Genomic DNA, 57,289 nt, shown 5'->3' on the forward strand with positions numbered 1-57,289 from the left:
TTCGCGGTTTACGCTGGTGACGCGGGGTGGAGCAGCCCGGTAGCTCGTCAGGCTCATAACCTGAAGGCCGCAGGTTCAAATCCTGCCCCCGCAACCAATTACAAATAGGCCCGCTTCCAACGGGCTGCAGGCAAGCCCTTACAAAACACAAAACCCTCTCGAGGGCTTTTGATGCCTTTGACAGACGGCTCCATACCATTCAGATTCTGACCAGCTTAACCACGGAAGAGGTGTGAAGCAGGAAAACCGCAACTAAGTTTTGCCGAAACCCGTTGGTTCATATGCAGGCTTTCCAATTAGCCGATCTGTGACACAGCGCGGTGACCCTACCGGAAGGCAGATCTGTGGACAACTATGGCGCGTTCAATCTGTAGATGATTTCGCCGAAGAGAACACACTTGACTGGATTGGCTCTTTTGCGCCAGATTTCGTCGACGGCAGGGGGATATCTTGGCGGAAAGCGTTTCGACATCGTCGGCTGGGACATCTGGTCTGCGGCTATTTGGGCAGCTTGATCCAGACATATTCACACTGTTCACCGGCGCCAACCGCGCCCTTTTCGAACGGGCGGTACTTGCAGTTTACATGCGTTTCTACCGGTCAGATCTGTTGTTTCCCAGCCAGGCAGAGGTTGTGAATGGGATCTACGACTGCCTCAGCCGCGAGCCTGGCCTCTGGGCGGAAGACGAAGCCGCCATCGATCTGGATCGCCTGGTTTCGAGAACGGGCCGGCGGGTACGCCGCCGGCGCGTGGACGGCGTGGACGACGAGGCAACCGGAATTGCCATCAGCCGCAGCCGCCACATCTACAACCGTATGCTGCAGACCGGCTGGCTGGATGAAGCCAGTTACGGATTGAAAACGACCGTGGAGATGCCGTCGGGAGCGATGCGTCTGGCAGAGTTTCTGTGCTCGCTGAAAGAAGGCGCCGCCGAGCAGCTGGGCGGTCTGGTGATCGAGGTCCGCAATGCCATACGCGCGGTCGAGGAGAAGCCAGCGGAAAATGCGCTGGGGCTGAACAAGGCGGCGCGCGATGCGGCAGCTTTCGGGCGATACCTTCGCAGTGTCCTTTCAGCGCTGAGAGATATAGATCGCCAGGTTCTTTCCTCTGACACGCTTGCTGACCGCCTTAGGCATTATTTTGAGGATTTCGTCGAGCAGGTACTACTGCGAGACTACACGGCGATCACGACCACCGCCCATCCTTACCGCCATCGCCGCGCAATCCTGACGGCTCTTGAAAAGCTCGAAGATTCCAGCATCAATACGGACGCCATTGCAGATGCTTATCTTGAAGCGAAGCTGGTGCCGACCGTTATGGCAGGGCGCGATCTGGTCTATGAAGACATTGCCAGCATTCGCCGTGTGTTCGAGCGGATCGAAGAGGCGTTTGAAGCAATTCAGCGGCACCGCGCGAGACTTGAAACCAGGCTCCGCAACGTTGTCCGCTATGCTGGCAGACGCACCAGTTTTCTTCAGCGCAGTGAGCATCTTATCCAGAAGCTGGACGAGGTAATGTCGGGCTGCGCCGGCAATGTCACGATCCGCGGACCACTTGAGCCTCGCATACCCGTTATTGCGCCCGGTTTGCTGGCGAAGCCGCGTGGCGCACGCCCCGCCCTATCTGATGGCGACTTTTCGATGCCGCTGCCCGATCCGGTCATGGAGAAACGGCGGATATTGGAAAGGGCCTATCTCGAACGCCTCATCATCTCGCCCGCCAAGGTCAGCCGGTTTCTGGAGCGGCGCATTGTCCCGTATGGTCAGGCACATGGGGCATCTTTGCGCATTGAAACCGTCGATGACTTCCTCGCCTTCGAGGCCCTGCGATTGCTGGTCGCCAGCGGTCTCGGCGCCGATAGCGGCTCCCGGCTGTCGGTCGCGATGCGGAGCCGCTTCGAGTTCATTCGTGATGAGACGCGACCCATCTCGAATGACTGGCTTGAGTGCCCGGGCTTTATCGTCAAACGCCTCGATGGCGACGTTACACTGGAGATCGGCCATGCTTCATGAATTCGCGAGACTGGAAGAAGCCAATCCGCGCGACGCTGAGCGTGTCACGCGGCTCATTGCGCATCTGATGCGCGATCAGTTCGTTCACGTCGAGGACCGTGGGTCGGCCAGCCTGATGGAGACCTTGCATCGCCCCGCATTGAAGGCTCTGGTAGAGGCATATTTCGACGTAGCAGGCTATCGCCTAGTGCACCGCGAAACCGAAGGATGGGCTGGGATTCTGCCTGATCCGGAGCGGATAGTGTTGCCGCGAATGCGCACCGACGACACAGTCATGCTGCTGGTCCTGCGGCGTCTTTGGGAAGAAGCTTTGCAGCGTGGCGATATCGAGGACAAGGGCACGGTGCGTACGAGCCTCAACGAAGCCTATGCCGCCTATCAGGAGATCGTCGCCGGCGTGCGTCGCGCCAGTCTTCCGCCAGCCGCTTTCCGGGAGGTGCTGGAAACGCTGGAAAAACGCGCAATGGTTCGATTGGGACCGTTCGATTCTGACCTGCAGGATATGGATCTCGATATTCGCGCTCTTGTCGCGACACTCGCGGGAGACGACTTCGTCGCGTCACTGGAGGGCCTCCTTGCAGGCGTCGCCATTCCGTCTCCGGAGGCAAAAGACCAGGCAGCCGCGGCGGTGGTGTCATGATAGAACTCAGGCGAATTGTCCTGGTCAACTGGCATCTCATGGCGCGTGCCGATCTGGATCTGGCTGGCGACGCGGCAATTCTTGGAAAAAACGCCGCGGGCAAGTCGACGATTATCGATCTCATCCAAGCGGTTATGGCTGGCGGCTCGTCGAGGCTACACAAGTTCAACCGGTCGGCAGGCGAGGGTACCCAACGGTCGGAGCGCACCCTTGCCGGATACTGCCTTGGCCAGCTCAACGACGATACATTTCTTCGGGATGATGCGCGGAGCTATATCGCGCTGGTCTTTGAAGACCCGGATGGGCGGCGGCCGGTGACGCTGGGATTGGCGATCGAAGTGATGCGCGGGCAACCAGCCGATATCGTCGGCCGTTTCGTCGCGGATGGTGCCCGGCTGGATTCGGCAATGCTGACCGATGAGACGGATGGAGTGTTGCGACCGGCGGACTGGCGGGTTGTGAAGCGGCGGCTGGAACAGGCCTGCAATACGTCCAATGGCCAGCTTCACACGCATGAGGATGGCAGGACGTTCATCCGCGAATACATGCGCATACTCTTCACGAACAAGCTGCGCGGCGATCCTGAGCGGTTCATCCGCACCTTCGTCGTGGCGCTGTCTTTCACGGACATGCCGTCTGTCGAACAGTTCGTAAAGAAACATTTGCTGGAGCCAAACCCCATCAAGATAGACGAGCTGCGGGGTTCGATCGAGCGCTATCAGGAAATCAAGAAGACCATCGGCAGTCTGGAAGAGCGTCTGGAAGCGCTACGGTCAATCAGCCTTCAGATTCAAGAATATATCACGCTGCAGGACAAAGAAGCGACCTACCGGGCCATTGAAAAGACCGCGCTGCTCCGGGAAGCGCTAAGCGCTCTTTTTATCAACCTTTCGGATAGGAGGTTGAAGCAGGCCGAGTTGAGCTGGGCCGAGTCCGAACTCGACCGCGTGAGAGAAGAAATCGACCGGGAAATACAGACGCAGACCGCGATACGGGATCAATTGGCGGCGAGCGGCATACAAGGCCAGCGAAACGAGGTTGAAAGGCAGATCAAGGACCTCGACCGAGAGAGCGCCGTTGTTATGGAGAGGCTCAATCGGCGATACCTTTCAGCAGCCAGAGCCGTCGAACTGCTCAGGCTGCGCGATCGGCTGGCCGTCATCAATCCCGGCGAATTGATCCGCACTATCGGGCAGGTCGAAGAGGCCAGCCGTGGCGTCGCGCCGCCGGAATGGCCCAGAGACCCTGTTGGAATGGAGACAATGCTTGCCGCTGTGGCGGAAGCAGCCCGCTCGGGCATGGAGAAGGCCAAGCAGCAGCGTGACGAAGCAATCTCCCAAAAAGGTGAAGTCGAAAGAGATATAAAGCGCGACAGCGAACAACTCGAAGCCGCACGGCAGGGGCAGGTACTCCTCGATCAGGTAACCGTGAGGTTGATGGAAGCTCTGCGCCGCGAGGGTATGCGCCCCCGAACACTCTGCGAGGCCGCAGAAGTGGTCGATGAAAACTGGCGCGCTGCCGCCGAGTCGCTGCTGGGGCGCGACCGGGAAACGGTCATCGTCGATCCTGAGCATGCCTATCGGGCGACCGAGATTTTGAGGCGTGGCAGGGGCGACTATCCTGGCTGCCGTGTCGCGAATACCCGAAAGCTTCAGTCCCGCTCCAATATCTCGGAAAGCGGAACACTGGCCTCGGTCATCAATAGCGATGATCCACTCGTCATGGCATTCGTTGTGTTCAGGGTCGGGAATGTTCGTCTGGCAGCTAGCCAAGAAGAGCTTCTGTCCGGAGGCCGTGCCGTTATGGTCGACGGTGCTTATCATGATGGTCTCGTCACGGAGGTGCGGCGCGCCCAGGGGATGAAGATCGGCCGTGCCGCAGCGCCACTCATGATCGCGACGCTACAGCAACGGATCACCGGGCATACCGATCTCCTGCAGGTCCATCGTGGCAAGGAGCGCTTCTTCGACGATGTTATGCGCCGGCTTGAACAATGTGCCCAGCCGGTCGCGGATGCGGATAGGCTGGAAAGCATCACCACAGCCTACAGCGACCTTGCCGAGCGGCGAACCGAAGCCCGCGACCGCCTCGGAAGGATCGCGGCGCAGGTTGATCCGCGACTCACGGAGGCTGAAGCGCGCGCGACTCGCGCGATCAAAAGCCTGAATGAAGACCGGGATAGACTTGTGTTTCGACGCGCGACTCTAGAGGCTGAGCTTAAGCAGCTCGACGAAAAACTGCGCGGTGGAAATAATCAGCCGGGTTCGTGGCTTGCCTTGAACCATCATCGCCGCCAGTTCAAAATCGAGATTCATTCGGTAGGCCACTTCCAGGCGGTGCGGAAGCGCTATGCCGAATTCGCGTCGCGCTCACCCCGAAAGATCGCAGAGGATATGGCCAACCGGGCTAGTCAAGCCCGGGAGGACTATCGGGAACTGGAGCATCAGATTAGGGCTGCGCTCGGCCGCTACGCAATGGCTTTCCCGGATCCGCTTGAAGGCTACGCCCAGGCGCTCATTACTGGGGCCGTCAGAACTTGGGTAAACGACGGTATTGCTACACTTGAGGGGAATGAGCTTATCCGGTACCGGCAACTGGCCGATGAAATCGCAGATCATGTCACGTTGCTGTTCAAGACCACGTTCATTCATGAATTGAACAGCCGGTTTGGGCAAATGGAAGTCGAGATGGACAGGCTTGCCAAAGCACTCCGCTCCCGCCCGTTCAACAATGAAACCTACAGTCTCAAGGCTTCTATCAAGCAGGAGTTCGAGGATATTTACCGTCTCGTGCGCGATAGCGAGACCGACGACAGTGTGCTCGACGCATTGTTCGGACGTGCCCCGCCCCGGGATGAGCGGCATGGCAGGGCGATCCTGCAGGTTGAGCAATTGCTTGCGGATGACACCTTCGACTTCAGCGTCTTTCAGGAGTACCAGAATTACTTTACCTATGATCTGAAGATCTCGGACGCCGCCTCTAATCGCACGACGAGTTTCGATCGACGGCGTGGCGTTGCCAGCGGCGCCGAGCGGCAAGTGCCGTTCTATGTGGTGATCGGCGCTGCGCTTTCCGTCGCCTACCATGGCACGCGGCAGTCGGAAGATCATATCGGCATGGGCATGGGACTTGCGGTCTTTGACGAGGCCTTCAGCAAGATGGATGGGCCGAACCAGCGTACGTTGCTCGATTTCTATCGCGACATCGGCCTGCAGGTCGTCATCGCCGCGCCGACCGAGAAACGCGCCGTTGTCTATGAAAACCTGAACTACATCATCGATATATTCCGTAGCGGCGATGTCTCCATGGCGGAATCCATCAAGATAAAAGACAGAGCCCGCCGTGAGATGCGCTCGGCCAATCCGCAATATGTGACGAATGAGGAGTTGGCGGCACGCTTGAGCACGGAAAGCCAAGCCGCAGAATGAGCCGCCAGCGCTTTTCCGACATTGTCTCTCTGATCGATCACTTGCTCGACAGGTATGAGAAAAATCCGGACGCAAGCCGTTGGATAGCGGCGATTGATCAGGATGATCTGACCGTGAATGCCGGCGACGCATTCGCAGACGACCTCACCTCTCTGGAGAGGGACGGTGGAGTGGAGATCGTTTGGACCGGTCCGAAGTGGGAACGGTCTATCAAGAGCGTGAAGCTTCGCGATCCAGCCATTCTTTATCGACGCATCGAGCGACGGCCGGCCTCGGAGTTTGCGACGGAATCTCTTGCTGTACTGCGGGCTCGCGACGATCTTCCGGCGGGTGCCCGGCTGCTTCTCGACGAAGCCGCTCTCGCGTGGAGCCGCAAAGCTTCGTACCTAGGCATAAGGCCGGGTGAAGGCAAAACGCTCGGTAAAGTTCTTCGCCTTGCGGTAGCGGTGTCCGAGCGTCTTAGTGAATTATCGGCAAGCGAGGTAGACTTTCGCAGTTTCTCACGACTGCGATCCGGAGATAGCAAAACGCTCGAGCGCAATCTCGGTTCGATCCTATCGGCAATCCCAAGGTTTTCCGCGTTGACCGAGGCGCAAGCGGCGCTGGATGCGGAAGAGCTTCTTGCCAGTGCCGGGATCAAGCGGCTTCCCCAACCTGTCCTCATTTCCGGGGTAATCTCGTTAGACAGTCAGCCATTTCCGAAGATGCCTTTTACCGGGATACCGGCCGAGTGCGCTGGTCGCATCAATCTTTCGAAAAGGCCAGAATATGTGATGACGATCGAGAATTTTTCTTCTTTTGTTCGCTACGTCCGCGAAGTCGCGCAGAGTGAAAATGGACTGGTGATCTATTCTGGCGGCTTTCCGTCGCGGCCGGTGTTGGAGACCATAGTAAGGCTGACGAAGCAGGCCTATGTCCCAGTTTATCATTGGGGCGATATGGATGGTGGTGGAGTGCGCATCTTCCGCTATATCGAGCAACGCCTCGCAGCGATCGGCGTACACTTGCGGCCACATATGATGAATGCCGACCTCCTTCGTAAGGTTGGTTCGAAAACGCAGGGTGCAAATCGCGTCGGCGGCAGCATGAGGGAGAGCGCAATTGAAGAGCTTGCCTTGCTGATCGAGCAAGCAGGCCTCGCGCACGAACAAGAGGAATTCGATCCTCAAAGTCCGCTTGCAACTTCACGGTATGTTCACGCGTAAGATTTTGAATGACACCAACTATGGCTGGCGCGATCTTGGCTTTCCTTTGAGGAACTACGTTCTCTTTGAAACTAACGATTAAAAGATAATCTACGTATCAGAATTCACAATTCTCCGTGGACTCAGGCCCCCGCAACCAATCTTCCCCTGAAATCAATCATCGCTGAAGCCAAGCATAAGCGCCAATCGCCATCCGTAGCTCCTCGGTCGCTAAAGCTCACCCTTCAGGCTCCAGAATACAGCATTGCTCCGGCACCGGCATGAGCACTGCGCTGCTTCCAGCAGCCATCGGCTCCGACAAGGGGCCATTGGCGACGATAGCGCCGGCCACCGTCTCACATTGATATTGATAGGCGCGGCCGAGATAAGTGCGTGTTCCCAGAACCGCCGGCAACCCATCACCTTCCCCCCGAACCGAAAGACCATCCGCACGGCAGCCAAGAACAAAACTGTCCGCAAGCGGTCCGAAATCTTCCTGCGATACCGTAATGCGCCCGCCGCCTGTGACCTCGGCTGTGACGGAGGCGCCTTGCCGCTCAACAACACGCAGCGGCAGCAGGTTTTCGAAGCCGACGAAGCGGGCCACAAAATTGTTGGCGGGCTTGCGGTAGAGGGTCTCGGGTGTGTCGAGCTGCATGATGCGGCCGGCATTCATGATGGCGACGCGATCGGAGATCGAGAAGGCTTCTTCCTGATCGTGCGTGACGTAGAGCGAGGTCGTGCCGTTGGCGCGCTGAAGCTGGCGGATTTCGACGCGCATGTCGACCCGGAGCTTGGCATCGAGATTGGAGAGCGGCTCGTCGAACATGAGGAGCGGCGGCTCGATGACGAGAGCGCGGGCGAGCGCGACACGTTGCTTTTGGCCACCGGAGAGGGCGCCGGGCAGGCGGTCACCGAGGCCGGAAAGACCGACACGCTCCAGCATGGCCGCTGCCTTCCGCCGGCGTTCCTGTGTCGGCATGCGGCGCTGCTTGAGGCCGAAGGCGACGTTCTCGAGCACCGTCAGATGCGGAAACAGCGCATAGTTCTGAAACACCAGGCCGATATCTCTGGCATGCGCCGGCAGCGTCGTCAGATCGCGGTCGCCAAGGTTGATCGTGCCGCTCGTCGGCTGCAGGAAGCCGGCGACGAGCCGCAACGTCGTCGTCTTGCCGCAGCCGCTCGAGCCGAGCAGAGAGACGAGCTCGCCAGCCGCGATGGAAAGTGAAAGATCCTGCAGGACGGCGGTCTTGCCGTAATGGGCGCTGATGGAGTTGATGGAGAGCGATACGGTCACGAGCGGCTACTTTGTCAGGAAGGTGAGGCCCAGGGTGGCTTCGACGATCGCCATCACGGCGACGGTCACGAGCATCAACAACACGGAAACCGAGGCGATGGTCGGATCGAAGAACTGCTCCATATGGGCGAGGATCTGGATGGGAAGGGTGGAGATGCCCGGGCCTGTCAGGAAGACCGAGACCGAGACATCGTTGATCGACGTGATGAAGGCAAGAATGAAGGCCGCGATGACGCCGGCGCGGATATTTGGCAGCACCACCGTCATGAAGGTCTTCAGGGGCGGGCAGCCGAGGCTGATGGCAGCTTCCTCGATCGAGAAATCGAAACTTGCGAAACTGGCGCTGACGACGCGCACCGAATAGGGCAGCACCAGCAACGCATGGCCGATCAGGAGGCTTGGGAAGATCGGCAGACCGAGTCCGATCGTGATCGATTTCATCAGCGAAAAGCCGAAGACGATTTCCGGAACGAGGATCGGCAGCACGAAGAGCGTGGAAAGCCAGCGCGGCAGTTCGACCCTGTAGCGGCTGATGGCATAGGCGGCAGGGATGCCGATCAGCAGCGAAAGTGCCGTTCCGAGGAAAGCGAGCTCCAGGCTGGTGATCGCCGTCGTGCGGAAGGCTTCGATCTGAAAGATGTTCGAGAACCAATGCAGCGTCAGGCCCTGCGGCGGGAAGGTGAGATAGGTCGTGTCGCTGAAGGCGGCGCCGACGATGATGACGAGCGGCGCAAGCAGGAACAGGAAGACAAGGGCGGTGAAAGCGATGAGCGTGGGATGGACGGACTTTGTCATGGTCACACCGCCATCGGGTTCAGCCGTTGTGCGAGACGGCTCATGATTGCGACAATACCGATCGTGACCACCACCATGATGGCGGCGATCGTCGAGGCGCCGACCCAGTCGAAGGTGACCATGGCGCGCTGATAGAGGAAGGTGCCCATCATCATCTGCTTTTCGCCGCCGAGCAGCTGCGGCGTGGCATAGGAGGTGAAACTGCCGGTGAAAACCAGCACTGCGCCGACGATGAGACCGGGTGTTGCCAGCGGCAGGATGACCTGGCGAAAGGTCGCGGCCGGCGTGGCACCCAGCGAGGTCGCCGCCTGAATGAGATCCTGCGGTATGCCCTCGAGTACGCCCACAAGCGTCAGGATCATCAACGGCACGAAGAGATAGACCATCGCGACGATAACCGAGCCCTCGGTGTAAAGCATCGACAACGGTTCGCCGATGACGCCGATCGACATCAGGATGGTGTTGAGAATGCCATTCTTGCCAAGAATGATCAGCCAGGCAAAGGAGCGCACGACGACGCCGGTCAACAGCGGAAAGACGGCTGCGATGATCATCACGCTCTTGGCGCGGCCCGGCATCTGCGCGATCACATAGGCGGCGATGAAGCCGATGAACAGCGAGATCGCCGTCGTAATGAGAGCAACCTCGATTGTCCTGAAGAGTACGGTTCGGCGAAAACCGCTGGAGAAGAAAGCGACATAGGGGGAAAACACCCCCTTGGGTTCGCCGAAAGTCGCCGCGATCGTAATGACAACGGGAACGAGCAGGAAGAGCGTTACGGCGAGGATCGCCGGCGTCGCCAAACCCCATTTCATCAAATGTTTCATCAACCAAATTCCGTGAGAACGCCGCGGGATTGTGCGGCATGCCCTGTTACATGCCGAAGATCTCGTTCCAGCGATCGACCCAGTCCGACTGCGCCTGGATCAGCTTCTGATAGTCGATGCGGCTGAGCTTGGCGATCATCTCGGCGCCGTAGGTCCAGAGCTTGGCCTTTTCCGGCGGCAGCACCACCTTGGTCGAAACCGGGGCATCGACGCCCTGTTCGGCTTCCGCCTGCTGCACGTCCTTCGACAGGATGAAGTTGATGAACTGGTGCGCAAGCTCGACATTTTCCGAGCCCTTCGGAATATTGACAGTGTTGAGGACGGCGATATCGCCCTCTTTCAGGTTAGCCCAGGCCATCGTCGGGACGGCAGCGCGCAGCGATGACAGGACAAAATCCTGCGTCATCGCCACCTTGGCCTCACCCGTCGAGATCAGGTTTACCAGCTCGGAGCCGGTATTGTAATTCTTGACGACATTCGGCTTCAGCGCCTCGATGGCCTCAAACGCCTTGTCGGCATCGGCATAGGGATCGACGCCGGCAAGCATGCCGGCTTGGAGCACCGTCAGCGGCCCACCCGTCGTGGTGATGCCCGGAAGCGAAACGGCGCCCTTCAGGTCGTCGCGCCACAGATCGTTCCATGAGGTGATCGGCGGGTTCACCTTCGCCGTATCATAGACGATACCAATGCGGCCGATCGTGTAGGCGGGGCCGTAATTGCCTTGCGGCGCCTTTGCGATATCGTAGAGATCGGCAAGGTTGGAGATCTTGCTGCGGTCGACTTCCTGGAAGAGGCCCTGCTGGATGCCAAGCTGCGAATAGCTGTCCGTGAGATAGATGACGTCGACGCCCTTACCGCCGCGCAGCTTCAGCTTGTTCAAGCGATCGGCATTGTTGCCGGTTTCGAAAACGACATCGCAGCCGCAGATCTTCTTGAAAGGCTCGATGATATTGGCCTGCATCTTCTCGCCATTATAGCCCCACCAGGAAATGGTCAGCGTCTTTGCCTGGGCGAAGGCCGGCATGGCTGTTGCCACGGCAAGGAAAGCAAATCCCGCGACGCGGGCAAGGGAGAGGCCTTTCATTCTCGAAATCCTTTTGGTGAGTGAAAACGGGGCATATGTTTCAAGCTTCTAGGATACTATTTTTCGAGCACCGGCTTTACAAGCCCAACAAATGGGCAGGGTGGTGGTTTTTGCATTTCATAAGATGAATATACTGTGTTGTCGTGCACAATACTGGCTTATTGAAGTGCCTGAGATCATTAGGCTTCCTTGATCCAGTTCGGTCGGCTTTACAGGCTCGTGCGTCATCTTTACCCTCGGCTGATCGATTTCACTGGCAGGCATGCGTCTCATGGCATCCCCGAAAACAAAGCTTCCCGACGATCTGCTGATCAATGCGGCGGACGAAGTGCTGATCCGTCAGGATCTGACGTTGACAGCGCTCGGCCGCCGTCCGGCGGATCGGCTGCTGCGCGTCGGCAGGCTTTTGGATGTGCATAGCCGCACCTGGCTAGACGATCAGGAAATCATCATCAAGGGCAGGCGTATCGCCTATGTCGGCCCTGCAGGCAGTTATCAGGGCGAGGTGAGCGAGCGCGTGGACGAGCCGCATCTCGCAGCCGTTCCCGGTTTCGGCGAAGCGCACAAGCATATCGAAAGTTCGCATCTGACGCCGGAATGGGAAGCGGCTCTGGTTATGCCACATGGTGTCACCTGGACTTGCGAAGCGAGCCATGAATTTTCCAATGTGAATGGCGCCCGCAATCTGGAATTCTGGCTGGAGCCGCGCCGCCGCGGCTCGCCGATTAAGATATTCCCCCTGCCGGGATCGGCCGTTCCGCCGACCGCTTATGAATGGGGCGGCGGTCATTTCGGCTATGACGAGCAGAAGTCGTTTCTGAGTGAAAGCCTGATGGTGGCCGGCCTTGACGAGGTCATGGACTGGCCTTCGGTCAGCAATCCCGAGAATCCGGCTTACGATCGCCTTTGGAGCATGATCCGGGCGACGTTCGAGCAGCGTGGCGTCGTTGAAGGCCACGGCGCGGGCCTGCGTGATCTGCCGTCGATCAATGCCTTTGCCGGCGCCGGCCTTGCCTCAGATCACGAGGGCTGGTTCCTCGACGAGATCTGGGAGAAGCTGACGCATGGCCTGTTCATCGAGCTTCGGCCTCATTCCCTGCCCGAGGTCATCAAGGGGCTGATCGAGAAAGGCCTATCCGACTGGTCGCAGATCGCCTTCGTTACCGATGATCGCAGCGCCAGCGATACGCTGAAGATCGGCGCGACGGATCATAATGTTCGCCTTGCGATCGAGAATGGATTGGCACCCGAAATCGCTATTCAATGTGTGACGATCAATCCCGCTCGGCACATGCGGCTGACACCATGGGTCGGCTCGATTGCGCCTGGCCGCTTTGCTGATATCGTGCTGCTGGATGACGTCAAAACGCTGTCGATCGCCAAGGTCTGGGCCGATGGCAAGCCGGCAGCAGAAGGCAAGGTCTTCATCGGCGTTCGCCCAGAGATTGACTGGCCGGCATGGGCAACACGGACGGTCCGCATCGATCGGATCGTCATGGCGGAGGATTTTCGCATTGCCGCCCCGTCGGACACGGCCACGGCCAAGGCTGCGCTGCTGCGGCCGTTCCACTGGGCCGATGATTTCATCACCATGGATCTGCCGGTCCGCAATGGTGCCGTTGAGCGCGACCATGATCGCAACGTCACGAAATTCGCGATCGTCGACCGTTTTTCCGGCGAGGCCAAGGTCGCGCGCATGTTCTGGCTGGGAACTGGGCCACGCACGCCGGATACGGCACTTGGCGCTACACTCGGTCACGATAAGCACAATATCTGGGTTGTCGGCTCCTCCGACGAAGCCATGGCCATGGTTGCCAATGCGCTGAAGGAGCAGCAGGGCGGCTGGGTGCTGGTTTCGGGCGGCAAGGTCCTCGCCCGCGTCCGCTATGAAGTCGGCGGCTTGATGACGGCGCGTTCGGCCGAAGAGCTGGATGCGGAGATGCAGGCGCTCTATAAGGCTGGCGCCGAGATCGACTGGATGTATGAGCCGACCTTCTCGCCGCGCTGGTGGCCGGGCTTTCCCGAACGGCTTTCCTTCGCGACGCTCACTTGCGCGCCCTGGCGCTGGGTTCTGGTTGCGCCCTCCGAACGGGCGCCGGAAGGCTTCGTCAATGTCGCGACCGGGGAAACCCATCCGATCGTCTGGTGAGGATATCCATTTTTCATATTCTGAATATCCGCCGCCACGCCATTGATCGGTGATAAGCTTCCCTACCGGGTGGATTGTGATCGGAGCTTGACGGCCGAAGTCGGCTCCTTAATTATCTATTTGGTTACTTATGTCGAGCCTCAGACCGCGGAAGGGTGGAGCATACCCATCCCTACGTCGAGTGAGCGGCAACCGGGCGGAGGAGGCTCTGGTGATTGCAGTTGATAGTGACAGCTCGCAGACGAGGTCGGCATTTTCCACGCTGGGATGTGCGGAATTCGAATTGAGTGAAGCGCTTGGATTGGCGACCAAGCATGGCATCGACGCCATCGAAATCCGCGCCCTTGGCGGCACTGTCGATCTGGTTGCCTATTTCACCGAAAGGTTCGGTTCTCCGGCCGGTCTGGCCAAAGTGCTGCAGGCCTCTCCCGTAAGCGTCTGTGCCTTCAATACTTCGCTGCGTCTTGTCGGCGCGACAGCCCAGGCAAAGGAAGAGTTCCTGCGTTATCTTCCATGGGCTGAGGCCGCCGGCGTTCTTTCGCTCCGGGTTTTCGACGGCGGCGAAACCGCCGACAGGGGCGAACTGGCCGAGGCGCTGGCGACGCTGCAATGGTGGCGTGAGACTGCGGAGCGTGAAGGCTTTCGTGCGGCTATGGTCGTCGAGACACATGATTTCCTTGCGTTGCCGGACGCTATTCCGCGCTTCCTTGAAATAGCGCCCGATTGCGCTCTTATTTGGGACACACATCATACCTGGCGCAAGGGCGGGCAAGATCCCGTCGAAACCTGGAAGCAGGTTCGGCGCAACACTCGACATCTCCACATCAAGGACAGTGTTTCTAGGCCGGGGCCGAGACTGCCCTATAGTTACGTGCTGCCCGGTACCGGCGAGTTCCCGATGCCGGCGTTGCGGTCAGCGCTCGATACCGATGGTTACGCCGGCATCATGAGTCTGGAGTGGGAAAGATTGTGGCACCAGGATCTGCCGCTTCTGGATCTGGCCCTGCAGGCGGCGCGGCAAAGCGGCTGGTGGTCCCAGGCGACAAGTGGTGAATAATTGTTGAAGAGTATTGATATTTTAATTTAGTTGTATGGGAGAAGGCTACGCGGAGATTGACTTTTGCAGCGCTAATTAATTAGTGTATTAGCAATTATTAAATAACTATCTCGTAGGCATGTCCGTGCCGAGTTGACTACGGTCTTCGGCGCAATATTTCCAGCTCGATGAAGGGGGCCTCAATGATTGAGGTTTGAGGGTGTCTGGAAGATGGAAGAGGCGGATTATAGACACCGGAATCCGATGTTTCGGCGGGAGGCGCGCCGTTCATCACCCGCTGCTTCCTGCTCCTGGATGTTCCTCGATCGCCGCGTCGCCCCGAAAGGGAAGTCCGATGAACGGTAGTGCAAGCCGCGAGGAGGAGGGGCATGGAGCCCTGATCTTGAAGGCGATCGCCGAAGGGGGCCTGGGTTTTGCGGCACAATGGATTCATGATGCTGCAAATGTCGGCAAGGTGTTCTACGCGGAAAGCCTGGCGCGCGTAACGGACTCGGACGGAACCGTGCACACGGCCGGCACCTTCGTCTCGCTGCTCGAGCGGCAGGATCGCTGGTTCGATCTCGATCTGCGTATTCTGGACATGGTGCTGTCCGATCTGGCTGTGGATGAGGCACTGGTTCTCGGTTTCAATCTCTCCGCCGCCAGCCTGTCGCACTCCGATCGGTTCGCTGAAATATTCGGCCGAATCAGCCGCCGTCCGGAGCTTGCTTCGCGCCTCATCATCGAGGTCACCGAAAGTTATCCCGTGGTTGGCGTATCCATCGAGCGCATGAAGATGATCCGTGATCTCGGGTGTCGTATTGCCATTGATGATTTCGGCTCCGGCTTCGCCACGCCAGCGTCGCTGTTGCAGGTACCAGCCGATATCATCAAGATCGATGCAGCCTTCGTGTGGGATAACAGGCGAGGCCGCGACGGAAGCGACAGCCTCTCCCATCTCGTCGGTTTTGCCGCCTGCTTTGCTCCCTTCGTCGTCGTAGAGGGTATCGAAACCAGCTCTCAGCTCGATGTGGCGAGGGAAGCGGGCGCAACGCATGTACAGGGCTTCCTGCTGTCGAAGCCGGTTTCCTTGGCCCAGCTCCGGCGCTACAAGCGGAAAGCCGTCTTGCGGGGGGTGGAATGATTGTTCCTGCCGCTTTCCCGCCGGATATGGCCGCGATCTCCAAACCTTATGCATGGCGTATGTCTGCCGGTCTTTCGCCGAAGCCTGCCATCAGGGCTTTGCAGGTGACGTCATGATCAAGCACCCGGCTTTCACATCGGCCTATCAGATCTCGGCGGCCCGAGCGACGAGCGAGCTCAAGGCGAAGACATTGCTGCGCGCTTTTGTGAGCCGGCTTCGCATCGCCTTTTCCGGGAGCGGCGAGTTGGCCGCCACATTCGTCGGCGGAGCCGAGCCGCATGTCCTAATCTGCGATCAGGCGGCCGAAGCGATTGGCCGCGTAAGCATAGATGCCGAGACCGGACTCTATGTCCTATGCGAGCTCCGCGGTCATGCTGACGACGTCGTCATCGTGACCGCGAGCGAAAATCGATTGATCGAGGAGATTACCCTCCATCTTGGCGATGGCCGTTTGCTCCAGGGAGCGGTCGATACCGCCGTCAGCAGCCTTGTGGGCCAAACGATGGAGGATGTCGAGCGCAAGCTCATCCTTCAGACGCTGCAGCATTGCGGCGGTGATCCCACTCATACGGCGTTCATGCTCGGCATGCCGCTCGTCACTCTTTGCAACAAGCTGGCGGTCTACTTCTCGGACCCCGCCGACGAACTGCCGCAGACTGTTGCGGATACGGGATACGGAGCGAAAAGCTACCGGCTGTGATTGCGCACGCATTTCATGCGGACGCATTGTGCCCCGGTTGTCAACCGGGATCGCGCCCCTGGAACAGGGCGCAAATCGAAACGGCGCGCTGCCCGGCTGCGGGTATCGCGCATAATGCAATTCGAGCGGGGCGGCGCACGAGGAACCAAATGAGATCCGGGAAAAGATCATGGATTCTTTCAGCGAGAGAAAAGACCCCGTACCCCAGAAGACGCCTGCTTTGTTCGATGGCTGCGTGAAGATCGTTTCGGCCTATGTCAGCCACAATGCCATCCCTGTTCACAGCCTCCCCAAGCTTATCAAGGATATTCACGAGGCGCTGCAGGCATTGAATGGGTCGGCTTCGATCGTCGATCGAAGCAATCTGGTGCCGGCGGTGGATTTGAAGAAATCGGTGACAAACGACTACATCGTCTGCCTCGAGGACGGCAAACGCTTCAAGACGTTGAAGCGCCACTTGCGCGTGCATTATGGCATGACGCCCGAGGAATACAGACAGAAATGGGGACTTGCTCCCAACTATCCGATGGTTGCGCAGAATTACGCCCACCGTCGTTCGGAACTCGCCAAGATTTCCGGCCTCGGTGCGAATGGCAGCAAGAGGGAAGGCGTCGGCTGAAGCAATTCGCAACAGGCGCCTCACGTGCTCCTGACGGCGTGGCTTCGCTCCATGCGAGTGCAGGCGGAATGCTGCAAATAAAATGGCGCCCCTTCAGGAGCGCCATTGTCTTATCGAGACTGTCCGACGTCTTTACCGACGAGGATTAGAAGACCTGGCGCAGCACGATGAACAGCACGAAGGCAAGCGCGATCGAGGCCGGTAGCGTCAGGATCCAAGCCATCAGCATGTTGCGCACGGTCGACCATTGAAGGCCGGAACCGTTGGCGGCCATGGTGCCGGCGACGCCGGAGGACAGGACGTGCGTGGTCGAGACCGGCAGGCCGAGATGGTCGGCGGCGCCGATGGTGAGCATGGCGACGACTTCGGCGGCAGCACCCTGGCCATAGGTCAGATGCGTCTTGCCGATCTTTTCGCCGACGGTGACGACGATACGCTTCCAGCCGACCATGGTGCCGAGGCCGAGTGCCAAGGCGACGGCAACCTTCACCCAGAGCGGGATGAACTTGGTCGCGTGATCGACCGCGGCATGATAGTTGGTCACGGCCTTCAGGTCGTCGGCGCTCATCGGCAGCAGTTTCTGCTTGTCGATCAGCTTCAGCGATTCACCGATCAGGTAGATGTCGTTGCGAACGTTGCCGACGAGCCCGTTCGGCAGCTTCTCGACGCTTGGATAGGCTGATATCTCGGCGCTGGTGGCGTGAATATAGGCCTGGAGCGCCGGCGTCGTCGCGTCCGTCCAGGTCTTGCTCTTGACGGCGGCGGCGACCGCGGCCTTCGGATCGGCCGACGCCGCAACGCCGGGCTTCACATATTTGCCGAGCACCGTCTCGACTTGCGTGGAGGCGGTTTTGTAAGCTTCGAGATAGTTGACGTCAGGCGTCTTGTTCAGCGCGAAGGCTGTGGGCACGAGACCGATGAGGATGAGCATGATCAGGCCCATGCCCTTCTGGCCGTCGTTCGAGCCATGGGCGAAGCTGACACCGGTGCAGGTGAAGATCAGCAGGCCGCGGATCCAGACCGGCGGCGGCGCATTGCCCTTCGGCGCTTCATAGAGTTCCTTGTTGCGGATCAGCACCTTGGCGACCAGCAGCAATATTGCAGCCATGGCAAAGCCGATGATCGGCGACAGAAGCAGCGACATGCCGACGCTGCTCGCCTGCGACCAGTCGACACCGCTGGTGGCGGAGCCGGCGGGCGCCAGGAACTGGTTGGCGAGACCGACGCCGATGATGGAGCCGACGAGCGTATGCGAGCTCGAAGCCGGCAGGCCGAGATACCAGGTGCCGAGGTTCCAGATGATGGCGGCCGTCAACAGCGCGAAGACCATCGCCAGACCGGAGCCGGAGCCGACCTGCAGGATGAGCTCGACGGGCAGCAGCGCCAGGATGCCGAAGGCGACGGCGCCTGAAGAGGTGAGAACGCCCAGGAAGTTGAAAAAGCCCGACCAGATAACGGCGAATTCGGCCGGCAGCGAGCGCGTATAGATGACGGTTGCCACAGCATTGGCCGTATCGTGGAAACCGTTGACGAATTCGAAGCCGAGCGCGATCAGCAGTGCCAGACCGAGCAGGATCCACGGAACGGCGGCGGCTTCGGCAAGGTCGCTTCCCAGGGCATAGCCAACATAGGCGAGACCGGCCAGCACAACGACACCGAAGATCGGCAGAAACCATTTTGCCGAACCACCGGCGCCGTGAATTGGATGGTTGGCATTGCCACCCTCCGACGTGTTTGAAGCGAGGTCGACCATCCCAAACTCCTTTATGGCAATTGATATCGTTGGTGTAAGCCTCCTTCATGAAACTCTCGTGACGCGCGAGCAGGTTGCGGCTGGCTGCAAAGACCGGCCAAAGTATGCTTTTTTGGCTGTGGGCAGGCGTTTGGTCTGATCTTGATTTCGCCGTCAAATGGCCTTTTTCGGTTCAGCCGGCGTTCATACCTTTGGGGGTTAAATCCCGCATGTAAGGGACTTGGATAGAGGGCCATCAAAATGAGATCGTCCGTGATTGCCATCGCTGCCTTGTTCGGCAGCTTGGTTGTATCTTCGGCAGAGGCAATGCCTATCCCAGCCGTTGGGACAACGGCCTCAGTGCCGATCGTAAAAGTTGACTATGCCTGCGGTCGTGGCTGGCACCTGACGCGCTGGGGCGAATGCCGCCCCAATCGTTGGGGTCCGCCGCCCCGGCGCTGGGGGTACTACAGGCCGCCACCGCCGCCGCCATGGGGCTGGCACGGCCATCGCCATCATCGCGATGGTTGGGGCAACGACCGCTGGCGTGATCGCCGGCGCGACTGGTAAGATCAGAAACACCGCCGCACTTTGCGGCGGTGTTTTGCTGTGCGCAGTTCCGAAAAAAATGCGTTGCAGTTTTCCGTCCGGAATTGCATGAACACAGAGCGGTTCTTAAGGCTGAGCTTGCGGCCGTAACGCGCGCGCTCCGAGCCAGAGTCCCGCAAGAACAAGCAGGCTGGCCGATAAGATCGCAGCAAGGCTTTTCGCATGGAGTGCGATGTCGGCAAGTTTGGGCCGGATGAGATCGGCCGTGTTGAAGTTCTCGCCGCTGAATTTGCACAAGACGAGCGAGAGGTTGTTGCGCACGAGTGCCGCGTCGATATCGGAGACGAGATCGTCGACCGATGCCTTCTCCACTTTCATTGCTCGCATCTGCAGCAGCACCGCCTTCGCTGCGGCGAGATAGGCGTGGGAGCATTCGTTGAATGGGCTTTCCTCGTCGCTGACGCTGTCCGGCATCAGGCCCCAGAGGCAATAGGCGCGCTGGATCTGCGCAAAGTTCAAGAGACGGCGGAAAGTTTCGTCGGTATCCGACATGCTCTCGGCAAGCGAGACGATCCGCCCGTAATAGGGGGCGATCACAGCCATCTCGCCATGGGTGAGGCTAGGGATCGGGATGCCGGCCTGGCTGCCGGATGAGCCGCCGCCATGCGCGGCAACCGAAGCCGGCCAACCCGCAGCGATGAGACAGAAGATTGCAAACAGGACGCTGAGTGGATACAGGCGTCTCCCGCGCATGTTGCCATGCGCGGGATGCGATCTATTTACCACACTAGGCCCGGCGCAGAGCCGCATTGCCGTAGCGTGTCTGCGGCAGCAGGTGTTCCGCCCAGGCACCGAAGACAAGGCCGAGCGTCGTCCAGAGAATGGCGTGCATGCCGAGCGATGTGATGCGGAAGCGCCAGAGCACGACGGCGGAGAATTGCTCAGGCACTTCGTTGATCGAGGGAAGCAGATATTGGATCAGCGCGATGAAGACGAGGTAGCCGATTCCGGCGATGATCGCACCGTTCCAGGAGCCATATCGCGCCGCCAGCCTGCGACCGAAGCCCACGGCGACCATCATGCCGACGACGGAGGCAACGATCATGATGAAGAACAGTTCCGTTCTCGCACCGATCGTCTCGGGATTGCCGACGGCCGGCGGATTCGCCGGATACTTGATGTCGGGCACGAGAGAAATCGTCACGAAGGCGGCGAGCGCGAGCAGAGCTGCCGTGCCGCGCGCGCCGAGAGGGCTGACGCGGCCGTAGACAAAGGAAAAGACCAGCGCGAACAATCCGCCTATTGCGGTCGAGAAGATCACGCTGCCGGTAAAGAGGCCGATGCCCGCCTGTGTGGCGCGGCTGACGATTTCCGGTTCCGGCGCTTCGCCGGCCGCCTGTGCGGCCTTTTCCTCAAAGCCGATGGCCCAGTCGACCAGCGGTTCGCCGAAGATATGGGCGAAGGCAAAAACGAGAATACCGGCAAGGGCCCCGACGATCATGCCGCGGAGCAAAAGACGTCCAACCATGTGCTTGACCCCTTAGTGGCAGGGGAAGCCGAGAAGGTGACGGGCGTCATGCACGAATTCGTGCACATACATGCCCGAGATGAGCGAGGTCGCGCCTTCCTCTGCACCGATGAAATAGATCGCGAGCAGCATCAGCAGGCCGGCAAAAATGGCCCAGGGCAGAATTTGGCCGAGCGGAATCGGCTGCGGAATTGCGGTTGGGGCGAAAGTCGTGTCGGACATTGTATTTCCCTCTTGAAGAAAAGCGCGTTCCATTTGCGGAAGGGTTTTTGCGGGAAGGGTCTGGCTCTCGAAGGCGAAGCGTCCGTCATCGATTACAGTGGCGCGACCGCGCCGGAATTCCACCGGCTTCCGCACCCGCAAGTGCAAGTTTATATCTATTTGTAAAGATGGTTGTCAATCAAGCGCCACAGCGATGCGAAATCGCGACAAGAGCGCGGCAGGGGATGGAGTTGAGACAGTCTCATGAAAACGCGTTTGAGCTGGATTTGCCATGGGGCGACGCAAGCCAATCGGAATGGCTGCTTTCCGGATGACGAGCCCTTGGAGGCGAAGGCGGCTCAGCAGGTTCAATCCTTATCCTTCGGGCTGGGGGCGATCGATCGGGTCTGGACCAGCCCGGCTCTGCGTGCGCGCCAGACCGCCGCGGTTCTCGGTCTCGATGCCATCCCGGATGTCGCCTTGCGCGAATGCGATTATGGCGACTGGCGCGGGCAATCGCTCGCCGAACTGCATGAAAGGGACGCGGATTCCCTGGCGCTCTGGATGACGGATACGTCGGTCGCGCCACATGGCGGGGAAGCCCTCTCGTCGGTCATGAAGCGTGTAGGCGAATGGATGGGAAACCATATCGAGGATGCCGGCCATATCGTCGTCATCACCCATGCGAGCGTTATTCGCGCTGCAGTTCTGCAAGCCCTGCAGTCGCCGCCTGCGGCATTCTGGGCTGTTGATGTCGAGCCGTTCGGGATTGTCGAGATGACGAGCGACGGCCGACGCTGGCAGCTTCGTTTTCCGAAAATGACAATATAGAGCGGCACCGGGAAGTGTATGGAGGAGTATGGTGCCCGGAACTGCGCGAAAACGCAGGGCAGAGCGCCCGCTCTCCTGCAGCGGAAATGCTCCGGTGCTCAGCGGGTGGCTTTTGCCCGCTGCCGCTCGAAATAGACGAGATAGATGGCCAGGCCCAATGTCATCGCGGCCAGTCCATACCAGGTGATGGCATAGACGAGATGGCTGTTGTGGAAGGTGATCTGCGTCAGCCCGCCCACGGGCAATCCACCGGGATTTTTCGCATCGTCGGCATCGATGAAGTAGGGCGCCACGTTCTGCAACCCGCGAGCCTCGGCAATCGCTGCCACGTCGCGTGAATACCAGCGCTCGTCCGCCGGCACGTTCGAACGCAGTAGCGTGCCTTTGGGCTCACTGACCCTGAGTAGGCCAGTCACGGTCGTCTCGCCAGCAATTTCGCCTTCGGTGCGCGTCGCTGGATTGCGCTTCTCTGTGGGAACGAAGCCGCGGTTGACGATGACGATCGTGCCGTCTGCAAGCTTCAGCGGCGTCAGCACCCAATAGCCTGCGCCGAGCTCAGTCGAGGCATAGACCTGCGCTTGCCTGTCATTGAGGAAAATGCCGCTTGCCCGGACACGCTTGTATTCCGAGTTTTCTGCCGTGATATCGGCCCATTGCGCCGGACCGGGAGCCGGAACCGCCGGCGCATGCACGCGCGCATCGACCCTGGCGATCAGATCCAGCTTCCAGTGCAGCCGCTTCACCTGCCATGTGCCGAGCCCGATGAGAAGCGCCGTCAGAAGCAGAAGCAGCGATACCCAGATGGCAAGGGTCAGCATTGAGCGCTGCTTGCCGGGAGATGTGGTTGAGGAAATGTCGGTCATGGCGCTGGTTTCCGGGGGTAGGGCAATCGCATATGAAGCAGGTCGCTGCCGCACACACCTTCTCCCCAACGGGGGAGAAGGTGCCGTCACGCGGATGAGGGGGGCCTGCCGCGAGTACGAAAATCCATGAATTCAGGCCGGAAAGCCCCCTCATCCGACCCTTCGGGCCACCTTCTCCCCGAGGGGAGAAGGAGGTTCCGGTGCCGATCCGCACCATATGCAAAAGCCTTGGCGTCCTGGGGGCGCACCGCGCAGCATCCGGCGGAATTTCGCGCCGGGAAGAGGGCGGGCCTTCGCCTGAAGGCCCGCCGCTCGAATTTACGGCATGTTGCGCATCATCTCAGGCGACATGGGCATCATGTTCGCGTTGAGGTGATGCATGACCCAGAGCGACCCGGACAGCGCGATGATGACGATCACGATCGTAAAGATCAGCGCCATCATGTTCCAGCCGCCTTCCGAGCGGGTGTTCATGTGCAGGAAGTAGATCATGTGCACGACGATCTGGATCGCGCCGAGGATCATGACGATCGCCCCGGTGACGGCCGGATCGGAGATGACCTTGCCCATGACCAGCCAGAAGGGAATGGCGGTCAGGATGACGGAGAGGATGAACCCCGTCATGTAGCTCTTGAAGGTGCCGTGCGATGCCTCGTGGCCGCCATGATGATCGTGGCCGTGGGCGTCGCCGGAATGATGCGAATGGTCTGCGTTCGAGCTCATCCGAGAACTCCCATGAGGTAGACGAGGGAAAACACGCCGATCCAGACGACGTCGAGGAAGTGCCAGAACATCGAAAGGCACATCAGGCGGCGCTTGTTTTCCGGGATCAGTCCGTAGCGGCCAACCTGCACCATCAGCGTGATCAGCCAGACGATACCGGTGGTGACGTGCAGACCGTGCGTGCCGACCAGCGTGAAGAAGGCCGACAGGAAGGCACTGCGCTGCGGGCCGGCGCCATCGAGGATCAGGTGATAGAACTCATAGAGTTCGAAGAAGATGAAGAGCGCGCCGAAGATGCCGGTGATCGTCAGCCATATCAGGGTGCCCGACTTGTTGTTCTTCTCCATCGCCAGCATGGCGAAGCCATAGGTGATGGACGAGAAGAGCAGCATCGCCGTGTTGAGGGCGACGAGCGGCAGCTCGAAAAGGTCGGCCGGCGACGGGCCGGCCGCGTAGCTGTGGCCGAGTACGGCGAAGGTGGCGAAGAGGACTGCGAAGATCAGGCAGTCGCTCATGATGTAGATCCAGAAGCCCAGCATGGTGCTGCCTTCCGGATGATGCTCTTCCGTCAGGTAGAAGGCGGGTGTTTCGCCATCCTTGGGAGCGTGTGCGGTTGGGGTGGTCATAAGTCTTACACCTGTCCTGCGAGCTGTTTCGTACGCTCGTTCTCGGTCTTGACGACCTCGTCGGCGGGGATGTGGTAGTCGCGCTTGTAGTTGAAGGTATGGCCGATCGTGATGACGATCATCGCGACGAAGGTAATGACGGCAAGCCACCACATGTACCAGATCATGCCGAACGCGAAGCCGATGGAGAGAACGCCGAGGATGATGCCGGTGCCGGTGTTCTTCGGCATGTGGATCGGAATGAAGCCTTCAGTCGGCCTGACATAGCCACGGTTCTTCATATCCCACCACGCGTCGTGATCGTAGACGATCGGCGTGAAGGCGAAGTTGTAGGCCGGCGGCGGCGACGAGGTGGACCATTCCAGCGTGCGGCCGCCCCAGGGATCGCCCGTATGATCGCGAAGCTCTTCGCGCTTCATGAAGCTGACGGCGAGCTGGATCAGGAAGCAGGCGATGCCGATGGCGATGAGGCCGGCGCCGAAGGCGGCGATGATGAACCAGATCTGCAGCGACGGATCGTCGAACTGGCTGACGCGGCGCGTCACGCCCATCAGGCCGAGGATGTAGAGCGGCATGAAGGCGAACCAGAAGCCGATCTGCCAAAACCAGAAGCTCATCTTGCCCCAAAAAGGATCGAGCTTGAAGCCGAAGGCCTTCGGGAACCAGTAATTGACGCCTGCGAACATGCCGAAGAGCACGCCGCCGATGATCACGTTATGGAAGTGGGCAATCAGGAACAGCGAGTTGTGCAGCACGAAGTCGGCCGGCGGAACCGCGAGCATGACGCCGGTCATGCCCCCGATGGTGAAGGTCACCATGAAGCCGACGGTCCACAGCATCGGCGGCTCATAGCGGATGCGGCCGTGATACATCGTGAACAGCCAGTTGAACAGCTTCGCACCCGTCGGGATCGAGATGATCATCGTCGTGATGCCGAAGAAGGAGTTGACGCTGGCGCCCGAGCCCATCGTGAAGAAGTGGTGCAGCCAGACGAGGTAGGAGAGGATCATGATCACGCAGGTAGCGTAAACCATCGAGGCGTAGCCGAAGAGGCGCTTGCCGCAGAAGGTGGCGACGACTTCAGAGAAGACGCCGAAGGCCGGCAGGATCAGGATGTAGACTTCCGGGTGGCCCCAGATCCAGATGAGGTTGACATACATCATCGGATTGCCGCCGAGGTCGTTCGTGAAGAAGTTCGTACCGGCGTAGCGGTCGAGGGTCAGCAGAGCGAGCGTAGCGGTCAGGATCGGGAAGGACGCAACGATCAGGATGTTGGTGCAGAGCGAGGTCCAGGTGAAAACAGGCATTTTCATGAAGGTCATGCCCGGCGCGCGCATCTTGACGATGGTGGCGATCAGGTTGATGCCTGAGAGCGTCGTTCCGATACCTGCGACCTGCAGGCCCCAGATGTAATAATCGACGCCGACGTCTGGACTATAGGCAATGCCGGAAAGTGGCGGGTAGGCCAGCCAGCCGGTCTTGGCGAATTCGCCGATGAAGAGCGAGATCATGATCACGATTGCGCCGGCCGTCGTCATCCAGAACGAGAAGTTGTTCAGGAACGGGAAGGAAACGTCGCGGGCGCCGATCTGCAGCGGCACGACGAGGTTCATCAGGCCGGTGACGAAGGGCATCGCCACGAAGAAGATCATGATGACGCCGTGGGCGGTGAAGATCTGGTCGTAGTGATGCGGCGGCAGGTAGCCTTCGGATCCGTTGAAGGCGATCGCTTGCTGCAGGCGCATCAGCAGCGCGTCGGAAAAACCGCGCAGCAGCATGATCAGCGCCAGCACGACATACATGATGCCGATCTTCTTGTGGTCGATGCTGGTGAACCATTCCTTCCAGAGATAGCCCCAGAGGCGGAAATAGGTCAGCAGCCCGAGAACGGCGATGCCGCCGATGGCGACGCCGAGGAAAGTCACGACCAGAATAGGTTCGTGATACGGGATCGAGTCGAGCGTCAGCCGACCGAAGATGAATTTGTAGAGGTCCGGGTTGGAAAACATGGATTGCCTCTGTCCCTTATGAATGTCTTGTTATTGAGCGCACCGGATCAATGACCCTGATGCTGCGCCGAACCGGTCGACGAATCGGAAGAAGAGCCGTTGCCCATATCCATGCCTGGCATGGAGTTGTCGCCATGCTGCATGGTATGACCGGCGCTGCCGTCGGCCTTGACCGGCGTGACCTCGGCCGAGGCGCCATCACGATTGTCGTAAATCAGTCGCTCGCGGTTTTCGTGGCTTTCCTTGCCGCCGCCGCCCTTGGCGTCGATATGCATCATTTCGCTCATGCACATCTTGCTCGGATCGGCGCACATGTTGAGGATGGCGTTGTAGAGCCCGTCGTCGACGGCGTTGAAGTAGCGTACCGGCTCGCGTTCGCTGGGCTTGGCAAGCGCCAGATATTCCTGGCGGCCGAGCGCCGTGCCCTGGCTCTTTGCCTTCTGGACCCATTGATCGAAACCGGCCTGATCCAAACCGTGGAACTTGAAGCGCATGTTCGAGAAGCCGGCGCCGCTGTAGTTGGCCGACAGGCCCTGGAATTCGCCGGGATGGTTAATGACGGCGTGGAGCTTCGTCTCCATGCCCGGCATGGCGTAGATCTGGCCTGCCAGCGCCGGGATGAAGAAGGAGTTCATGACGGCCGAGGCCGTGATCTTGAAATTGATCGGACGGTCGACCGGAGCTGCCATCTCATTGACGGTGGCGATGCCGTATTCCGGATAGAAGAAGAGCCATTTCCAGTCGAGCGCCACTACTTCGACCGTCAGCGGCTTCACGTCGGCGCTGAGCGGCTTGTCGGCGGCAATGCGGTCGAGAGGCCGATAGGGGTCGAGCTGATGGGTGCTGATCCAGGTCACCGCGCCGAGCGCGATGATGATGGCCAGCGGAGCGGACCAGATGACCAGCTCCAGACGTGTCGAATGATGCCAATCCGGCTCGTAGGTCGCTTCCTTGTTCGACTGGCGGTATCTCCAGGCGAAGAACAGCGTCAGGAAGATCACCGGGATGATGATGATCAGCATCAGCACGACCGAAATGATGATGAGGTCTCGCTGCTGCATGGCGATATCGCCGGAGGGAGCCATCACCACCAGATTGCAGCCTGATAGCAGCAAAAACAACGGGATGACGGACAAACGGCTGAAAATCTTCGATAGTCTTGGCACGTCTTAAAGCTCTTTTTGTTTCGACCCTACCGCGACTAAAGGACGGCGGTCATGAACGATATGAGGTGTTTCGTCGCACCGCAGCAAGCTTGAGTGCATTGCGGTATGGAATGCTGTCCCACGTATCGGGAAAACCCTCGGAAATCCAGAAGGTTTTCTATCAAGCAGTTCGCTTTTGCCGGCGCTAATATACCTGGATCGGAACAAATGGCTATCATCGGCGGTTCTTCTTCGTCCGGAACGCGGCGCCAAAGGCAGATAATGGCTCGACCGATTGCTAATTTGCGAATTATTTCATGCTGGATACTTGATATGTTCGCACGTTTGATCGACATTTTCATTACGCGCGAGTTCGTGGAGGAATTCGTGCCCGGAGAGGGAGGCTCCCGCGCATGGTCAGCGTAACGCATGAATCACTAAATCCCACATCTTCAACTCTGGAGAGCGATGCCCGCAGCATGCATGCGAACGGCTCGGTCGCCCCCGGCAACATCGCCATCGGCGTGATCATTGGTCGCACGTCGGAATTCTTCGATTTCTTCGTCTATGCCATTGCATCGGTTCTGGTCTTCCCGAAGCTCATCTTCCCCTTCGCCGACCCGCTGCATGGCACGATGCTTTCCTTCCTGGTCTTCGCGCTGGCCTTCATCGCCCGTCCGATCGGCTCGTTCATCTTCATGGCGATCGACCGCACCTATGGCCGTGGCGTCAAGCTGACGATCGCCCTGTTTCTGCTCGGCGGGTCCACGGCATCCATGAGCTTCCTGCCCGGTTATTCGGAAGTCGGCGTCTACGCGATCATCCTGCTTGCCATCTTCCGCATCGGTCAAGGCCTTGCGCTGGGCGGCGCATGGGACGGCTTGGCTTCGCTCCTAGCGCTCAATGCTCCGACGAACCATCGCGGCTGGTATGCGATGATCCCGCAGCTTGGCGCCCCGATTGGCTTTATGCTGGCAAGCGCTCTGTTTGCCTATTTCGTCACGAGCCTCACGACGGCGGACTTCCTCGATTGGGGCTGGCGTTATCCCTTCTTCTGCGCCTTCGCCGTCAACGTCGTTGCGCTCTTTGCCCGTTTGCGCCTGGTGGCGACCGAGGAATTCGGCACGCTGTTGGAGCGCCATGAGCTCGAGCCGGTAAAGATGACGGAGCTGTTGCGTGTGCATGGCCGCGACGTCCTGATCGGCGCCTTCGTGCCGCTGGCAAGCTTTGCGACCTTCCATCTGGTGACGGTTTTCCCGCTCGGCTGGGTTACGCTCTATAGCGAGCAGAGCTCGGGTTCGTTCCTGCTGGTGGAATTCCTTGGCGCGATCTGCGGCATTCTTGCCATCATCTGTTCTGGTCTGCTCGCCGACCGGATCGGCCGTCGCAATCAGCTCGCCATCGGCGCGGTGCTGATCGCCTGCTTCGCTTTCGTCGCCCCTTGGCTGCTCGATGGCGGCGCGACCGGCCGCCACATCTACGTGGTTCTCGGCTTCACGCTGCTCGGCCTCTCCTTCGGTCAGGCCGCCGGCGCCAGCGCTTCTCGCTTCAGCCAGAACTATCGCTACAGCGGCTCGGCTCTTGTGTCGGATCTGTCCTGGCTGATCGGCGCCGGTTTTGCGCCCTTCGTGGCGCTTGCCCTCTCCAGCCAGTTCGGCCTCGTCTATACCAGCCTCTATCTGCTGTCGGGCGTCGTCTGCACGCTGGTCGCGATCTTCTTCAGCAAGACGCTGGAGACCCGAGACAACTGAGACGGAATGTTCCGAAATCGAAAAGGACCGCGGCATGCAGGTGCCGCGGTCTTTTTTCGTTCAGGCCGCGTCACGCGACCGGCGGTGCAGTGCCTAATGCCTCACAAAGGCTGCGCGGCTCCGAAACCGTCGCAAGCTATCCGTCAAAACTTGACTCTCTTCTCAAACTTTTGTGATAACGAGACCCAAGTGTAAACTTGAAAAAAACGGTCAGGAAAAATATAGGCTACCGCATCGCTGCCCGATGACGGTGGCTTCCAAGCGAGAGGACTTAATGACTTTTTCCTTTTCTCATCTCACCAGCGCGCTGGTGCTTGCTGCAGGCCTTACTGTCGCTCCGATGATGGCGAATGCCGCCGATTCCGAAGGCATCGTCGTCTACAATGCCCAGCATGAGGCGCTGACACAGGCATGGGCGGATGGCTTCACCAAGGAAACCGGCATCAAGGTCACGATCCGCAACGGCAGCGACATGCAGTTTGCCAACCAGATCGTTCAGGAAGGCGCCGCCTCTCCGGCAGACGTTTATCTGACGGAAAACTCGCCGGGCATGGCTCTGGTCGATGCCAACAAGCTCTTCGCTCCGGTCGATGCCGCGACACTCGCCCAGGTGCCGGAAACCTTCAAGGCAGCCGATGGCAACTGGGTCGGCGTCGCCGCCCGTTCCACCGTTTTCGCCTATGACAAGACCAAGCTGAAGGAAGCCGATCTGCCGAAATCGCTCCTCGATCTCGCCGATCCCAAGTGGAAGGGCCGTTGGGGCGCTTCGCCCGCCGGCGCCGATTTCCAGGCGATCGTCAGTGCACTTCTGGAGCTGAAGGGCGAAGACGCGACCCGCGCCTGGCTGAAGGCGATGAAGGAAAATGCGAGCTTCTACAAGGGCAACAGCGTCGCCATGAAGGCCGTCAATGCCGGCGAGACCGAAGGCGCTGTCATCTATCACTATTACTGGTTCGGCGATCAGGCCAAGACCGGCGAAAACAGCAAGAATGTCTCGCTGCACTATTTCAAGAACCAGGATCCGGGTGCCTTCGTCAGCATTTCCGGCGGCGGCGTTCTGGCGTCCAGCCAGCATCAGAAGGAAGCGCAGGCTTTCCTGAAGTGGATCACCGGTAAGGGCGGTCAGGCCGTTCTGCGCGATGGCGATTCCTATGAATATGCTGTCGGCAATGGTGAGGCTTCCAATCCGAAGCTCGTTCCGCTCTCCGACCTCCAGGCTCCGAAAGTCGAGCCTTCGAAGCTGAACAGCAAGAAGGTCACCGACCTGATGACGGAAGCGGGTCTCATCTAGCGTAAAGGCCCGCGCGGAAGCACGTTTAGCAGGCTTTCGCGCGGGCTTGGCTCTTGCATCCCATCCGCCTGCCCTGCTAGGGGCATGAGGATGGCTTTAAGGCCGATCGATCGGGCAACCGCCGTCAGCGGCGGTTGCCTTCCTATTTCAGGGCGTGAAAGGCAGCTCGGAATTGCTGCAGAAGAACACATATGCCGGCGAGGCCGCCGCCATGCGAATGCCTCAGTTGACGGCTGCTCCTCGTAGCCGCGTTCGGCACGCATCCGTCGTCGCTCTTGCTTCCGCCGTCGCGCTTTTAAGCTTGGTGCCGCTCGGTTTCATCGTCTGGATCACGATCGACACCGGCTGGGCTGAAGTCATAGCGCTCATCTTCCGGAACCGCGTCGGCGAGCTGCTCGTCAATACCGTCCTGCTGGAAGTCTGCACCATTCCGCTGTCCATCCTGCTGGCTGTCACGCTCGCCTGGCTGACGGAGCGCACCGATATTCCGGGCGCACGCCTCTGGTCCTGGCTGGCGGCCGCACCGCTTGCCGTCCCCGCCTTCGTGCACAGCTACGCCTGGGTCAGTCTCGTGCCGAGCATGCGCGGGCTCTGGAGTGGTGTGCTGGTCTCGGTGCTCGCCTATTTTCCCTTCCTCTACCTGCCGGTCGCGGCCGCCCTGCGCCGGCTCGATCCGGCGATCGAGGATGCCGCCGCCTCGCTCGGCCTCGGTCCCTGGCGCGTCTTCTTCCGCGCGATCTTGCCGCAGCTTCGCCTCGCCATCTGCGGCGGCTCGCTGCTGATCGGCCTGCATCTCCTCGCGGAATATGGTCTCTACGTGATGATCCGCTTCGACACGTTTTCGACGGCGATCGTCGACCAGTTCCAGTCCGCCTATAATAGCCCGGCGGCCAATATGCTCGGCGGCGTCCTCGTCTTCTGCTGCCTGCTGCTGCTCGGCATCGAGATATTGGTGCGCGGCAACGAGCGTTATGCCCGCATAGGCTCGGGTGCCGCCCGCCCCGCGGATCGCCGCCGTCTCGGCTGGTTCGTCGTTCCCGCTGTCGCGCTGCCCATCGTCACCGCCGCCTTGACGCTCGGTGTTCCCTTCGTCACCCTGGCGCGCTGGCTTTATCTCGGCGGCGCAGGCGTCTGGCGGATCGACACGGTCGGCTCGGCCTTGCTGCAGACCATTCTTCTTGCGATCGCCGGCGGTCTCCTCGCCACCGTTGCGGCAACCCCCATGGCATGGCTGTCGGTGCGTGCGCCCGGTCGGCTGCAGCGCATTCTAGAAGCCTGCCACTATTATGTCGGCTCGCTGCCGGGGGTGGTCGTCGCCCTGGCCCTGGTGTCAATCACCGTCCGGCTGATCCTGCCGCTCTACCAAACCTTTGCCACGCTGCTGCTCGCCTATGTCCTGCTGTTCCTGCCGCGCGCCATGGTTGGCCTGCGCGCCAGCATCGCCCAGGCACCCGTCGAGCTTGAGCGCGCCGCCATGGCGCTCGGCCGAACACCAGCGCAAGCCGTGCGGCAGATCACCATGCGGCTTGCCGCTCCCGGCTTTGCCGCCAGCGTCGCGCTCGTCGCCCTTGGCATCACCAACGAGCTGACGGCGACGTTGATGCTCTCTCCCAACGGCACAGAAACGCTGGCGACGAAATTCTGGTCGCTGACCAGCGAGATCGATTATGTTTCCGCAGCACCCTACGCCTTCATGATGGTCGTGCTGTCGCTGCCGCTCACCCTTCTCCTTTACGCGCAATCCAAGCGGACGGCCGGACAATGACCTTTCTGGCGATCAAGAATATCAGCAAGCGCTATGGTCCCGTGCAGGCGCTCGACAATATCGACCTCACTGTGGCTGCCGGCAGTCGCACGGCCATCGTCGGCCCCTCCGGCTCTGGCAAGACGACGCTGCTGCGCATCATCGCCGGCTTCGAGACCCCCGATGCCGGCCAAGTGGTGCTTCAAGGCGAAACACTGGCCGATGGAGAGGCCATCGTGCCGGCGCACCGCCGCGGCATCGGCATCGTCTCGCAGGATGGCGCCCTCTTTCCGCATCTGAGCGTATCGGAGAATATCGGTTTCGGCATGGAGCGCGGCGCCCGCGACCGCGATCAGCGCATCAATGCCCTCATCGATATGGTCGAACTCGACCGCGGCATGCTCGACCGCCGCCCGCATCAGCTCTCCGGCGGCCAGCAGCAGCGCGTGGCGCTTGCCCGCGCGCTCGGCCGCAAGCCGCGATTGATGCTGCTCGACGAGCCTTTTTCCGCCCTCGATACGGGCTTGCGCGAAAACATGCGCAAGGCCGTCGCCCGTGTACTGCAGATCGCCGGTATAACCGCGGTTTTGGTGACGCATGATCAGGCGGAGGCGTTGTCCTTTGCCGATCAGGTTGCCGTCCTGCGCGAGGGCAGGCTTATACAGGCCGGCACGCCGCAGGCGCTCTATCTCAGCCCCAGGGATCGCGAGACGGCGCTCTTTCTCGGCGATGCCATCGTACTTTCGGCTGAGCTTGATAACGGGTCTGCCAAATGCGTCCTGGGGCAGATTGCAGTCGATGCCGATAACCGTCAGGGACGTACCGACATCATGTTGCGGCCCGAGCAATTGCGCCTTGAGGCCATTGACGAGTCCGGTGCGGGAGCTGCCTGCATCGGCAAGGTGACGGAAATCGAATTCGGCGGTGCCGTTTGCGCCGTTACGGTCGTACTCTCCAACGCCAACGGCTCCGAAACCTTGAATATCAAGAGCTCCGGCGTCGGCCTGCCCGAGGTCGGCAGCATGGTTTCAGTGAGCGTCATCGGAAAGGCACATGTCTTCAACAAGCTCGAGGCCTGAGCGTCATTTGAGTTGAAGCAGGCGATGCTTTGGGGAAGATAAAGCATGTCGCGCAAAAGTGTGCAGCGGTTTTGCGACAACGACATGCGTCAATTCAAGGTCCTAAAGCGCAAGAAGCGAATCTGAAAGATCGCGGTGCGCTTTAGGCACGCCATCATCGTGTCCAATGCCGAAGGAATCTTCCCATGTCTTCTTCCGATGAGATCGAGCCGGATCTTCCTTTCCTAACCTCGCTTCGCCGCAATCTTCATGCCCATCCGGAGCTCGGCTTCGAGGAGGAACGCACCAGCGGCATCGTCGCCACCTTGCTGGAAGAAGCGGGGCTGACGGTGCATCGCGGCCTCGGCAAGACCGGCGTCGTCGGCACGCTGCAGATCGGCAATGGCACACGCCGTATCGGCCTTCGCGCCGACATGGATGCGCTTGCCATGCCGGAAAAGGGCAATCGCCCCTATAAATCCACCATTCCCGGCAGGATGCACGCCTGCGGACACGACGGTCACACGACCATGCTGCTCGGTGCCGCCCGTCACCTTGCCGCCAAGCGTGGCTTTTCCGGCACGGTGCATTTCATCTTCCAGCCGGCTGAGGAGGGTCGTGGTGGCGCCAAGCGCATGGTGGACGAAGGCCTTTTCGATCTCTTCCCCTGCGACGCCGTTTACGGACTGCACAATATGCCCGGTCTTGCGGTCGACGAGATGGCGGTTATCGAAGGGCCGCAGCTTGCCTCGTCGGACAGCTGGCGCATCACCTTCCGAGGCACCGGCACCCATGGCGCCAAGCCGCATCTCGGCAAGGACCCGATCACGGCAGCGGCAACCTTCATTTCCGCGCTGCAAACCATTGTCGGCCGCGTCGTCGATCCGCTGCAGCCGGCCGTCGTCAGTGCCTGCTCGCTGCAGGCGGGCGATCCCAAGGCATTGAACGTCATTCCCGATACGGTCGAGATCGGCGGCACTGCGCGCGCCTATACGCCGGAGGTCCGCGATCAGCTGGAAGAGGAGATCGGACGCCTGGCGCATGGGACTGCAGCCATGTTCAACATTGCCGCCGATTATCAGTTCGAGCGCCGCATACCGCCCGTCGTCAACGATGCCGATGCCACGGCGCGGGCGCTGAAAGCTGCTACGACGGTCTTTGGCGAGAACGTGCTGACCCGTTTTCCGCCATCGACCGCCGGCGACGACTTCGCCTTCTTCGGTCAGAATGCTCCCGGCTGTTACGTCTGGCTCGGCAACGGTCCCGCCGTCGACGGCGCCCTGCATCACAATACTGCCTATGATTTCAACGACGAGGCGATCGCCTCGGGCGTGGCCTTCTGGACGACACTGGTCGAGCAGGAACTGACGGCCTGATCCCGATAGCAATCAAGAGGTCGGCGCCCGCTCGCCGGCAAACCTACCGAGAGGCATCATGGGCGATAAATTCAATGGAGTGAAACTGCCGGAGCGGACGGTGCCGTTTCCGGCTTCGATAAGCGAGGCCGCACAGGAGGCGCTGCGTCGGGCCGTCGGCGCAGACGGCATCCCCTTGAATGCGCTGCATGTCATGCCCGATGTAAGCGATTTCGATGGCTGGATGAAGCTGAAGGCCTTTGCCGATGTCTACTATCAAGCCGCAGCGGAAAGAATGGCGGCACAGGCGCGCGCCAGCGTGCAGACGGTGCAGATCGAGAAGGCCTGCGTCCATATCGCGACGCCGGATGGCGCTTTCCCGGAAGAGTACGCGTACATCGATCTTCACGGCGGCGCGCTGGTCGTCGGCGGCGGAGCCGCTTGCCGCGCGGGAGCGCAGAGCCAGGCCGACCAGCATGGCATCCGCTGCTACGCCATAGACTACCGGATGCCGCCGGAGCATCCCTATCCTGCGGCACTCGATGATTGCATGGCGGTCTATCGTCATCTGTTGAGGCAATATAGGCCGGAAAACATCATTATCGGTGGACGTTCGGCTGGCGGCAACCTTGCGGCCGCCGTGACATTGCGTGCCCGCGATGAACGCTTGCCTCTGCCCGCCGCGCTGGTTCTTCTCTCGCCCGAACTGGATCTCACGGAGTCGGGAGATAGCTTTCAGGTCAATCGGCTCGTCGATGTCGTGCTGCCGGGATCGCTCATGCCGAACAATTTGCTCTATGCCAAAGGTGCGGATCTCACCCATCCCTATCTTTCGCCGCTCTTCGGCGATTTTTCCAAGGGCTTTCCGCCGACATTTCTGCAGAGCGGCACGCGGGACCTGTTTTTGTCCAATGCCGTGCGCATGCACCGCCTCCTGCGTCGCGCAGAAATTCCCGTCGAGCTCCACGTCTTCGAAGCCATGCCGCATGGCGGCTTCATGGGGGCGCCGGAGGATCGCGAACTGATCGAGGAAATCACGCGTTTCGTGAAGCGGAGCTTTGATCGAGCCTAACGGGCATAGGAGGCAGGCAGCGATGATCTTCGTTCCGGAGCAAAATGCCTAGAGCCTTTCCGCTTTTTTTGAACCGCGAAAAAGCTCTACCCCTTTGTTTTTACGCAATTCCGGACGGAAAGCAGCTATGCATTTCTCCTGGAATTGCTCTAGCGGCCGGCTTCCCGCATCAGCGCATCGAAGATGATTCGGCGTGCCCTTTCCGCGTCGATCTCGGCGGCGAAATGCGCATTCAATTGCCCATGCGAGGCCCGTGTTTCGACGACGGTGCGCCCGCGCGTATGCTGCCCCTGCAACTCCGCATCGATCCGGGCATGCCGTAGGGCGGCGATGTCAGGTTCGACGAAAATGGCTGCCGCCGTTGGATCGTAGATCGCCATGGCCGGTCTGCCGCGGCTGACGGCGATGTTGATGTAGCCTTCCAGCAGGTCTGCGAGCAGCTGTGCCTTTTCTCCGGCCATCTTCCGGATATGGGTGACATCTTCCGGCCAGGCCAGCACCTTGCGGCAGATATCGAGATCGACCATGCGCAATGGCAGGCCGTGGGCAAGGACGATCGCAACCGCCTCCGGATCGGCAAACGCATTGAATTCCGCCGAGGCCGTGTGATTGCCCGCCGTGACGCCGCCACCCATCCAGGTCAGCTCGTCGATGCGGGTGGCGAGATCCGGCCGTGCCAGCGCCAGCGCTGCGATGTTCGTGAGCGGCCCGAGCGCCAGGATGCGCTTCGGGCTGTTGTCGTCGGAAAGCCAGTCGCAGAGTGCGGTAAAAGCATCGCTCGCCGCAAGCGGGTTGGCTGGCGGCAGGCTTCTGCCCGCAGTGGGAATGCCGGTCTGGCCGAGAATGCTCTGTGCCGTTTCCAGCTTGCAAAGCACGGGCAGCTCACGTCCGGTATGGATCGGAAACGTCCAGCTGAAGACCGCAGCCGCGCTCGCGGCATTGGCCTGGACATGAGACAGCGGCGCATTGCCGCTGACAAGTGAAACGCCGTCGATGACAAGATCCGAATGCGCGACCACCAGGATGGCGGCGATGTCATCGAACCCCATATCGGTATCGATCCAAATTCCCATGTCTTATCTCATCGGCGGGTATGAATTGACGCGACGGCCGTCTCGGCCCTTCGCTTCGGACGACGGCATCCGCTTGCCATCCGGTGGGGGTGGCCGCGGGGGCGCACAAGGACGCGCGCACCCGCGGATGGCTTAGCCGGCGAGTGCGTCGAGCACGCGGATCCAAGAGCGGATGCCCTTGTGATAGGAGCGCAGCTCGTATTTCTCGTTCGGCGAATGGATGCGGTCGTCGGAGAGGCCGAAGCCGATCAGCAGCGATTCCATGCCGAGCATCTTCTGGAAATCGCCGACGATCGGGATCGATCCGCCCATGCCGATGACGATGGCGGGCTTCGGCCATTCGTTGGAGAGCGCCGTCTTCGCCTTGGTCAGGGCCGGTGAATCGTAGGAAAGCTGAATGGCCGGCGAGCCGCCATGCTCGTGGAATTCCACCGAGCAATCCCCAGGGATCTTGGAGCGCACATAGGCGCGGAAGCTCTCGCGGATCGCTGCCGGGTTCTGCTGGCCGACGAGGCGGAAGGAAACCTTCGCCGATGCCTTGGCCGCGATCACGGTCTTGAAGCCGGCGCCTGTATAGCCGCCTGTAATTCCGTTCACCTCGGCCGTCGGCCGGGCCCAGGTGAGTTCCATCACAGAACGGCCCTTTTCGCCCGACGGGATCGCGAGACCGATTTCGCCGAGGAATTTTTCGGCCGTCAATCCGAGCGTTTCCCAGGAAGCCTTGATGTTGGCGGGTGTTTCCTCCACACCATCGTAGAAGCCGGCAAGCGTTATGCGTCCTGTCTCGTCATGCAGGCCGGCGAGGATATCGGTGAGGATATGGATTGGGTTGGCGGCAGCACCGCCATAGATGCCGGAGTGCAGGTCGCGGTCGGCTGCGGTGATGACGATTTCCTCACCGACAAGCCCGCGCAAGCCAGCAGAGATTGCTGGCGTATCGCCATCCCACATGCCGGTGTCGCAGACGAGGGCGAAATCCGCCTTCAGCTCGGCGGCATTGGCTTCGAGGAAGGGCTTGAGAGAGGGCGAGCCGGATTCCTCTTCGCCTTCGAAGAGAATGGTGATGCGCACGGGCAGGGCGCCCCTCGTTTCCTTATAGGCACGCACAGCCTCGACGAAAGTCATGAGCTGGCCCTTGTCGTCGGAGGTGCCGCGGCCGACGAGAATCTTTCGGCCATTGCCCAGGTCTTTGATCGCCGGGGCGAAGGGATCGCTTTCCCAAAGTTCGATCGGATCGACCGGCTGCACGTCGTAGTGGCCGTAGAACAGCACATGCGGAGCATCTGCGCTGCCGGCATCGTGATGGGCGACCACCATCGGATGGCCGGGCGTGTCGCGCACGGAAGCCTTGAAGCCGAGCGAATTCAGGTAGACGACCAGCCATTCCGCCGCCTTGCGGCATTCGGCCTTGTAGTCCGGGTCGGTCGAGATGGACTTGATGCGCAGCAGCTCGAACAGGTTGTCGAGACTGGAAGGGAGGTTCTGATCGGCGCGGTCGAGAACGGGCGATAGATCGGTCATATCCGACTCCTTACATGAGATTTGGATGGACGATAGACCAAAGCCCGGCGGGTTTCGAGGCGTTAAAACCGAAAATTTACCGTAGCTTGCGCCTTTCGATCGGGGCCCGCTCTTATGTGATTAGTTGCGTATGTAGTTTACAAGTTTTTTAGATTATTAGAAATAACGTCAATCCAGAAGCGTATTCTGGAGACGCGTAATGTTTTCAGTGATTGCATGTATTCGTGACGATCATGACGTCAGGCTTATTGTTGTAGCGGCGGTCATCTGCCTTATCGGCAGCCTTGCCACCATGCTCCTTTTTTCGCGTGCGCAGGAATGCCAGTCGCATCAGCGTCGCTACTGGATTGTTGCCGCAGCTTTTGCCAGCGGTGTCGGCATCTGGGCAACGCATTTCATCGCCATGCTCGCCTATCGGAGCAGTCTTCCGATCTCCTATGGTGTTTCCCTGACCGTGCTTTCGGTGGTTCTTGCCATCGTCGGCTCATGGCTTGCCATTGCCGTTGCCTTTGAATGGGATAATCGCGTTTCCTTTGCGGTCGGCGGCATGCTGATGGCGTTTGGAATAGCCGCCATGCACTTCACGGGCATGCAGGCCATCGAAGCCTCGGCAGAGCTCTCCTTCGATATACCGCGCGTCGTCGCTTCAGTCGCCATGGGTGGCGTCTTCTCCTCGCTGGCTTTCCTACTGTTTCGCAGCCTTCATGGCTTCAGGCGCATCATGGCAGGCGCTCTTCTTCTGCTGCTTGCGATTTGCTCCCTGCATTTCACCGCGATGAGCGGCGTCACGCTGACGCCCGAAGTAGGCATGCCGGGTGCTGCCCTCGCCATGGATCGAAGCATTCTTGCTGGCATCGTCATGGCTGCCGCGATGGGTCTGATTCTCATCGCTCTTGGCGCCATCTTCGTCGATCGTCATTTGACCGACCTCCGGGGTTTCGCCAATGCTTCGCTGGAAGGGTTGCTCATCGTCCGTGACGGCCGGGTGATCGACGCGAACGAGCGGTTCTTCGCCATTTCCGGCTGGTCGGCGCAGCAGGTGATCGGTGTCGCACCGGATGTCTTTCTGAGCATCGATATGGATATCCATGCCGAAGCAGCCATTCCGCTGGAAACGACGCTGTCGGGGTGCGATGGCAAGGCGATCCCCGTCGAGACCGTGCGGCGCTCCATCACCTATCGCGGCCACGAATGCAGCGTGCTTGTCGTGCGCGACCTGACCGAGCGCCGCCAGGCGCAGCAGATGATCGAGCATCTGGCGCATCATGATATATTGACGGATCTGCCGAATCGCTCGCTGTTCGACCAGCGCATGCGCCAGGCACTGCAGATGGTGAACCGCAGGGGCGGCGAAGTCGCGATCTTCTGCCTGGACCTCGACCGCTTCAAGGCGATCAATGACGTCTTCGGCCACGCCGAAGGAGACCGTATCCTCTGCAAGGTCGCCGGCATTCTGCAGCGCGCGATCGAGGATGGCGATACGGTGGCAAGGCTTGGCGGCGACGAGTTCGCCATCATCCAGCCGAAGCGCCGGCAGCCCGAGGGGGCCACGCGTCTTGCCGAACGCATTCTGGCCGAATTCGGCATGGAAATGGACACGGCACGCGATCCGACGGCCGTCGGCGTCAGCATTGGCATAGCCATCTACCCGCGCGACGGCACGAGCGCCGAGCAGCTTTACGCCAATGCGGATATGGCGCTCTATCGCGCCAAGCATGCGGGCCGAGGCCATGCCTGCTTCTTCGATGCGGAAATGGACAAGGCCGTGCGCACGCGCCGCCAGCTCGAGAACGACCTGCGCCAGGCCATTCTCCGCCGGCAGCTCTTTCTGGAATATCAGCCGATCTATGATGTCGGCAGCGACAGCGTCAGCGGCTATGAGGCGTTGTTGCGCTGGGCGCATCCGGATCGCGGCGTGATCGATCCGGAGACGTTTATTCCCATTGCCGAGGAAAGCGGATCGATTGTCGCGATCGGCGAATGGGTGCTGCAGCAGGCATGCCAGGAGGCGACACGCTGGAGCGAGCCCGCGAATGTCGCGGTCAACCTCTCGCCGCTGCAATTCATGATCCCGACCCTTTACGACCAGATCGAACGGATCCTGCGCAAAACCGACCTCGATCCGCAGCGCCTTGAACTGGAGATCACAGAGGCGGCTCTGATGCGCGAGCGCACGACTGTCATCGCGACCCTGCAGCGGCTGCATCGCCTCGGTGTGCGCGTGGTCATGGATGATTTCGGCACGGGCTTTTCCTCGCTCAGCAATCTGCGCGCCTTCCCCTTCGACAAGATCAAGGTCGACCGCAGCTTCACCGGCGCCCTCGAACACGATCCGGCAGCCCGCTCGATCGTCCGCGCCATCATCGGTCTCGGCCACAGCCTGAACATGCCTGTCGTTACGGAAGGTGTGGAAACGGAAACCCAACGCCGCATCGTCATCGAGGAAGGCTGCGCCCAGCTTCAGGGAATATTTTTCGGTAGGCCGGATGTCGGACCCAGCCAATACCAAGCGGCGCTGGATAAGGTGGTCGGGCGGGGCTAGGCGTTTGCCGCTTTGAAGGGTGCAGCCCTTTCATGCAATCCCAAGCAGAAAACCGCTGTGCTCTTCCCTGGAGTTGCGCTAGAGCCGCCTGGCATTCTCCAGCACGCGCCGGATATATTCCAGCAGCAGTTCGCGCTCGAACTGACGAAAGTCTTTGAGGAGATCCGTGTCCGCAGCCATGGCGGCCTCGATCGCTTCCGCCTGCATCGCTGCGGCCTTGTTGGTCAGGAAGACCAGTTGCGCCCGCTTGTCCGAAGGATGCGGGCGGCGCTCCACCAATCCGTCCCGTTCCATGCGCGACAGCGTATTGGCCATCGTCGCCTGTTCGATATCGACCCTCTCGAGCAGCTGTTTCTGCGTGAGCCCATCTTCGGACCACAGTTCCAGCAGGATGGGAAACTGGCCGGGGGAAAAGCCGAGCTTCGCCGCGCGTTGCTGTAGCGAGCGAGCGAATCCCTTCGCCATCTGACTGGCAAGGTAGGCGGCGGAGTCCATCCGATTAAATCCCATGATTGCAAATATGCCCATAATTCAAGAGTAAGACAATCAGCAATTCTTCGGGTAGATCCCCTCTGAAATAAGCAACTCCGGCGAATTTTTTCACATTCAAAGGTTGTATTTTTTGACATGAAAAAGCCGCCATGGCCTGGAGGGGGCGCCATGGCGGCTCGTGAAAGAGGGACAAAGGCCCGGAGAGGGGATAGGCCTTTGTCCTAGTCTGACATGGCGGGGGACAGGCCGGTTGTCAGACCCGCGGCGTATCAATCGCCGGTGAGTATGATTTGAGGTTTCGAATGTGGTTTTTCAAGGGAATGCGCAGATTAGATTGATTAAAACTTAGTAACGTTTCGGTGAGAGATTTCGCTCTTTCCACAGGCTGCAAAAGCAGAAGTTTATATGGACGTTGGAGATGCGCCACGCTATCCATGCTTCCATGAAAAAAGGTGATCATCTTTTCCTCGTCGACGGCTCCGGTTTCATTTTCCGGGCCTTTCACGCCCTGCCGCCGCTGACGCGAAAGTCCGACGGGTTGCCTGTCGGTGCGGTCTCCGGCTTCTGCAACATGCTGTGGAAGCTGCTGACCTCGGCGCGCGATACCTCCGTGGGCGTGACGCCGACGCATTTCGCCGTGATCTTCGACTATTCCTCGAAGACCTTCCGCAAGGACATCTTCCCGGAATACAAGGCCAACCGTTCGGCGCCGCCGGAAGAGCTGATTCCGCAGTTCGGCCTCATCCGCGAAGCGACGCGCGCTTTCAACCTGCCTTGCATCGAGACCGACGGCTTCGAGGCAGACGACATCATCGCTACCTATGCCCGTCAGGCCGAGGCGGCCGGCGCCGATGTGACGATCATCTCGTCCGACAAGGATCTGATGCAGCTCGTCACGCCGATGGTCCATATGTATGACAGCATGAAGGACAAGCAGATCGGCATTCCCGACGTCGTCGAGAAGTGGGGCGTGCCGCCGGACAAGATGATCGACCTACAAGCGATGACCGGTGACTCGATCGACAACGTCCCGGGCATTCCCGGCATCGGTCCGAAGACAGCCGCGCAGCTTCTGGAAGAGTTCGGCGATCTCGACACGCTGCTTGCCCGCGCCGGCGAGATCAAGCAGCAGAAACGCCGCGAAAACATCATCGCCAATGCCGAGCTTGCCCGCATTTCCCGCCAGTTGGTGACGCTGAGGACCGATGTGCCGCTGGAGCTTGAGCTCGATGCGCTGGTGCTCGATCCGCAGGACGGCCCGAAGCTGATCGGCTTCCTGAAGACCATGGAATTCACGACCCTGACGCGGCGCGTGGCGGAAGCGTGCGATTGCGACGCGGCGGCGATCGAGCCTTCCGTCGTCAAGATCGAATGGGGCGAGAGCGCCCATGGACCCGATCTCGATGTCGGCGAGAATGTCGATCTCGTCGCCGGCAGCACGGTCGAGGCCGAAGGGGCATCGGTTCCGGCGCCGTCGGCCAAGGCGCGTCTGGCTTTGGATGGCACCACAGAGCCCGAGGATCTCGCCAAGGCGCGCGCCGCAAGTTTTGCGAGCGCGCCGGTCGATCATTCGAAATATGTGACCATCCGCGATATAGCAACGCTCGACCAATGGATCGCGGATGCGCGCGAAACCGGTATCGTCGCCTTCGACACGGAAACGACCTCGCTCGATGCCATGCAGGCCGAAATCGTCGGCTTCTCGATGGCGATCGCCGACAATCGTGATGATCCGACTGGCGCGTCCATCCGCGCCGCCTATGTTCCGCTCGGTCACAAGACCGGTGTCGGCGATCTGCTGGGCGGCGGCCTGGCCGACAATCAGATTCCGCTTCGCGATGCACTGCCGCGCCTGAAGGATCTGCTGGAGGATGCCTCCATTCTGAAGATCGCGCAGAACCTGAAATACGACTACCTGCTGATGAAGCGCTACGGCATCGAAACGCGGTCTTTCGACGACACGATGCTGCTGTCCTACGTGCTCGATGGCGGCGCCAACGCCACGCATGGCATGGACAGCCTCTCCGAGCGCTGGCTCGGCCACAAGCCGATCGCCTATAAGGACGTCGCCGGCAGCGGCAAATCCAACGTCACCTTCGATCTCGTCGATATCGACCGCGCAACCGCTTATGCCGCCGAGGATGCAGATGTGACGCTGCGTCTCTGGTTGGTGCTGAAACCACGACTTGCAGCGGAAAAACTTTCAGTCGTCTACGAAAGGTTGGAAAGGCCGCTCGTGCCGGTGCTTGCCCATATGGAGGAGCGCGGCATTACCATCGACCGGCAGATCCTTTCTCGCCTTTCCGGCGAGCTGGCGCAGGGCGCCGCCGCTCTCGAAGACGAGATCTACAATCTGGCCGGCGAGCGCTTCAATATCGGCTCGCCGAAGCAGCTCGGCGATATACTTTTCGGCAAGATGGGGTTGGCCGGCGGCAGCAAGACCAAGACGGGGCAATGGTCGACCTCGGCGCAGGTGCTGGAGGATCTGGCGGCTGCCGGGTTCGAGCTGCCGCGCAAGATCGTCGACTGGCGCCAGCTGACTAAGCTGAAATCCACCTATACGGATGCGCTGCCGAGCTATGTCCATCCCGAGACCAAGCGCGTTCATACCTCCTATTCGCTGGCCTCGACCACGACGGGGCGTCTGTCCTCCTCCGAGCCGAACCTGCAGAATATTCCGGTGCGCACCGCGGAAGGCCGCAAGATTCGCACCGCCTTCATTTCGACGCCGGGCCACAAGCTCGTCTCCGCCGACTATAGCCAGATCGAACTGCGCGTGCTGGCGCATGTCGCCAATATCCCGCAGCTCAAGCAGGCCTTCGAAGACGGCATCGACATTCATGCCATGACGGCATCGGAAATGTTCGGCGTGCCGGTGGATGGTATGCCGAGCGAGGTGCGCCGCCGCGCCAAGGCGATCAACTTCGGCATCATCTACGGCATTTCCGCCTTCGGCCTCGCCAACCAGCTCTCGATCGAGCGCTCGGAAGCCGGCGACTACATCAAGAAATATTTCGAACGCTTCCCTGGTATCCGCGACTACATGGACAGCACCAAGCAGGCCGCGCGCGACAAGGGCTATGTCGAGACGATCTTCGGCCGCCGCATCCACTTCCCGGAGATCCGTTCGTCTAATCCCTCTGTCCGCGCCTTCAACGAACGCGCCTCGATCAATGCGCCCATCCAGGGTTCGGCCGCGGATGTCATCCGCCGCGCCATGATCAAGATGGAGCCGGCGCTGGCTTCGGCTGGCCTCAGCGATCGCGTCCGCATGCTCCTGCAGGTGCATGACGAACTGATCTTCGAAGTCGAGGATGCCGATGTCGAGCGCACGACGCCGATCATCGTCTCGGTCATGGAAAACGCCGCCATGCCGGCGGTCGATATGGCCGTGCCGCTGAAAGTCGATGCGCGCGCTGCGCATAATTGGGATGAGGCGCACTGAAGCTGCATCGGGTGCAGTGAGGAGATCAGCCCTTATGGTGAGGTGCGGAGGCTCCTGAGCTTGTTGAAGGGCCGAAGCCTCGAACCACGAGGGCGGGTGGAGGTACTCTACCGGGCCACCTCCTACTTCGAGGCCTTGACGCTTGCGCGCCAAGGCACCTCAGCATGAGGTGGAGAGAAATCCGCGATCCGACTTAACTACGAGTTCGTGAAGATGATCCGGGCTGAACGGCGATGCTTACTTCCGAACCAACGCTTCCAGCACCGAAATAATGGCGCGCTCCGCTTCTCCGAGCGTGCCGCTATTGTCGATATCGGCGACGTCGTAGCTGCCCTCGACAGTCAGCGAGCTTCTTTCCAGCCGCTTCAGCACGTCTTCGCGGCTCTCGCGTCCACGCGCCATCAGCCGCTCGGCAAGCACTTCGCGCGTCGCCGTGACATTGATGATCTTCAGCCGCGGAAATGCGCTCTGGAAGTGATGCAGCGCCGAGCGCGAGCCATTGGCGATGACCAGATTGCCTTGTGCAAGCTCATCGAAGACGTCGGCTGGAATGCCGTATTTCAGGCCATGCGCTTCCCAGGAGACGGCGAAGGCGCCAGCCAGCTCCATTGCATCGAAGTCGGCCTCGGAAACACTTCTGTGGTCCTCGTTGCCGGCATCGCCGTCGCGGGTGATGACGCGGCGGACGAAGTGCACATCGGGCCGGCCGGCAAAATGCTGGGCGGCCAGGTTCATCAGTGTATCCTTGCCGGCGCCGCTCGGCCCTACGACGACGGCGAGCGTGCCCGCCATCGGAACCGCCAGGCCGACATTAGCCGGCTTGATATTGGCGTCCGCGCTCATGCGACCCGCCGTCCTTCTCGCCAGACGGAGCGCGTGACCGGCACGCCATGGTCGCGACGAACGCGCACCAGATCGGCCCGCAAGCCCTCTGCGATGCGGCCGCGGTCGTTGAGGCTGACGGTCCTTGCCGGCGTCGCAGTCACCATGGCGATCGCCTGAGGCAGCGAAATACCCTCGACTTCATCCGCGAGGATGAAGGGCGCATGCAGCAGGCTGAGCGGTACGTAATCGGAGGACAGCACGTCGAGGACGCCAAGCTCAGCGAGATCGCGAGCGGCGATATTGCCCGAATGCGACTTGCCGCGCACGATGTTCGGCGCGCCCATCAGCACGCTCATGCCGGCGCCGTGGGAAGCCTTGGCGGCATCGATGCTGGTCGGGAATTCGGCGAGGCGAACGCCGTAGTTGATGGCTTCGTCGACATGGGCGAGCGTCGCATCGTCATGGCTGGCAACGGTGATGCCACGTTCGGCGCAGACCTTGGAGATCGCGTCGCGATGCGGCGTGGCATATTTGGCCGATTCCTCCTGACGCTTGGCGACGAACTTGGCAAAGGCTTCATCGCTGAGCCCGCGCTTCTTCTGATAGTAGAAGATATATTGATCCATGGTCTGGAACTGGCGCTGGCCCGGCGCGTGGTCCATCAGCGAGACCAGGCGGACGTAAGGGTCCTTCTCGAAATCCTGGAAGTGGTCGAGCACGTTGTCAGAAGAAACTTCGCAGCGCAGATGGATCAGGTGATCGGCGCGCAGGCGATCTTCGCTTTGGGCGGCTTGGATGGCGTCTGCCATGTCGCGCATCTCGCCCTTTTCGAAACCGCCGTCTTCGTCCGAGCCCATGCGCAGGCAGTCGAATACGGTGGTGATGCCCGAGGTGACAATCTGGGCATCATGCGCCTGGATGGCCGCCGTCTTGTTCCAGCGGACGCCCGGACGCGGGGAATAATGTGCTTCCAGATGGTCGGTATGCAGCTCGACCAGACCGGGGATCAGATAATCGCCCTCGAAATCTTCGCCGATATCGGACTTGCCTTCGGAGATGGCGGCAATGCGACCGTCGCGGATCAGCACGGAGCCCTCGACGATCTTGTCTTCGAGGACGATGCGGGCGTTGGAAAGGGCGGTTTCTTTGGTCATATCGGCTCTTTCATATTAGGCGCCGGCAAGCGGCAGCCAGGAACGGACGGTAAAGGGAGCGCCACGCTGTTCTTCGATAAAGACGGCGAGGCCGGAAACGTCGAGCGGTTTGCCGTTATGGTCGGCGAAGCGCTCGCGCAGAACGTCGTGCATCTCGGCCTGGCGCTCGGCCGGAACGCGCCCAGTCAGCGTCATGTGGAAACGGAACTCGTGATTGACGTAAGGATAGCCCCAGCGCAACAAATTGGCGCGCTGCGGCTCGGTGAGACCCTCCGGCTTACGCCGGGCAATGTCATGCTCCGAAAGCGGTGCGCGGAACGGCTCGAAGGTTTTCACCACACGGGAGGCAAAATCCTGCAGCGGCTGATGGAGCGAGCCGGGAACGAGCGCGAAGAAATGGCCGAGCTGGCCAAGCACCAGTTCCGGAATGGTGAAAGCATTGGTCTGCGAGGCGAATTCGGCAGCGACTTCGAGGAGATCGCGCTCGGTCACCGAGGAGGCAAGCTCGAACGGCGCCTTCAGCGTGGCATGAAAGCCATAGCGGCGAGGATCGGCCGTCAGCTCGGCATGGCCTTCCGGCAATGGACCCATTGCCTTGTCGGAAAAGATCTCATTCGAAAATGCATCGCGGCCAAGCCAGCGGGCGGCGAGAGATGTCAACGGATCATCTTTGGGCGGCGTGAAATAAAGAGCATAGCGCAAGGCTGCATTCCTTGGAAAAATCGGCTGCGCGAGACACTGTTGGGTGATTTGCTTCAAATCGCAAGAGCAGCAAGGCAGCAACGTTCCGAATCCGGCTAAAGCCAGCCTGACCACTGCGGTCTTGCCGGCCTGCGCTACCGGATTCCCGTGACAGAATGATGATGCGGAACGATTTTTTTCCCGTTCTTTTTATTTCGTTCTCGCGCCCATCAGCCGCGAGCGCAGGGCGTTGGATGCTGCGTCGAACAGGAAGACAACGATGAGGATCAACAGCACCATATAGGCGACGTTTTCCCAGTTGGAATTGGTGCGCATCGCTTCCCAAAGTTTGAGGCCGATGCCGCCCGCGCCGACGGCGCCGATGATGGTCGCGCCGCGCACGTTGGATTCCCACTGGTAGAGCGTCTGGCTGACGATGACGGGCACGATCTGTGGCATGATGCCGTAGCGATGCACGAGAACGGTCGGCGAACCGGTGGATTTCACGCCCTCGCGCGGCTTGTTGTCGATGTTCTCGAGGCCCTCGGAATAGAGCTTGCCAAGCGTGCCCGTCTCGGTGAGGAAGATCGCGCCGCTGCCCGCGAGCGGGCCGGGGCCGAAGGCGCGGGTCAGGAACAGCGCCCAGATCAGCATGTCCACCGAGCGCAGGAAATCGAAGAAGCGCTTAAGGATCTGGTTGACGAGGCGGCTCGGCGTGATGTTGCGAGCCGCAAGGAAAGCGAGCGGGAAGGCCGCGAGCGAGCCCAGCAGCGTGCCAAGGAAGGCCATGACGATGGTCTGGAACAGCTTGGTCCAGACGTCGCCATGCTGCCATGCGCCATTGTTCCAGATATTGTCGAAGGCCAGCGAGAGATTGGACTGAGCAGGATCGAGCCGCGGCCCTGAAACGATCAGGCTGATGACTTCGCTCGCCGGCTTGTCGAAGAAGGGCGAATGCGTATCGAAGACGAAGTTGGCCCAGCCGATGAACCGCTTGCGGATCTTCACGCGGTCGGTGGAAATGCTGGCATCGCCTGCAAAGCCGAGATTGACGAGAATATTGTCGTCATAGACCGTCATCCAACTGGGAACGGGTTCGGAGCCGACGATTTTCGGCACATTGCCGGCAATATCGATCGGAATTGTGATGCCATGCGCCGTCACGATGGCCTGCGTCTTGGTGACGGTTACCGTGCGGCTCGTGCCGCTGACTGAAACGGTCATGCTGCCATCGGAGTTGGTCTTCACCCAGTCCGGGTTCGGATTATCGCCCAGGGGTGAAAAGCGCGGATATTTGATGCTGATCTTGTCTCCAGAGATGCGGAATTCCGGCTGCACGTCATAGCTCACCCATTCGCTGAGGTAGATGCCGACGCGTTCCCAATGCGCTTCCGAAATGACCTTCGGCAGGTCGAAGAACCACACGGCATAGATGCCGTAGAGGATGACGCCGATGAAGATCATCAGCGCGCCGAAGCGCTGGCGGAAGGACCGGTGAAGCACTTCCGGGTAACGCGCTTCGATTTCCTGCATGCGGCCGGCGTCGATGACGGACATGGTCAACCTCAATGCTGCAAAAGGAAGGCATGCTCGCCGACGAGGCGGCGGCGGAGCCATGCGGAAAACTGATCGACGGCGATGATCGTCAGGAAGAGAAGCAGCACCAGCGCCAATGTCTTGGCGCCAAAGCCGCGCGAAATCGCAAGTTTCAGCTCCTCGCCGATGCCGCCGCCGCCAACGGCGCCGATGATGGTCGAGGCGCGAACGTTGATCTCCAGACGCAGCAGTGCGTAGGACATGAAGTTCGGCAGCACCTGCGGCAGAGCGGCGAAGCGAACGCGTTCCGTCCAGCTGGCACCGACGGCACGCATGCCCTCGTCGGGTTTCATGTCGATATTCTCGACGACTTCATAGAAGAGCTTGCCGAGTGCGCCGATCGTATGCAGGCCGACGGCGATGATGGCGGCGATCGGGCCGATCGACAGGATTGCCGAAAACAGTCCGGCGATGACGATTTCCGGAAAGGCCCGCAGGAATTCCATGATGCGCTTGGTCACCAGCCGGATCGGATTGGACGGCGACATGTTGCGCGCAGCGAAGAAGCTCAAAGGCACGGCAAAGACGAAGCCGATGATGGTCGATACCAGTGCCACGTTGATCGTGATGATCATCAGCTCGAAATATTCGGGGATGTAGAAATCGCCCCAGACATAGACGCGGCCGAGGGGGAAATTGAATTCCTCGCCGCCGGCGCCATTGGCCCCATTCGGGCTCGGCAGGTCGAAGAGCGCACGGTAGACGTCGGCCCAGTCCTTGGGAATAAGCCAGCTCAGGAAATCGAAGAGATGCGGCAGGCGGTCGAAGAAATGCCCGGCGTTGTTCTCGTCGGCAAAGCGCACCGAGCTGACGAAGGCGACGAGCAGGATCGCGAGACCGATGCCGGTGTAGAGACGGCGTTTGGCCACCATCTTGCTCCAGGCGTCGCCGATCTCCCTGGCGCTTTGCGGCGCGCTCGGCATGTTCGGATGCGTATCGGCGATCGTCATGAAATTCAGCCCTGTGAATGGCAAAGGGGTGTGAATAGCAAAAGGGCGGCCGTTGCCGGCCGCCCCATTTTGGGGATACGGATCAGCCGCCGATGGCAGCCTTACGAACGTCGATAACGGCGTTGTAGAAATCCGGGGTTACCTTGACGTAGCCCTTGAAGTCGCCGCCTTCGACGGCGTTGAAGCACTTGGCGTCGGTGGTCGGCAGCTTCAGGAAGAAGTCGGCCAGCTTGGTCTGCCATTCGGTGCCGAGAGCGTTGCGAACGACGAGCGGACCGTTCGGGATCAGCGGCGAACGCCAGACTTCGACGAGCTTGTTCGGGTCTACGGCACCCTTGTCGACTTCCTTGCGGAAGGTGCCGGAGGTGAAGCCGTCCTTGAAATCGCCAACGCCCGAGGAATCGTCGACAGCAACGTCGACCTTGCCGTCATAGGCAGCGAGCAGGTTGTTCTCATGGCCGCCGTTGAACTGGGTCGAGCCGAAGAACTTGTCGTTCGGCACGCCGGTGGTCTTCGGAATCTGCGTCAGCGGAACGAGGTAGCCCGAGGTGGAGTCCGGATCGGCGTAGCCGAGCTTCTTGCCCTTGGCGTCCATGATGGTCTTGATGCCGGAGGATTTGAGGGCGAGGCCGATCGAATAGTAGCCGGTGGAACCGTCGGTCTGCTGCGTGGTCAGGATCGGGGTAACGGCCTTCGGGTCCTTGATGGCGACGGCTGCGTAGCCGGAGGCGCCGAGTTCTGCGAAGTCGAGCGTGCCGCCGAGCAGGCCCTGGATAACGCCGTTATAGTCGGCGGCCGGGAACAGCGAAACCTTCTCGAAACCGAATTCCTTCTTCAGGTGGTCGGAAAGGCAGGCGTAGTTGCGCAGGCGGTCGGCTTCGTTTTCGCCGCCGAGAATGCCGACGCGGAATTCCTTGAGATCTGCGGCGTTAGCCGCAGCGCCGGCTGCGAGCGCAACGAGCGCCGTAGCGGCAAAGAGTGCTTTCTTCAACATGGGTTCGTCTCCTGATTAACCGGTGTCCCCGGATGTCTTCGGTCTGATAGAAGAAATGCGCCCTTGACGCGGGCCTTCGATCCCGGCCGTCCCTCTCAGAGACCGGCCAGTGCCAGCGGTTGCGGGCCGGCAGATTCAGTCGCCGCGGCTTGTGCGGCCGGTTCGGCGATGTTGATGGAGGTCGACGTCATGGTCTCGTCGATGCCGGCGCCGTCCTTGTCGGTGCCATAGATTTCCTTGACGGCGGCTGCCGTCAGATCGGTCGGCTTGCCGTCGAAGACGACCTTGCCGGCGGCCATGCCGACGATGCGTTCGCAATAGTTGCGCGCAGTATCCAGCGTATGCAGGTTCGTGATGACGGTGATGCCTTCGCGCTCGTTGATATCCCGCAGCGCATCCATGACGATCTTGGCGTTCAGCGGATCGAGAGAGGCGATCGGCTCGTCGGCCAGCATCATCTTCGGCTGCTGCATCAGGGCGCGGCAGATGGCGACGCGCTGCTGCTGGCCACCGGAAAGCGTGCCGGCCATCTGCAGGGCCGTCTGCTCAATGCCGAGGCGCTCGAGTGCCGCGATGGCTTCAATGCGTTCCTCGCGGGAAAAGACGGACAGCAGGCTCAGAACCGTCGAACGATGGTTGAGGCGGCCGAGCATGACGTTGGTGAGCACGTCGAGGCGCGGCACAAGGTTGAACTGCTGGAAGATCATGGCGCAATCGCGCTGCCAGCTGCGCAGTGCACGACCGGTCAGCTTGGAGACTTCGGTCCCAGAGAAATGAATGGAGCCGGAACTCGGATCGGCCAGACGGTTGATCATGCGCAGCAGCGTAGACTTCCCAGCGCCGGAACGGCCGATGACGCCGACCATCTGTCCTTGCGGTATGTCCAAAGTCACGGAATCGACAGCGAGCTTGTTTCCAAACCGGCGCGAGACATTCCTGAGTTCGAACATAGTGCTTCCCTTTCGCGGCTGCCGGGCTACAGAAATTTCAGCGGTACCGGTGCTAAGAATGGGCGCATGCCCCTGCCTCGAACGGAGTTTCGACGGGGCTGGCGCCAACCACAAGGCAACCGATTAGTCCCGCTTCATGAAGCTCCGATGTCAGTTTTATGTAACTGCTGTTACAATTCCCGTCGTTTTCGCAAGATTAGCCGGCTGAGGGCTTTCTGTTAAATTTAGCCGTCAAACATGCCGGTCGGCAGGCCGTCCATGCTGAAGCTATTCTTCTCGCGCCGGTATTCCTCAATGCCATCAGGACCCTTGGCTTTCGCCCATTGGTCCAGGCTCGGCCGCTCGCCTTCATAGGAAAAGAGCGGTACGCCGAAGCCGCAGGATGTCTGCACGAGATCGAAGTCCAGCCATACGATCTGTCGTGCGCCGAGCGGCTCCTCGCCCGCATAGTGATCGTGCAGCAATTCACGATATTCGGGCGACGATCGATGGATGATCCGGCCGCGGCCGTAGAGGCGCAGGATCATCGGCGGTCCTTCGACCGCGCAGAACATGATCGTCAATCGGCCATCGGCCTTCATGTGAGCCGATGTTTCGTTGCCGCTGCCTGTGCGGTCGAGATAAATGGCGGTATTCGGTGAGATGATGCGCAGGCACAGCGTTTCGCGGGGCGAAACATTGACACGGGAATTTGCCGTCGCCGATGCCGTGAAGAAGATGTGCTGCCGCGCGATGAAATCGCGCAGTCTGTCGTCGATGCTGGAAAATTGCTTTGCCATGGAAACTCCTCCCGATCCTGTTCTTGCAAGGATCATCTGAAAGCTGGATCGCTCGTCAACGCCTTGCAAGCTTGGTTTTGGCGGAAACGGTTCTCAGGCGGCGTAGCGATCCAAAAAATCTTCCGCGGACAGGGCGCGGAAATCGGCAAGTGCCGTGCGAAGGCGGTCGTGGTCCCAATTCCACCATGAGAGCTTGTCCATGCGTGCGCCGACCTCGGGCGTGAAACGCTCGCGGATCAGCTTGGCCGGCACGCCGCCGACGATTGAATAGGGTGCGACATCCTTTGAAACAACCGCACCCGCGCCAATTACGGCGCCATTGCCGACCGTGACACCCGGCAGGATGGTGGCGCCGTGGCCGATCCAGACGTCATGGCCGATGACGACCCGGTTGTCGCGCCGCCAGGTGAAGAAATCGGTCTCCATATCGGCGTCGGGCCAATAATCGGCGGCGCGATAGGTAAAATGGTGCAGCGTCGCGCGCCATGTCGGATGGTTGGTTGCATTGATGCGCACGGCGGCGGCAATGTTCACGAACTTGCCGATCGTCGCGCACCAGACCGCGCCATCCTGCATGATGTAGGAGTAGTCGCCGATCTCTGCTTCGTCGATGCGGCAGCGGTCGGAGACCTCGGTATAGCGGCCGAGGGTCGAATTGTTGACGCTCGCCGAGGGGCTGATGAAGGGCGTTTCGCCCAATTTGCGGCTCATGCGGCGGCCTTCCGCGGCGAGAACTGCGAGACGTCGAGAATGCGGCTGCCGACGGCCTCGCGCACTTCCTCATCGTGGAAGATACCCAGCAGTGCGACGCCGGCTTCCTTCTTCTGCTCGATCATGTCGACGACGACGGCCCGGTTACGGGCGTCGAGCGATGCCGTTGGCTCGTCGAGCAGCAGGATGGCGTGGTCGGTAATGAAGCCGCGGGCGATATTGACCCGCTGCTGCTCGCCGCCGGAGAAGGTGGCGGGCGGCAATTGCCAGAGTTCCTGGGGCAGGTTCAGCTGTGCCAGCAGTTCCGCGGCCCTGTCACGGGCGTCGGCTATTGCCACGCCACGGGCCATCAGCGGCTCGGCAACGACATCAAGCGCGGGAACGCGCGGGACGGTGCGCAGGAACTGGCTGACATAGCCCATGGTCTGTCGGCGGACATCGAGCACGGTGCGCGGATCGGCGGTGGCGAGATCGACGATCTTGCTTCTGTGCGAGATCAGGATCTGGCCGCCATCGACGGCATAGTTGCCGTAGATCATTTTCAGGAGCGAGCTTTTCCCGATGCCGGATGGTCCGCCGAGGACGACGCATTCGCCCGCGGCGACGGAGAAGGAGACATCGGCGACGACAGGCAGGCGAATGCCGTCGCGCAGATGCATGGTGAAGCTCTTGAAGACTTCGGAAACGACGAGTGGAGTTGCCATGTTTCTTCCTCAGACCTGCAGGATCGAAGAGACCAGCAGTTGGGTGTAGGGTTCGCGCGGATCGTCGAGCACGCGGTCGGTGAGACCGTGCTCGATCACCTGGCCGTCCTTCATCACCATCATGCGATGCGATAGAAGACGGGCAACCGCGAGATCGTGCGTGACGATGATCGCCGAAAGGCCGAGATCGTTGACGAGGCCGCGTACGAGGTCGAGCAGGCGGGCCTGCACGGACACGTCGAGGCCGCCGGTGGGCTCGTCCATGAAGACGAGGCGGGGGCCGGTCACCAGATTGCGGGCAATCTGAAGGCGCTGGCGCATTCCGCCGGAGAAGGCGCGCGGCTGGTCGTCGATGCGGTCGGCATCGATTTCCACCCGCTCCAGCCAGTCGATGGCGGTGTTGCGGATATTGCCGTAGTGGCGGTTGCCGATCGCCATCAGCCGCTCGCCGACATTGGCGCCGGCGGAAACCGTCATGCGCAGGCCATCGGCCGGGTTCTGGTGCACGAAGCCCCAGTCGGTGCGCATCAGGAAGCGGCGCTCGGCCTCGTTCATGCGGAACAGATCGCGATAGGTCTCGTCGCGCATGTGGTATTCGACGCTGCCCGTCGTCGGCAGCAGCCGCGTCGAGATGCAGTTGAGCAGCGTCGTCTTGCCGGAACCGGATTCGCCGACGATAGCCAGCACTTCGCCTGGCCAGAGCTCGAAGGACACATCGCGGCAACCGATGCGGCTGCCGTAGAACTTCGAGACGTCCTTGACCTTGAGAAGGGGTAAGTCACTCATTCGGCAGCCTCCTGGTTGGGTGCCAGCATCGTGCCGATATGGCCGTGGGCACGACGGTCCTCGCAGAAATCGGTATCGGAGCAGACGAACATGCGACCGCCCTTGTCGTCGAGGATCACCTCGTCGAGATAGACCTGCTCCGCCCCGCAAAGCGCGCAGGGCTTGTCGAAGCGCTGCACTTCGAAGGGATGGTCCTCGAAATCCAGGCTGACGACTTCGGTATAGGGCGGCACGGCATAGATGCGCTTTTCACGGCCGGCGCCGAACAATTGCAGCGCGTCCGAACGGTGCATTTTCGGATTGTCGAACTTCGGCGTCGGCGAAGGGTCCATGACGTAGCGGCCGGCGACCTTGACCGGATAGGCATAGGTTGTCGCGATGCGGCCGTTGCGGGCGATGTCCTCATAGAGCTTCACATGCATGAGGCCGTATTCTTCGAGCGCATGCATCTTGCGCGTCTCGGTTTCGCGCGGCTCCAGGAAGCGCAACGGTTCCGGGATTGGCACCTGGTAAACCAGCACCTGGTTGGAGCCGAGCTTGGCCTCCGGAATGCGGTGGCGCGTCTGGATGATGGTCGCCTCTTCCGTGCGGGTGGTCACGGCGACATTCGCCACCTTCTGGAAGAAGGCGCGGATGGAAACGGCGTTGGTCGTGTCGTCGGCACCTTGGTCGATCACCTTCAGCACGTCCTGCGGGCCGATGATCGCGGCCGTCAGCTGCACGCCGCCGGTACCCCAACCGTAAGGCATCGGCATTTCGCGCGAGGCGAAGGGAACCTGATAGCCGGGAATGGCGATGGCCTTCAGGATAGCACGACGGATCATCCGCTTGGTCTGCTCGTCGAGATAGGCGAAGTTGTAGGTGGCGAGTTCGGTCATTCGGCTGCCTCCGTCATGGGGTCCATGCCGCGATCGCGAGCGGCCTCGAAGTCGCGGCGCATGCGCCGCACCAGGTCGAGTTCGGCCTGGAAGTCGACATAGTGCGGCAGCTTCAGATGTTCGACGAAGCCGGTCGCCTGCACGTTGTCGGAGTGGGAGATGACGAATTCCTCGTCCTGAGCTGGCGCAACGATGTCTTCGCCGAGCTCCTCGGCACGTAGCGCGCGGTCGACCAGCGACATCGCCATCGCCTTGCGCTCGCTCTGGCCGAAGACCAGGCCGTAGCCGCGAGTGAACTGCGGCGGCGCCTTGGCCGAGCCCATGAACTGGTTGACCATCTGGCACTCGGTCACCTGGATGCGGCCAAGCGAGACGGCAAAGCCGAGTTCCGGCACCTCGAATTCAACTTCCACTTCGCCGATGCGGATTTCGCCGGTGAAGGGGTGGGTGCGGCCGTAGCCGCGCTGCGTCGAATAGCCGAGCGCCAGCAGGAAGCCCTCGTCGCCGCGGGCAAGCGCCTGCAGGCGAAGGTCGCGGGTCATCGGGAATTCCAGGGGCTCGCGCGTCAGGTCGCCGATCTCGTGATCGACCGGCATGGTGCCGTCGCCTTCGATCAAGCCTTCCTGGCCGAGGATTTCCGAGACGCGCATGACGCGGCCGTCTTCGGCAGGGCGCTGCATCGGCTCGTCGACAGGTTCGTCGGTCAAAAGGCTCGGGTCGAGCAGGCGGTGCGTGTAGTCGAAGGTCGGGCCGAGAAGCTGACCGCCGGGCAGATCCTTGTAGGTCGCCGAGATGCGGCGCTCGATCTTCATGACAGCCGTGTCAAGCGGCTGGGAATAGCCGAAGCGCGGTAGCGTGGTGCGGTAGGCTCTGAGCAGGAAGATCGCTTCGATCATGTCGCCACGCGCCTGGCGAACGGCAAGTGCGGCGAGCGTCCGGTCATAAAGCGAGGCTTCGGCCATCACCCGGTCGACGGCGAGTGCGAGCTGCGCCACGATCTGGTCGACACCGACGGCTGGCAGCGAGCGGTCGCCACGACGGCGGTCGGCCAGCAGCCGGTGAGCATTGGCGATGGCGGTTTCGCCACCCTTAACGGCAACATACATATGTCACAACTCCGTCGCGGTGATCTTGGTGGTGCGCGGCAGGCAGAGGAATTGCCGGCCCGCCGTCAGGATGAGATCGACGCCGCGCGGGAAAAGCGCGCGATTGTCGTTCCAGATGCGCAGCAGCGCATCCGGCAGTCCGATTGGGGCGATCATGGTCACATCCTTGATGCCGGGGCCTGAAAGCGCCAGTTGCTTGCCGCCCTCCAGGCTTACGATTTCCAGAATGATCGTTGTCGACCGATCGGGATATTCCTGGGTGCCAATGCCGAACTGGCTGAAGGAGGAAAGCGCCATGCCGGCTTCGAGAAAGGCAAAATGTGCCTCCAGCCGCTCCGATATGATCGGTGCGCCAGTATGGAATGCCAGCCATTCCGGCAGGCTCGATCGCACGAGGCTATTGGAGAGCCAGACCGGCGTGTCATGATCGCAAAGGGTCAGGCTGATGGCGCCGGCGGCGATGCCGAGTGGAGCGGGCGGCGCAACGTCAGCCTCAACGGTCTGCAGGGTGCCCGGACGTGCCATGGCGTCCATTGTCATCTTGAAGACACTCTGGGCATCGAAAACCGGATCGATGAAGCCGCCGGTCAGGGCTTCGTTGCCGAAGGTCGGGGTGCTGGAAAGGCTCATCAATCTTCTCCGCGAACCATGGTGAAGAAATCGACGCGAGTTGCTGCCGTCTCTTCGGCGCGCTTGCGGTCATATTCG

The 57,289-nt window shown here is 60.5% G+C and carries 50 protein-coding genes and 1 tRNA gene (1 of these 51 cut by a window edge); 20 read left to right on the forward strand and 31 right to left on the reverse strand.

The features are described from left to right. The first annotated feature begins 20 nt into the window (after positions 1-20). The 5 genes from PH562_RS22405 (at position 21) to PH562_RS22425 (ending at position 7,286) form a co-directional block, all read left to right on the forward strand. Positions 21-97 (forward strand) — tRNA-Met (locus PH562_RS22405). 353 nt (positions 98-450) lie between these two features. Continuing rightward, positions 451-2,013: a Wadjet anti-phage system protein JetA family protein gene (locus PH562_RS22410; protein ID WP_285175706.1), complete on the forward strand. Its 1,563-nt coding sequence runs from the start codon at positions 451-453 to the stop codon at positions 2,011-2,013. Further along, the gene (locus PH562_RS22415; RefSeq protein WP_285175707.1) at positions 2,003-2,653 is read left to right on the forward strand and encodes a DUF4194 domain-containing protein; all 651 of its coding nucleotides are present in this window, start codon (positions 2,003-2,005) and stop codon (positions 2,651-2,653) included. Before PH562_RS22410 ends, PH562_RS22415 begins: the two co-directional genes overlap by 11 nt. Further along, positions 2,650-6,081, forward strand: coding sequence for an SbcC/MukB-like Walker B domain-containing protein (locus PH562_RS22420; RefSeq protein ID WP_285175708.1), 3,432 nt, complete (start codon positions 2,650-2,652; stop codon positions 6,079-6,081). The genes PH562_RS22415 and PH562_RS22420 overlap by 4 nt, the downstream gene beginning before the upstream one ends. After that, positions 6,078-7,286, forward strand: coding sequence for a Wadjet anti-phage system protein JetD domain-containing protein (locus tag PH562_RS22425; protein WP_285175709.1), 1,209 nt, complete (start codon positions 6,078-6,080; stop codon positions 7,284-7,286). Before PH562_RS22420 ends, PH562_RS22425 begins: the two co-directional genes overlap by 4 nt. A 217-nt stretch (positions 7,287-7,503) precedes the next feature. Here the strand turns inward: PH562_RS22425 and PH562_RS22430 are convergent, their stop codons facing one another. The 4 genes from PH562_RS22430 to PH562_RS22445 are packed head-to-tail and all read right to left on the reverse strand — an operon-like array spanning position 7,504 to position 11,268. Further along, complete coding sequence (locus PH562_RS22430) at positions 7,504-8,562, reverse strand: ABC transporter ATP-binding protein (RefSeq protein ID WP_285175710.1); 1,059 nt, start codon at positions 8,560-8,562, stop codon at positions 7,504-7,506. 6 nt (positions 8,563-8,568) lie between these two features. After that, positions 8,569-9,357, reverse strand: a complete 789-nt coding sequence (locus PH562_RS22435; protein ID WP_285175712.1) for an ABC transporter permease — start codon at positions 9,355-9,357, stop codon at positions 8,569-8,571. A gap of 2 nt (positions 9,358-9,359) precedes the next feature. Beyond that, positions 9,360-10,184 (reverse strand): ABC transporter permease, encoded by an 825-nt coding sequence (locus tag PH562_RS22440; RefSeq protein ID WP_113233634.1) that lies wholly within the window; start codon positions 10,182-10,184, stop codon positions 9,360-9,362. 46 nt (positions 10,185-10,230) lie between these two features. Next, positions 10,231-11,268 (reverse strand): ABC transporter substrate-binding protein, encoded by a 1,038-nt coding sequence (locus PH562_RS22445; RefSeq protein WP_483315372.1) that lies wholly within the window; start codon positions 11,266-11,268, stop codon positions 10,231-10,233. Positions 11,269-11,539: 271 nt separating this feature from the next. Between PH562_RS22445 and PH562_RS22450 the strand changes: the two genes are divergently transcribed. The 5 genes from PH562_RS22450 to PH562_RS22470 all read left to right on the forward strand — a co-directional run bounded on the left by PH562_RS22450 (position 11,540) and on the right by PH562_RS22470 (position 16,916). Further along, positions 11,540-13,417 (forward strand): adenine deaminase, encoded by a 1,878-nt coding sequence (locus PH562_RS22450; protein ID WP_285175716.1) that lies wholly within the window; start codon positions 11,540-11,542, stop codon positions 13,415-13,417. A gap of 211 nt (positions 13,418-13,628) precedes the next feature. Then, positions 13,629-14,474, forward strand: coding sequence for a sugar phosphate isomerase/epimerase family protein (locus tag PH562_RS22455; protein ID WP_285175718.1), 846 nt, complete (start codon positions 13,629-13,631; stop codon positions 14,472-14,474). Between the two features lie 334 nt (positions 14,475-14,808). Then, complete coding sequence (locus PH562_RS22460; protein WP_285175720.1) at positions 14,809-15,597, forward strand: EAL domain-containing protein; 789 nt, start codon at positions 14,809-14,811, stop codon at positions 15,595-15,597. Positions 15,598-15,709: 112 nt separating this feature from the next. Next, positions 15,710-16,297, forward strand: coding sequence for a helix-turn-helix domain-containing protein (locus tag PH562_RS22465; protein ID WP_285175722.1), 588 nt, complete (start codon positions 15,710-15,712; stop codon positions 16,295-16,297). Between the two features lie 169 nt (positions 16,298-16,466). Continuing rightward, the gene (locus PH562_RS22470; protein WP_113233639.1) at positions 16,467-16,916 is read left to right on the forward strand and encodes a Ros/MucR family transcriptional regulator; all 450 of its coding nucleotides are present in this window, start codon (positions 16,467-16,469) and stop codon (positions 16,914-16,916) included. 145 nt (positions 16,917-17,061) lie between these two features. On the opposite strand, the gene PH562_RS22475 is transcribed toward PH562_RS22470, so the two are convergent. After that, on the reverse strand, positions 17,062-18,669 hold the full coding sequence (locus PH562_RS22475) for an inorganic phosphate transporter (protein WP_285175724.1): 1,608 nt from the start codon (positions 18,667-18,669) through the stop codon (positions 17,062-17,064). Between the two features lie 240 nt (positions 18,670-18,909). Between PH562_RS22475 and PH562_RS22480 the strand changes: the two genes are divergently transcribed. Continuing rightward, the gene (locus PH562_RS22480) at positions 18,910-19,218 is read left to right on the forward strand and encodes a GCG_CRPN prefix-to-repeats domain-containing protein (protein WP_285175731.1); all 309 of its coding nucleotides are present in this window, start codon (positions 18,910-18,912) and stop codon (positions 19,216-19,218) included. Between the two features lie 105 nt (positions 19,219-19,323). On the opposite strand, the gene PH562_RS22485 is transcribed toward PH562_RS22480, so the two are convergent. From PH562_RS22485 to PH562_RS22495, 3 genes are read right to left on the reverse strand one after another with little or no spacing between them, the layout of a single operon-like run. Then, positions 19,324-19,950: a hypothetical protein gene (locus tag PH562_RS22485; protein WP_113233642.1), complete on the reverse strand. Its 627-nt coding sequence runs from the start codon at positions 19,948-19,950 to the stop codon at positions 19,324-19,326. 34 nt (positions 19,951-19,984) lie between these two features. Beyond that, positions 19,985-20,725, reverse strand: a complete 741-nt coding sequence (locus tag PH562_RS22490) for a CbtA family protein (RefSeq protein WP_285175734.1) — start codon at positions 20,723-20,725, stop codon at positions 19,985-19,987. A gap of 12 nt (positions 20,726-20,737) precedes the next feature. Next, a complete protein-coding gene (locus tag PH562_RS22495) occupies positions 20,738-20,947 on the reverse strand; it encodes a CbtB domain-containing protein (protein WP_112512365.1) in 210 nt (69 codons plus the stop codon). Positions 20,948-21,190: 243 nt separating this feature from the next. Between PH562_RS22495 and PH562_RS22500 the strand changes: the two genes are divergently transcribed. Next, entirely contained in the window at positions 21,191-21,757 is a 567-nt protein-coding gene (locus tag PH562_RS22500) for a histidine phosphatase family protein (RefSeq protein ID WP_285175739.1), read from the forward strand. 98 nt (positions 21,758-21,855) lie between these two features. Here PH562_RS22500 and PH562_RS22505 read toward each other — a convergent pair whose 3' ends face one another. The 5 genes from PH562_RS22505 to cyoA form a co-directional block, all read right to left on the reverse strand. Further along, positions 21,856-22,620, reverse strand: coding sequence for an SURF1 family protein (locus tag PH562_RS22505; RefSeq protein ID WP_285175740.1), 765 nt, complete (start codon positions 22,618-22,620; stop codon positions 21,856-21,858). Positions 22,621-22,938: 318 nt separating this feature from the next. Further along, a complete protein-coding gene (cyoD, locus tag PH562_RS22510; protein WP_285175742.1) occupies positions 22,939-23,343 on the reverse strand; it encodes a cytochrome o ubiquinol oxidase subunit IV in 405 nt (134 codons plus the stop codon). Beyond that, complete coding sequence (cyoC, locus tag PH562_RS22515; RefSeq protein ID WP_285175745.1) at positions 23,340-23,969, reverse strand: cytochrome o ubiquinol oxidase subunit III; 630 nt, start codon at positions 23,967-23,969, stop codon at positions 23,340-23,342. Before cyoC ends, cyoD begins: the two co-directional genes overlap by 4 nt. Positions 23,970-23,974: 5 nt before the next feature. Continuing rightward, the gene (cyoB, locus tag PH562_RS22520; RefSeq protein WP_113233648.1) at positions 23,975-25,978 is read right to left on the reverse strand and encodes a cytochrome o ubiquinol oxidase subunit I; all 2,004 of its coding nucleotides are present in this window, start codon (positions 25,976-25,978) and stop codon (positions 23,975-23,977) included. 47 nt (positions 25,979-26,025) lie between these two features. Next, positions 26,026-27,144 (reverse strand): ubiquinol oxidase subunit II, encoded by a 1,119-nt coding sequence (cyoA, locus tag PH562_RS22525; RefSeq protein ID WP_285175749.1) that lies wholly within the window; start codon positions 27,142-27,144, stop codon positions 26,026-26,028. Positions 27,145-27,536: 392 nt separating this feature from the next. On the opposite strand from cyoA, the gene PH562_RS22530 reads away from it, so the two are divergent. The 6 genes from PH562_RS22530 to PH562_RS22555 all read left to right on the forward strand — a co-directional run bounded on the left by PH562_RS22530 (position 27,537) and on the right by PH562_RS22555 (position 35,394). Further along, positions 27,537-28,874, forward strand: a complete 1,338-nt coding sequence (locus PH562_RS22530; protein WP_285175750.1) for an MFS transporter — start codon at positions 27,537-27,539, stop codon at positions 28,872-28,874. Between the two features lie 274 nt (positions 28,875-29,148). Continuing rightward, positions 29,149-30,165 (forward strand): iron ABC transporter substrate-binding protein, encoded by a 1,017-nt coding sequence (locus PH562_RS22535; RefSeq protein ID WP_113233691.1) that lies wholly within the window; start codon positions 29,149-29,151, stop codon positions 30,163-30,165. A gap of 211 nt (positions 30,166-30,376) precedes the next feature. Beyond that, a complete protein-coding gene (locus PH562_RS22540) occupies positions 30,377-31,930 on the forward strand; it encodes an ABC transporter permease (RefSeq protein WP_285175900.1) in 1,554 nt (517 codons plus the stop codon). Further along, the gene (locus PH562_RS22545) at positions 31,927-32,988 is read left to right on the forward strand and encodes an ABC transporter ATP-binding protein (protein WP_285175752.1); all 1,062 of its coding nucleotides are present in this window, start codon (positions 31,927-31,929) and stop codon (positions 32,986-32,988) included. Before PH562_RS22540 ends, PH562_RS22545 begins: the two co-directional genes overlap by 4 nt. A 185-nt stretch (positions 32,989-33,173) precedes the next feature. Then, positions 33,174-34,343 (forward strand): M20 aminoacylase family protein, encoded by a 1,170-nt coding sequence (locus PH562_RS22550; RefSeq protein WP_285175754.1) that lies wholly within the window; start codon positions 33,174-33,176, stop codon positions 34,341-34,343. Positions 34,344-34,401: 58 nt separating this feature from the next. Continuing rightward, a complete protein-coding gene (locus PH562_RS22555) occupies positions 34,402-35,394 on the forward strand; it encodes an alpha/beta hydrolase (protein ID WP_285175756.1) in 993 nt (330 codons plus the stop codon). 149 nt (positions 35,395-35,543) lie between these two features. Here the strand turns inward: PH562_RS22555 and PH562_RS22560 are convergent, their stop codons facing one another. Together PH562_RS22560 and PH562_RS22565 are read right to left on the reverse strand one after the other, a co-directional pair. Further along, a complete protein-coding gene (locus PH562_RS22560) occupies positions 35,544-36,467 on the reverse strand; it encodes a nucleoside hydrolase (RefSeq protein ID WP_285175757.1) in 924 nt (307 codons plus the stop codon). 132 nt (positions 36,468-36,599) lie between these two features. Next, the gene (locus tag PH562_RS22565) at positions 36,600-37,988 is read right to left on the reverse strand and encodes a M20/M25/M40 family metallo-hydrolase (protein ID WP_285175758.1); all 1,389 of its coding nucleotides are present in this window, start codon (positions 37,986-37,988) and stop codon (positions 36,600-36,602) included. Positions 37,989-38,187: 199 nt separating this feature from the next. Between PH562_RS22565 and PH562_RS22570 the strand changes: the two genes are divergently transcribed. Beyond that, positions 38,188-40,530 carry a bifunctional diguanylate cyclase/phosphodiesterase gene (locus PH562_RS22570; RefSeq protein ID WP_285175760.1) on the forward strand — a complete coding sequence of 781 codons (2,343 nt, stop codon included), beginning with the start codon at positions 38,188-38,190 and terminating at the stop codon, positions 40,528-40,530. Positions 40,531-40,608: 78 nt separating this feature from the next. On the opposite strand, the gene PH562_RS22575 is transcribed toward PH562_RS22570, so the two are convergent. After that, positions 40,609-41,025 carry a MarR family winged helix-turn-helix transcriptional regulator gene (locus PH562_RS22575; protein ID WP_285175763.1) on the reverse strand — a complete coding sequence of 139 codons (417 nt, stop codon included), beginning with the start codon at positions 41,023-41,025 and terminating at the stop codon, positions 40,609-40,611. Between the two features lie 439 nt (positions 41,026-41,464). Here PH562_RS22575 and polA point away from each other — a divergent pair, with 439 nt between their 5' ends. Beyond that, entirely contained in the window at positions 41,465-44,467 is a 3,003-nt protein-coding gene (polA, locus tag PH562_RS22580) for a DNA polymerase I (protein WP_285175902.1), read from the forward strand. Positions 44,468-44,704: 237 nt separating this feature from the next. On the opposite strand, the gene phnN is transcribed toward polA, so the two are convergent. From phnN to phnG, 15 genes are all read right to left on the reverse strand, one after another. After that, on the reverse strand, positions 44,705-45,310 hold the full coding sequence (gene phnN / locus PH562_RS22585) for a phosphonate metabolism protein/1,5-bisphosphokinase (PRPP-forming) PhnN (protein WP_095433564.1): 606 nt from the start codon (positions 45,308-45,310) through the stop codon (positions 44,705-44,707). Beyond that, positions 45,307-46,446: an alpha-D-ribose 1-methylphosphonate 5-triphosphate diphosphatase gene (locus tag PH562_RS22590; RefSeq protein WP_285175767.1), complete on the reverse strand. Its 1,140-nt coding sequence runs from the start codon at positions 46,444-46,446 to the stop codon at positions 45,307-45,309. Before PH562_RS22590 ends, phnN begins: the two co-directional genes overlap by 4 nt. Before the next feature lie 15 nt (positions 46,447-46,461). After that, entirely contained in the window at positions 46,462-47,148 is a 687-nt protein-coding gene (locus PH562_RS22595; protein WP_285175769.1) for a DUF1045 domain-containing protein, read from the reverse strand. Positions 47,149-47,337: 189 nt separating this feature from the next. Next, entirely contained in the window at positions 47,338-48,684 is a 1,347-nt protein-coding gene (gene phnE / locus PH562_RS22600; RefSeq protein WP_285175772.1) for a phosphonate ABC transporter, permease protein PhnE, read from the reverse strand. An 8-nt stretch (positions 48,685-48,692) separates the two neighbouring features. Then, positions 48,693-49,673, reverse strand: coding sequence for a phosphonate ABC transporter, permease protein PhnE (gene phnE / locus PH562_RS22605; RefSeq protein WP_285175773.1), 981 nt, complete (start codon positions 49,671-49,673; stop codon positions 48,693-48,695). Positions 49,674-49,755: 82 nt separating this feature from the next. Beyond that, positions 49,756-50,667: a phosphonate ABC transporter substrate-binding protein gene (phnD, locus tag PH562_RS22610; RefSeq protein ID WP_113233665.1), complete on the reverse strand. Its 912-nt coding sequence runs from the start codon at positions 50,665-50,667 to the stop codon at positions 49,756-49,758. Between the two features lie 95 nt (positions 50,668-50,762). Continuing rightward, complete coding sequence (phnC, locus tag PH562_RS22615; RefSeq protein WP_113233666.1) at positions 50,763-51,617, reverse strand: phosphonate ABC transporter ATP-binding protein; 855 nt, start codon at positions 51,615-51,617, stop codon at positions 50,763-50,765. Between the two features lie 224 nt (positions 51,618-51,841). Further along, positions 51,842-52,396 carry a pyridoxamine 5'-phosphate oxidase family protein gene (locus tag PH562_RS22620; protein WP_285175776.1) on the reverse strand — a complete coding sequence of 185 codons (555 nt, stop codon included), beginning with the start codon at positions 52,394-52,396 and terminating at the stop codon, positions 51,842-51,844. A 93-nt stretch (positions 52,397-52,489) separates the two neighbouring features. Continuing rightward, entirely contained in the window at positions 52,490-53,107 is a 618-nt protein-coding gene (locus tag PH562_RS22625) for a DapH/DapD/GlmU-related protein (protein ID WP_113233668.1), read from the reverse strand. After that, positions 53,104-53,811, reverse strand: a complete 708-nt coding sequence (phnL, locus tag PH562_RS22630) for a phosphonate C-P lyase system protein PhnL (protein WP_168810980.1) — start codon at positions 53,809-53,811, stop codon at positions 53,104-53,106. The genes PH562_RS22625 and phnL overlap by 4 nt, the downstream gene beginning before the upstream one ends. Before the next feature lie 9 nt (positions 53,812-53,820). Further along, on the reverse strand, positions 53,821-54,597 hold the full coding sequence (phnK, locus tag PH562_RS22635) for a phosphonate C-P lyase system protein PhnK (RefSeq protein ID WP_169643982.1): 777 nt from the start codon (positions 54,595-54,597) through the stop codon (positions 53,821-53,823). Further along, positions 54,594-55,475, reverse strand: coding sequence for an alpha-D-ribose 1-methylphosphonate 5-phosphate C-P-lyase PhnJ (locus tag PH562_RS22640; protein WP_285175780.1), 882 nt, complete (start codon positions 55,473-55,475; stop codon positions 54,594-54,596). Before PH562_RS22640 ends, phnK begins: the two co-directional genes overlap by 4 nt. After that, on the reverse strand, positions 55,472-56,581 hold the full coding sequence (locus PH562_RS22645) for a carbon-phosphorus lyase complex subunit (RefSeq protein ID WP_285175782.1): 1,110 nt from the start codon (positions 56,579-56,581) through the stop codon (positions 55,472-55,474). The genes PH562_RS22640 and PH562_RS22645 overlap by 4 nt, the downstream gene beginning before the upstream one ends. 3 nt (positions 56,582-56,584) lie before the next feature. Then, positions 56,585-57,211 carry a phosphonate C-P lyase system protein PhnH gene (gene phnH, locus PH562_RS22650; RefSeq protein WP_285175784.1) on the reverse strand — a complete coding sequence of 209 codons (627 nt, stop codon included), beginning with the start codon at positions 57,209-57,211 and terminating at the stop codon, positions 56,585-56,587. Beyond that, positions 57,211-57,289: the 3' end of a phosphonate C-P lyase system protein PhnG gene (gene phnG / locus PH562_RS22655; RefSeq protein WP_113333855.1), read on the reverse strand. Its footprint extends 398 nt past the window's final position; 79 of the gene's 477 nt are visible here — the last part of the coding sequence; its start codon lies off the right edge, out of view — the gene reads right to left on this strand; its stop codon occupies positions 57,211-57,213. The genes phnH and phnG overlap by 1 nt, the downstream gene beginning before the upstream one ends.

The sequence above is a fragment of the Rhizobium centroccidentale genome (assembly GCF_030182565.1).
Taxonomy (GTDB): domain Bacteria; phylum Pseudomonadota; class Alphaproteobacteria; order Rhizobiales; family Rhizobiaceae; genus Rhizobium.

What these genes read in the sequence shown, in the direction of transcription:
- PH562_RS22545 (WP_285175752.1), top strand. Translation starts at nt 31,927, where the DNA reads ATGACCTTTCTGGCGATCAAGAATATCAGCAAGCGCTATGGTCCCGTG.
- phnN (WP_095433564.1), bottom strand. Translation starts at nt 45,310, where the DNA reads ATGAGCGCGGACGCCAATATCAAGCCGGCTAATGTCGGCCTGGCGGTT.
- cyoD (WP_285175742.1), bottom strand. Translation starts at nt 23,343, where the DNA reads ATGAGCTCGAACGCAGACCATTCGCATCATTCCGGCGACGCCCACGGC.
- PH562_RS22505 (WP_285175740.1), bottom strand. Translation starts at nt 22,620, where the DNA reads ATGACCGACATTTCCTCAACCACATCTCCCGGCAAGCAGCGCTCAATG.
- PH562_RS22490 (WP_285175734.1), bottom strand. Translation starts at nt 20,725, where the DNA reads ATGGTTGGACGTCTTTTGCTCCGCGGCATGATCGTCGGGGCCCTTGCC.
- PH562_RS22460 (WP_285175720.1), top strand. Translation starts at nt 14,809, where the DNA reads ATGAACGGTAGTGCAAGCCGCGAGGAGGAGGGGCATGGAGCCCTGATC.
- PH562_RS22425 (WP_285175709.1), top strand. Translation starts at nt 6,078, where the DNA reads ATGAGCCGCCAGCGCTTTTCCGACATTGTCTCTCTGATCGATCACTTG.
- phnL (WP_168810980.1), bottom strand. Translation starts at nt 53,811, where the DNA reads ATGGCAACTCCACTCGTCGTTTCCGAAGTCTTCAAGAGCTTCACCATG.
- PH562_RS22535 (WP_113233691.1), top strand. Translation starts at nt 29,149, where the DNA reads ATGACTTTTTCCTTTTCTCATCTCACCAGCGCGCTGGTGCTTGCTGCA.
- PH562_RS22440 (WP_113233634.1), bottom strand. Translation starts at nt 10,184, where the DNA reads ATGAAACATTTGATGAAATGGGGTTTGGCGACGCCGGCGATCCTCGCC.
- PH562_RS22530 (WP_285175750.1), top strand. Translation starts at nt 27,537, where the DNA reads ATGGTCAGCGTAACGCATGAATCACTAAATCCCACATCTTCAACTCTG.
- PH562_RS22500 (WP_285175739.1), top strand. Translation starts at nt 21,191, where the DNA reads ATGAAAACGCGTTTGAGCTGGATTTGCCATGGGGCGACGCAAGCCAAT.
- phnD (WP_113233665.1), bottom strand. Translation starts at nt 50,667, where the DNA reads ATGTTGAAGAAAGCACTCTTTGCCGCTACGGCGCTCGTTGCGCTCGCA.
- cyoC (WP_285175745.1), bottom strand. Translation starts at nt 23,969, where the DNA reads ATGACCACCCCAACCGCACACGCTCCCAAGGATGGCGAAACACCCGCC.
- PH562_RS22550 (WP_285175754.1), top strand. Translation starts at nt 33,174, where the DNA reads ATGTCTTCTTCCGATGAGATCGAGCCGGATCTTCCTTTCCTAACCTCG.
- phnE (WP_285175773.1), bottom strand. Translation starts at nt 49,673, where the DNA reads ATGACGATCGCCGATACGCATCCGAACATGCCGAGCGCGCCGCAAAGC.
- PH562_RS22540 (WP_285175900.1), top strand. Translation starts at nt 30,377, where the DNA reads ATGCGAATGCCTCAGTTGACGGCTGCTCCTCGTAGCCGCGTTCGGCAC.
- phnH (WP_285175784.1), bottom strand. Translation starts at nt 57,211, where the DNA reads ATGAGCCTTTCCAGCACCCCGACCTTCGGCAACGAAGCCCTGACCGGC.
- PH562_RS22475 (WP_285175724.1), bottom strand. Translation starts at nt 18,669, where the DNA reads ATGGTCGACCTCGCTTCAAACACGTCGGAGGGTGGCAATGCCAACCAT.
- phnC (WP_113233666.1), bottom strand. Translation starts at nt 51,617, where the DNA reads ATGTTCGAACTCAGGAATGTCTCGCGCCGGTTTGGAAACAAGCTCGCT.
- PH562_RS22645 (WP_285175782.1), bottom strand. Translation starts at nt 56,581, where the DNA reads ATGTATGTTGCCGTTAAGGGTGGCGAAACCGCCATCGCCAATGCTCAC.
- PH562_RS22575 (WP_285175763.1), bottom strand. Translation starts at nt 41,025, where the DNA reads ATGGACTCCGCCGCCTACCTTGCCAGTCAGATGGCGAAGGGATTCGCT.
- PH562_RS22560 (WP_285175757.1), bottom strand. Translation starts at nt 36,467, where the DNA reads ATGGGAATTTGGATCGATACCGATATGGGGTTCGATGACATCGCCGCC.
- PH562_RS22450 (WP_285175716.1), top strand. Translation starts at nt 11,540, where the DNA reads ATGGCATCCCCGAAAACAAAGCTTCCCGACGATCTGCTGATCAATGCG.
- phnE (WP_285175772.1), bottom strand. Translation starts at nt 48,684, where the DNA reads ATGTCCGTCATCGACGCCGGCCGCATGCAGGAAATCGAAGCGCGTTAC.
- PH562_RS22495 (WP_112512365.1), bottom strand. Translation starts at nt 20,947, where the DNA reads ATGTCCGACACGACTTTCGCCCCAACCGCAATTCCGCAGCCGATTCCG.
- PH562_RS22555 (WP_285175756.1), top strand. Translation starts at nt 34,402, where the DNA reads ATGGGCGATAAATTCAATGGAGTGAAACTGCCGGAGCGGACGGTGCCG.
- PH562_RS22625 (WP_113233668.1), bottom strand. Translation starts at nt 53,107, where the DNA reads ATGAGCCGCAAATTGGGCGAAACGCCCTTCATCAGCCCCTCGGCGAGC.
- PH562_RS22640 (WP_285175780.1), bottom strand. Translation starts at nt 55,475, where the DNA reads ATGACCGAACTCGCCACCTACAACTTCGCCTATCTCGACGAGCAGACC.
- PH562_RS22480 (WP_285175731.1), top strand. Translation starts at nt 18,910, where the DNA reads ATGAGATCGTCCGTGATTGCCATCGCTGCCTTGTTCGGCAGCTTGGTT.
- PH562_RS22465 (WP_285175722.1), top strand. Translation starts at nt 15,710, where the DNA reads ATGATCAAGCACCCGGCTTTCACATCGGCCTATCAGATCTCGGCGGCC.
- PH562_RS22565 (WP_285175758.1), bottom strand. Translation starts at nt 37,988, where the DNA reads ATGACCGATCTATCGCCCGTTCTCGACCGCGCCGATCAGAACCTCCCT.
- polA (WP_285175902.1), top strand. Translation starts at nt 41,465, where the DNA reads ATGAAAAAAGGTGATCATCTTTTCCTCGTCGACGGCTCCGGTTTCATT.
- PH562_RS22470 (WP_113233639.1), top strand. Translation starts at nt 16,467, where the DNA reads ATGGATTCTTTCAGCGAGAGAAAAGACCCCGTACCCCAGAAGACGCCT.
- cyoB (WP_113233648.1), bottom strand. Translation starts at nt 25,978, where the DNA reads ATGTTTTCCAACCCGGACCTCTACAAATTCATCTTCGGTCGGCTGACG.
- PH562_RS22420 (WP_285175708.1), top strand. Translation starts at nt 2,650, where the DNA reads ATGATAGAACTCAGGCGAATTGTCCTGGTCAACTGGCATCTCATGGCG.
- phnK (WP_169643982.1), bottom strand. Translation starts at nt 54,597, where the DNA reads ATGAGTGACTTACCCCTTCTCAAGGTCAAGGACGTCTCGAAGTTCTAC.
- PH562_RS22590 (WP_285175767.1), bottom strand. Translation starts at nt 46,446, where the DNA reads ATGACCAAAGAAACCGCCCTTTCCAACGCCCGCATCGTCCTCGAAGAC.
- PH562_RS22415 (WP_285175707.1), top strand. Translation starts at nt 2,003, where the DNA reads ATGCTTCATGAATTCGCGAGACTGGAAGAAGCCAATCCGCGCGACGCT.
- PH562_RS22445 (WP_483315372.1), bottom strand. Translation starts at nt 11,268, where the DNA reads ATGAAAGGCCTCTCCCTTGCCCGCGTCGCGGGATTTGCTTTCCTTGCC.
- PH562_RS22485 (WP_113233642.1), bottom strand. Translation starts at nt 19,950, where the DNA reads ATGCGCGGGAGACGCCTGTATCCACTCAGCGTCCTGTTTGCAATCTTC.
- PH562_RS22435 (WP_285175712.1), bottom strand. Translation starts at nt 9,357, where the DNA reads ATGACAAAGTCCGTCCATCCCACGCTCATCGCTTTCACCGCCCTTGTC.
- PH562_RS22570 (WP_285175760.1), top strand. Translation starts at nt 38,188, where the DNA reads ATGTTTTCAGTGATTGCATGTATTCGTGACGATCATGACGTCAGGCTT.
- PH562_RS22620 (WP_285175776.1), bottom strand. Translation starts at nt 52,396, where the DNA reads ATGGCAAAGCAATTTTCCAGCATCGACGACAGACTGCGCGATTTCATC.